The sequence below is a fragment of the Mammaliicoccus lentus genome (assembly GCF_002902755.1).
Classification (GTDB): Bacteria; Bacillota; Bacilli; order Staphylococcales; family Staphylococcaceae; genus Mammaliicoccus; species Mammaliicoccus lentus.
Map to the genome: position 1 here is coordinate 1 of NZ_PPRS01000036.1, position 57,235 is coordinate 57,235.

A 57,235-nucleotide genomic window follows, 5' to 3' on the forward strand; every position below is an offset into this window, starting at 1 on the left:
AATTTAGAGAGTCATTTTACTTATAATACTATTTGTATTTTATTTTTGATATAATCAACTATATAATCGATTTTACATTAATATATAAATATTATAATTTCAAAGGAGAATTTACATGGAGTCATTGTTAAAAGCAGATGATAAAAAATTAAATGAATATTTATTACTATCGAATGGCACATTTAACATTCCTTATACTCAACGCCCTTATGAATGGAGTAATTCACAAGTGGAACGACTTTTCAATGATGTTATTGCTGTTCATGAAGAGAAAAAAGAACAGCATATTTTAAATTTCATTACAATTTATTTAGAAAATGATCATCAAAATATTTTTGATGGCCAACAAAGAACTGTTACTTTATTATTAATAATTTGTGCTATTATTAACAAAATTAATGAGCTAGGTGATACTAGAAAGGCAAGCAAATTAAGAGAAGAATTTATAAAAAAAGAAGACTGGAGATCTAATGCAGCTAATAACACCAAAATTATTTTTGGGAAAGACGAAACAAATCACTTTTTCCAAAAATATATCATAGAAAATAATAGTGATTTCGATCGATCTATAACAGACCATGAAAAAAATTTACAGAAAAATTACGATTATATAAAGAAGCTCATTGATATTTATAGTAATAATAATAATTTAAATGTTCAAGACTTACTTAATATTATAGAAAATATGACAGAAAAAATGTATGTAATAATTTTAGAAACTCCAAATGAAGATATCGCTAATCAAATGTTTGAAACATTAAATAATACTGGTAAAAAACTTGTAGATTTTTATGTTCTAAAAAATAAATGTGTAAAAATAACTTCTGAAAAAGAAACCGCAAAATATTGGAATGAAATAGAAGCTAATACAGACTTATTAAACAAAAATCAATTTCTGACTCAATTTGTTTCTGTATATAACGGGAAAACTTCAAGTCAAAAAGCTTACGAAACATTAGAAAATAATGGTTGGTTAGAAACTTCAACTGATGTAGAAAAAGTTCTCACTGATATGCTAAAAGTTTCAAAATACTTTTTTGAACTCCATGAACCTGAACAACGAAAGAATAACAATGATACAAAATCTGATTTAAATAAATATATTGAATTGGTTGAGGGACTCAAAACTTTAAATGCTATACAATACAGGCCTATTATTCTAGCAATGAATTTGAAAGACTACAAGTTAAAAGAAATAAATGATGTATTACAGATATGCTTAAATATACAAGTAAGAAATATTTTTATAGCTCAACAAAAGGCTAATATACTTGAAAATTTTTATCCAGATTTAGCAAAAAGAATATATTCTAATCCACAAAATATATCTCATACAATAATTCAAGAACTACAATCTAAAATTATTTCAGACCAAGAAACTATAACAGCTGCAATTAATAGAAGTATTACTAGTAATGAATTTAAAAAAATACGTTATATTTTGAAAACAATTTATGATTTCGATACAAAAAAAGAAATAACAATAAATGGGGATTCTATGCATGTAAACTTAGAGCATATATTACCCCAAAATCCTAAACAGAATAGTTTATGGACAAAGGACTTTAAATCTACTGATATTCACAAATATAAAAACCAAATAGGTAATTTAACCTTAATTTTAGGAAAGAAAAATACCTCTTTAGGAAATAAAGAATTTGTAGATAAAAAAACTAAGCTTAAAGAAAGCAATATTATAGAAAATATCAATATTGCTAAAAATAAAAGTTGGACAAAAAAAGAAATAAATGCACGTTCTCAAGATCTCGCTAAAAAAATTACTCACGTATGGCCAAAATAGTATTATAATACTATTTTTAAGTTCTTAAAATAACAAAATATAAAATTATTAATGTTTTAAAACAAATAGTATACGTATAATTAAACGTATACCTATTTGTTTTTCTATCTTTAAATCAGATGTCTATTTTATTTTTATTAAAAGTTAAACTTATCTTATTTATAGTTAATTTGCATACTACGCTAAAAATTCTAAACTATAAGAATAGTTATCAATTAATTTTTAATCATTACATTAGTTTCTTCATATAATTCTAATGCACTATATATTTCTGTTTTTAATTCCTCTTTATCTAAGAATGGGGACATAATGATAGGATAATTTTTATTTAATTCAAAAATCACTCTTCTACCATAACGTTCATCATTTCCTAAATCTGAACGATGCTTTATTTTTTCTTTCATTTTACTCGAAAGATTTTCTTCATCTATTATATTAAATAATTTAATAATAAATTCTGAATTTCTAAAAATAGGATATTTAATAATATAGTTAAACAAATCTAAATTTTCATATATTAATCTCATATATTTTTCTTCTTCTTCAACAGAATCTAGTTTTGCATTAGATATATATTCTGCTGACAACATACACTTATATATGTAATTTTCCCAATCAAACTTTTTCATCACTATATTATTAAAGTTTTTAATCGATTCTTTTACTTGTGGGTATTTATCTAGAATATAATCTCTTTTTTCAACCAATAAGAATGAATGCCAAAACCTTGAGTCTAAATGGATATCTCTATCTGTACTCACCATATGTTCTTTTAATATTTTTACAGCATCTACAAACTCATTAGTACCTTTATTAGCTAAATAAATTGGAAAATCAGGTATCTCATCTATAATCACCACAAAATCACTTGAGAAATAATCTTTATCATAACTTAATGTTCCATCCAAGAAATCTTGATAAATCTCTTCATTTTTCTTGTAACCACTATTTAACAATCTAATCTCCATAGTCCATTACCCTTTCTATTGAATTCACATATTTTTCAATAATTTTATCTGATATTCTAGCAATAACATCATCTATATTGTCATAATACAATTCTTTTACACCCTTATTATTCATTAAATCTAATAATTTTTGATCTAGTCCATTATCTACATGTCCATTTAGTGAATCAATATCGATATATTCTTCATCATCTTTATTGTTATTTATTATGAATTTATGTAACGCTCGACTCAATCCATTATATAAAAACATATTTTGTATGTTGTTTTTACTATCATTACCTCCAATCAAATATTTTGTAGAGTTAAACCTTAAAACAATAGTATTTTCACTTAATTCTATTTGAAAAGCATTTTTTTGGTCTTCATCAATTGATTTTTCAAATAATAACAACGGTTTATGTTTAGTACCTTGGTATTTCACAACATTAGAATAACCTAATAAAACATGTTTTTTTAATTTTAACCGACTTTTAAATTCTCTATAAAAAGATGTTAAATCTTCACAATTTTCCATATTTATTTCTGTTGTGGATTGAATGTGTAATTGAATACTTGTTCTATTCGATAAAGACATTCTACTCTTGGGTACAATCACTTCTCTTTGATCTTTTTTTAATCTAATAAAATAATTATCTTGTGATGAAATTATAAATACTAAAACTGCTTTATCATTCATTACTAATTCTTTAATAAACTCGCTACTCAATTTATAATGAATATTAAATATATAATTAGCATTGTTTTCTATTAAATCAGTAATATCAAATTCAAAAATACTGTTTTGATAGCCATTCTTATTGTTAGTTAATACTGGATATGGAAACGCTACATCTTTGTTATATATCATTTTTTCACTTCCAATACATACATAAATTTCAGTTTATTTGATCTGTCTTCATTTTTTAATAATTTGAGCTTAATGATGCCGTCTTTAACTTTAACATCTTCAATTTTATTCTTATAAATTGGAACAGATGTATATAATTGTTGGTCTAACACTGTTTTATAGTTTTCTTGTACATTGAAATCTTCAGCAACAGTTTCGCCATTACCATCAATTACTTTAATAATTACATTACATTTATCTATATTTTCGTCTAAGCCAGCCTCTATTATATTAATATTAACAAATTCTTCCTCATTTATTGACATTCTTTCTACTGCATTTAAAGGTGTAATATATTCATCAGTATGTGATTCAGGATCATTTTTAATTTTTCTTGGTTTCCTTATTCTCACCTTGTCTTTATCACTACCTCCCCCAGAATTTTCTCCAGGTTCACGCTTTTCTTTATACTTAGCTTTAAATAAAGTCTTTCCTTCACCAACTATTACTTTTTCAGTACTACTCTCAATATCTTTTTTGAAAGAAGACTCTGTTTCATAAAATAAATCCTCCGTATTAATAAATCCATCGGTTGGATTATTTTCTTCCATTATCTTATCTATTTCTTTTTTAAGTTCTTTTTGCAAATTACTAATGAATTTCTTTGCATTTTTCTTTTCATTATGATCTCGTATATCATTCTCTGATATATCAGTATGTGATTCATTTTCTAATGTTTTTAAATAACTATCTTCTTTCGAGCCTCCAACTAATACAGCATTAAATGGTTTTCGAACTCTACTTAAAACCTTCAAATCAACTATTTTCATACCGATAGTTCTCAATAACGCCACTCTACCAACAGATATATTTTCATCATAATTAAAATATAATTTAAAGTTAAATTCTTCTATATTATTTTTTACAACTAAATCTTTCGGCTCTTTATTTATAAAAGTATGTATATATAAGGGTGTAAATATTTTCTTCATTTCTTCTATTTTAGTTTCATAATAATCACTATCTTTTACTATGTCTTTTATTGTCTCGCTATTAATTATAATTTCTTTATCTTCTTCATCTATGACATTTACAACTATATTTTCATTTAATAATGCAAGAAAGAAATTATCACAAATTGCTCTAACAATTGCGTTTACGTCATAAAATTCTTCTCTAATATAAGGTATTATTATTTTCAGTCCTCGCGTTTTCTTACGGAAAATAGAATGACTATAATAGTTTTCGAATGGTACTAATTTATAATTCTCAGTTTCTTTCACATCAGAAAAGTACCCCGTAGATCTATATCCTACGTTTTCTAATTCATGCTCAATTAAATGTACTGTCCCTCCTAAATGTTGATTCTGTTCCGCGTCACAATTTGCAAAATACATTAGATTAATATCTGAAGCTGCATTGTTTGCAATTTTACCTATTCCATGTGAACCACCACGACTAATTTCCATAGAGTCATTTTCATCTATAGAATGCACTCCTTTTTTATAAGCATAGATACCAAATGTATCTTTAATTGAACCGGATTGCCCGTTTTTAGCACCAGTTAAACCTTTTGTATTTTCATCCTCAATCGTTAAAACAGGCACTTTATCCATATTAATTTTTCCTTTCATATATGACACAGTTTCTTTGGTGTAATTACTATATCCTTTTAAAGAATTAATATGTTTAAATACTTCATCAATACCAGGTAACTCTGATTTAGGGACTTTACTTAATTTAATTGTAACGTTTACAGGTTTATCAAAATCTCCATCTAATCTCGCATCTAACGAGTTTTGTAAATTCTCCTTAATTGTTCCTTCAATACCATTTCCGTAAAACTTTTCTAAAGATTTATCAAATGTAACTTCTTCTATTTGATTTATTTGTGTGAATTGAAATTTTTTCCTCTCCATTTTATCCCCCAGTTCATTTATTAATATTATATAAACAATTTCAATATAAATTTAAGCGTTTACAAAATATATAAGCGAATACTAAAATAGCGAATACTAAAATAAAACTTAAAATAAGGTTTATGATAAATTGGCTAGTATATTTTTTCTAATACTTTTTCCTTTCGTTTTTTCATTTTATACTATTATATTAATTTATTTTGTTACATATTTCTAGTTTAATTTCAAAAATATATTTTTTTTATAAAATAAAAACGGAAAACTAATAAAATTAATTCCCCGTTTTTAGTTGGATTTATTCTTATAAAGCTATTATTTTATAAAATATCCTCGTGATTAATACATTTTGTTATATATGTTTTATCGTCATGTCCAATGAGTTTTCCTCGGTAGTGTTGTGGCTCATTAATGCCTGTTAGTAGTATAATGTTTTCTTTTTTATTAACTTTATTTATTATTTTCTCTATTGCTTCTTTTCGAGATTTGCCTATAATGAGATTATTTAAATCGTATGTTTTGGGTAAATTTTTAATCATTGTATCGATAATTAAATTTTCATTTTCATATCCAACTTGCTCAGAAGCTAATACTACTTGATCGATATACTTTGGAATGAGTTTCATAGTGGATTCTATTTTATCGTAGCCACTTAATCCGACTCCTGTAATCATAACTGTAAGTTGTTTATCTATATTTGAAGCGTATCTTAAGGCGTCTTCAATGGATTCTTTAATTGCTAATGGTGTATGCGTGTATGCGCGAAATCTAATATGAATTGATAGTCGTTTATTTCAAACGTTCCAAATCGATGTGCTGGGGGTTTCATCGTTTCAACTGCTTTTAATATATCTATAATATTATAGTTTAATTTGTGTAACGCAAATATGCTAGTCGCTAGATTAATATAGTTATGTGTTCCATTGAATAGGACATCTAATTTATAAACTTCTTTACCAATTGATATATATAGTTTATTATTTTTCAATTCATATTTATAATAGGTATCGTTATTATTAGAAAAATGATATTTGTCATTACATATTTTTAAATATTCTTTAGTATCATAATTCACCATGCTTCTCTTACTTAATTGATCTAGCTTTAGTTTTGATTCTAAATAGTTCTCTATTGTGTGATGATATTCTAGATGTTCAGAACTAAAGTTTGTAAATACAGCTATTTCATTTTGAATAAAATCTACTCTTCTTTGATCTAGAGCGATAGATGTTGCTTCATATACAATATAATCATAATCTCGTTCAGCGAAATACTTTATGATTTCGGCAAATTCAAAGTGCATAGGTGTTGTAGGAGTTGAATGTAAAAATTCTATTTTATTATAGTCATCATCGTAAACGCCTAACGTACCAATGGTAGCTACTTTTACATCCATTTTTGATAATAGCTTACATATCATATGGCTTGTAGTGGTCTTTCCATTAGTACCCGTAACTGCTATAAACTTTAATTGTTCTATATATTTGTCGTAGAATAAGTGGACAAGTTTAATTGCGACTGATTCATAATTATCTATATACACAACATAGACATTCCCTTTAATATCATCCAAACTATTTAATGGCATATTCGTGATGATTAACACTGGGTTTTTCTTAACCGCTTCTATTGCATATTTTTTTGAATGCTTTGATGATTTCAAAATAAAAATTGATGAGTCTTGAATATCTTGATACATAGATGTTACATCTGAACAATCTTTATTAAAATTAACTTTGTAACTATGATCATCAAATATGATATCTCTTTTTATTTTTGATAATACATTTGTAATTTCCATATTTTTCTCCCTTTAATGAATGATTCAGTCTTATCCATGTAAAAGAAAACTATATCCCCATGGGAAATAGTTTCCTCTTAAATCATTAATTGCTAATTATTTTTGTGCACCTGTATCTGGCATTTCTTTTGGCATATCCATTTCAAAATCTGATTTGTTCTGCATTACAATTGCGTTACTTAAGCCTTTAGCTGGCATAAACATATGAGCGTATGCTTCTCTTACTTTCATAGTAGATGTTTTATAATCGCCTTTTGTATATGCATCAAAAGAAGCTAGTAATTGATCTACGTGCATACCTAAACCGTCAGCTAATTCATTACTTTTCAGTTGATTATCTGTAGCTTTAGATAAGAATGCTCCAAACTCTTTACTGTAATTATCTAAATTGCTTTTCGCTTCTTGTTTAGCATCTTTATCGTTATTTTTAGAAGCTTCTACATAATCTACAAAGTAACCAATGTGTTCAGACCACATTTTTTCAAATTCCATTCCTGCGTCTTTACCATATGCGTCTTCTATTGCTTTTGATAAGTCTTTCGTATTCATTTCTAGCGCTTTTACAAAGGCTTTATAATTTTCAGAACCATCATATCCATTTTGCATTGCATCAGCTGCTAGTGCTGCATGCTCACTCATGAGATAATTTAAATCTGATCTTAAGTCTGCTGCTTTAGTAGTTGCACTTGTATGATGATAGTCTTCTGGGAACTGTTTAGTAATTGCGTCCGATAAGCCTTTACTCACCATATACATATGATGAATGGATTCTCTTTCATATTTATAAGCTTTGTCGTAGTCTCCATTTACCGATGCGTCAAATGCACTAACTAATTGGTTAACATGCATTTGTAAACCGTCTGATAATCCTTTAGCTTCTAATTTTTCATCAGTGGCTGTAGCCATAAATTGTGAGAACGTATCTCTATAATTATCTAAGTTATTCAACGCTTCTTGTCGTCCTTTTTCATCATTGTTGTTTGTAGCATTCACGTAATCTACAAAGTAACCAATATGTTCAGACCACATTTTTTCAAATTCCATTCCTGCGTCTTTACCGTATACATCCCCAATAGCTTTAGATAACTCTTTCGTATTCATATTTAGTGATTTTACTGATTCATCAAAGTCTTTAGAGCCTTCTGCACCTTTTCTCATTGTATCCGCTGCTAAATACGCGTGTTCACTTAGTAACATGTCTAAATTACTTCTTAACTCAACCGCTTTGCTATCTGTTTTTGTAACCGATTCATGCGATGCGTCGTGTGCTTGTGCTACTTGTGACATACCTCCGCCCGTCCCTAACAATGAAACCGATAATGACATAGCTAATACTTTCTGTGAAATATTCATCAAATCACTCCTTTATTTTTTTGTTCATAAGGTATACGTAACAAATAAAAAAAGAGATCACATTATTTAATGTAATCTCTAAAAAATTTTAAACTTTTTCACTCGCCATAATAATATCCCTTCAGGAGCTTGGTTATTAGGTGATGGTTCGAGTGTAATCGCTATTTTATCTTGTTTGTCTAATTCAATATCGCTTAGGTCAAAGACAACCATTCCGGAATCTTTGCTAGAAACAAATGTACCTGCACGGTATGGCTTTTCTCCTTTGAGTATCCACACTTGGTATGCTTGATTACCTTTTGTTTCTTGTAAACCGTTTGCTTGTACAACTAATTGCTTCTCATTATTACTCTTTGCTACAAAAGCTTCTCCTTGAACTTTATCTTGTTCGGTAGATTTTAATTTTATAACTTGTGCATCATCTTTATTGATTAATTTATTATCTTTCGGTTTCTTTTCTTTGTCTTGTGTATTAAATTGATAAACATTTCCTATCAAAGATATAAATAAAAGTGCAGCCATACTTACAAATGCTATATTTCTAATTATATTATTTTTTCGTTTTATAGGTTTTTGTTTCTTTTCAATAAACGATCTACTTTTTTCTTGGTGTGACGATTCTTCTTCTTTATTGTCTTCATTTAATATATTATTCATTATTCTGCTCTTCATCTCTTTAGGAGGAGTTACACGTTCAACATGATAAGGAAGAGACTCATTTAATATATTTAAATCGTTTAGTTCATCTTGACATGCTTTACACGTTTTTAGATGTTCTTCGAATTCTTGCTTTTCTTCTTCAGCTAGTCGGCCATTAAAATATTCATATATTTTTTCACATTCCATATTAATTCATCTCTCCCTTCTTATTATTTTTGAATTTATGTTTTAAATGTTGAATGGATAACCTCAGTCTACTTTTGACTGTTCCTAGAGGTATTTCAAGTGTTTTCGATATTTCTTTGTGATTACAACCTTTAAAATAAATATAGAATTATTTGTTGTTTTTCATCTAATTCATCTATACATTCTTTAATTTGTTCAGATTGTTCTTTCGTTATTAATTCGGATTCTGGTACATTATCAGCTTTTAAATTATCTCTTTCTTCATCATATTCATATGCTGACATTTTGGTTCTTCAAATATAATCAATTGCTAGATTTCTTGAAATTGTAATAAGCCATGTTGACATTTTCCCCTTGCTACTATCAAATCTTGCTTTTTGATTCCAAATTTTCATAAATACATCTTGAAGCACTTCTTCACTTGATTGCTTATCTTGTGTTATTTTATAAATAAAATTATACAATAAAGACTCATAGCGATCGTATAATATTTCTAAACTATTCGCGTCTTTATCTATAATTTTACCGTACACTTCTACATCCGACTCTTCCATTGTCACACCCCTGACACTCACCATTATATGAGAGTGAACGTCATATGCAAAATCTCAACCACTTTTTAATTCTGTATACACAACTAATCTATTCGGTGTACTTCCTAATTCGGGGTTATGTTCTCCTTCACAAGTGATTAAATTTAAATGTCTATTACTAAAATATCCAAATATTTTTTCTACTGGTGATTTTTTTAATTCATATAATTCTTTATCATATACTTTAAAAATTAACTTCTTATGATTTTTATCTTCTACCTCAATCTCATCGCCTTTTTTCAATTTATGCAGATCCGTAAAGACACCTGGATTTTGCCTATCATTTACATGACCAGCAATAACCGCATTTCCATTATCTCCAACCTTATAACCTTCTTTAAACCACGCAGGTGTATTGATATCTTTAGGTACTTCCATCTCGCCATCAGAATTAACACCAGTATGTTCTAATTTGTTAGAAATATTTAACCTCGGAATACTAATCTTCACAGGCACACTCTCACTGTCATAACTTTCGAACTTTTTAGGTTTTACCTTAGTAGATTTCTCACTCTTTAAATTGCTATCTTTGTTTTTATTTACATCGCTATCTGTGTCATTAACATTCATACATCCACTTGTAAATATCGCTAAAATAAGTATTATTATTATTTTCTTCAAATCACTCACACCCTTTATAGGGTATACGCATTAATTCTTTTAAGGGATCACATAAACACTAAGTGATTGCGACTTTTTTGTGACAAGTTTTCTCAAAACATTCATATATAATACTTCATGATAATTAAAATTTATAGTCACTATTAATATTTAAATAAGCATAAAATAGTCCTATAATCACTGGAATCTTACTTAACTCTTCGCTTTGATATAATAGTCCTCCTGTAAATAATACAGTGTTATAAACTACATGCTCATATGACATAAAAGCAAAGAGTGACACACCAAACATAAGCACAAACATTTTAGCTAAAATATCTTTTATTTGCATTGCGATAACCAATGAAATATTAATAAAGAAATTTGCAAAAATACCTTTAACTAATATAGCTGTAAAGCCTGCAGTTAATGTTTTATGAGCAATAATATTATCTAGTTGAATTAGCATTTCTGGAGTCATTACATCCGATAAATAAAACAATACAAAAAATATAAAACCACCTAAAAAGTTTCCTAAAAAGCAAAGAGTAAATATTTTCATAACTCGAATAGGGTTTGTAATGCGATAGTATAAACCAACAGTAAAATACATAAAATTACTGGTAAGAAGCTCAGAGTTAGTAAACAGTATAAGAACTAAAGCAAAACTAAAACAAATGGACGCAATTAAATTAATTAGACCACCAGCAATTTGTCCATCTAATGATGCTCTTATCATTAAAACAAATACGGTAATCAACCCTAAAATAAACCCCGACATAGTAGCTCTTAGTATATATCTTTTTCTATAAAAACTTTGCAAAATATCTTTTGTTTTTATTGTATCCACAACATCGTCTATAAACTGATTCCCATAAAATACTTTATTATTGCTATTAATATCATTCAACTTTATAACCTCACTTCTTAATATACAAACTAGATTATGATTTAATAACAACTAATTGTGAAGTATTTCACAATATGTTTTTTAAATAAAATAACTTATTAAATGGCGTAATACTAGGTTATGCAATCAAATAAAAAAATAAATTCTCCTAATCCATTAATTAGAAATTATTACGGATTAGGAGAATTATTTTGAGCGGGGAATTATATGTTCCAATTTCTTTTCTATATATTCACACTTACAATACGCCTGAACGTTGAAAATGCTTTTTCAATATTTGTTTTGCGATAAAGCCTCCTGCTATTGCACCAAGGATACATAAGATGAAAATTACTGGAAGAACTTGATATGTAAATACTGAATCAAATGCTTTGGCATAATCTTCACCATGGTTTTGTTTCATGTTGCTAAAATATTTATCTCTCATAATATAAAATGGTAATAACCCTCCTGTTGTCCAAATTGAAAAGACAACATATCCTGTTATTATCCAAAACCATTGTTTATATTTACCGACATTCATAATTAAGTCACCAATAATTATAAGCGGAATAGCGATGACCATTGATGGCCATGGGTGCCCCATGATAGCCATAATCACGTTCACGATAATACCGCAAAGTGATAACACACCGAATTTTTGTGTTTTAGCAACTAATAATAAAACGGGTACCGCTCCAAAAAAAGCGATAAGTACTGGTAAAGCTATCATCATAACAGGTACCGCTCCTGTCATACCTACTATAAATACTATAACGAAATATAATGCTGTAAATAAACCAATGTTAATTAAATCTTGTACGCCAATTTTTTTAGTTTCCAAAATTGTACCTCCTATTTTTACCTTATTTATGTAAACTCAAAAAATTGTTTCAATCTCGGAAGTGTCTCTTCAGTTAATGTATATTGCTCTGCTACTTGGCCATTATCAATCCTTAAAATGTCATCTGCACTTTCAAGAATCAACTCATAATCATGCGTAATTAATAAGACTGTTCTTCCTTTATTGGTTAGCTCTTTCAATGTTTGTGCTACATCTTGCATATGCTTTCCGTCTAAACCACTAGTTGGTTCATCAAATATAAGTATTTCTCGCTCAGTTACTACTCCGCTAGCAATAGCTAATCTTTGTTTTTCGCCACCTGATAATGCTAGTGGATGTCGTTCTCGATCTTTGGCAATATCAAAGGTTGTGAGTTGTGTTTTGATTTCTGCATCACTTAGCGTCTTATTACTAATAAGCAATTCATTTTCAACACTTTCAGCAAACAGCTGACAATTCACATCTTGAAATACCATGTAAACTTTTTCTATACGTCCTTTATTTTTATATGTTTTATCATGATGTTTAATTTCACCTTTAAATTTACGCTCAATACCTGATAAACATCTTGCTAATGTAGACTTGCCAGCACCATTACGACCGATAATAGCTGTGATTTGTCCTTCTTTTAAATCTAGACAATCTATATCTAAAGATAATGGTGCTTTACGATGATAGCGAAACTGAAAATGGCGTAATGAAATATAACTTTGATTGTGATCTGTTAATGAACGATGTTGTTGCGTTAATTCATTTAAATGTGTCGCACGTAATCCTAGTTGTTGTATTTGTTCATTACGCATTGCCGAAAATTCATCACATGAATAGATGTTCTCTATTGTTCCGTTATTAAGTACAACAAAACGGTCAACAATACCCAATAAATAATACAATCGGTGTTCTGCGATGACGACTGTCTTTCCAGCAACCTTCCACTTATCAATCATTTTTCTTAATTTAGAAACCGTTATAAAATCCAAGTTAGATGAAGGCTCATCTAACACTATGAGATCATGCTGACATACAGTCACGCCTATACAAGCAATCAGCTGTTTCTCCCCACCAGAGAGGTTGAAAATATCACGGTCTAATAGCCTTTGAAGGTGAAACGATTCCGTAACATCTTGAATACGTTGTTTAATTTTTGAAGAGGGCATCTCATAATTTTCAGCTTCAAACGCAAGTTCACTTGTCGTGTTTAAACAGAAAAATTGTGACCTTGGGTTTTGAAAGACTGAACCACTATGACGAGCAATATCGTAAATGGTTTCTTCTTGAATATTGTCGCCATTAATAAGTGCTTCACCATCTATCTCACCCTTAAAGAAATGAGGTATTAAACCATTAAATAAACGTGTGACCGTAGTCTTACCGCAACCTGAAGGGCCTGTTAAACAGACAACTTCACCTTTTTTAATGTTTAAATTAATATCCCGGATACCTTGATCACCATTTTCATAAGTAAATGAAATGTTTTTTAATTGGATCATATGTATAACCTCACAATAGATAATAAAAAATTGTTAAAACGACTGCTAAAACTAGTATAGATACGTCATACCATTTGAGCCTTAACTGTATAATTGCCGTTTTCGGACGTGTAATATTTAACCCTCTGGTCACCGAAGCAATCGTAAGCTCATCAGCAATTTTAATCACACTGTTTAATACAGGAACTATTCTATACTCTATGTATGTGATCGGCCTATCGAGTGTGTTGCGCAAAGATATGTTACGCATTCTCATCGCATCATCAATATATGAAGACTCTTCTTTAATAGTAGGCAAAAAGCGAAACATGACAGCAATAGGGATTGTTATTTTGCGTGAACATTTAAGCCTCTCAAGACCTTCGATTAATTCTTCTACTTGCGTCGTGTTTAAAAAATAATACCCCATCACAACAGTTGGCATAAAACGTGTAACAATACCTGCTGGAACAAAAATTAATATATCGTATAACTGACTTTCTCCTCTTATAAGAAAAGCTTCGGCATACCACCCTAAAAATATAATTAAGCAAAACACAGTACCTTTAACAATTTCTTTATTAGCTACAACTAACAAACTAGGAATAAGCAAGATAACTAATCTCGCATAGATACTGTTTCCCGTAATGTTTCCTGTAATCGCAATAAAAGATATAATAATCATTAAAAAAAGTTTGGTACGAGGGTCTACTGTAAAGAAAACTCGTTTTTTGTTCATTTATATCATCACCGCACGTATAAAATATATTGCAATAAGTAGTTAACCCACCCATAAAATCATCCATAATCTAAGACAAAATAAAAAAATAATTTACATCTTAATAAATCGTAATCATTACGTTTTATATTATCACGATAATTACTAGTAATGTCAAGGTCATTAGTAAATTAATGGTTATCTCCACTTATTTGCTTAAATGAGTATTAGAATTTAAAATTGAATTAAGTATAAGAAATGAATTCAAAAAATTTCTGTTTGAATTCAAATTTTTAATGGAGTGATATAAGTATGAATCGTAATATTGAACAATTAAAAGACATCATTGATGCTTCTAACAAAATTACATTTTTTACAGGCGCGGGTATATCTGTAGCAAGTGGTATTCCTGACTTTCGTTCTATAGGCGGTTTATACGACGAAATTTCAGAAAAAGGTTACTCACCTGAATATTTATTAAGTGATGATTATTTAAAAAATAATCCAGAGGGTTTTATTAATTTTTGCCATCAGTACTTACTATTTGCTGATAAAAAACCTAATATCGTTCATGATTGGATAGCACAACTTGAAGAAGATGGTCGTTCATTAGGTGTGATAACTCAAAATATTGATGGTCTTCATTCGGATGCTGGTAGTGTAAATACAGACGAACTACACGGTACTTTAAACCTGTTTTATTGTACGCAATGCGACCAACAATATTCGAAAGCTCATGTTATAGATAATGATTTACGACATTGTGAAAATTGTGGCAGCCCAATTAGACCTGACATTGTTCTTTATGGGGAAATGTTAGACCAAGGCACTATATTTAATGCACTTCATAAAATAAAAGAAGCAGACACGTTAGTCGTCTTAGGTTCTTCACTCGTCGTTCAACCAGCAGCAGGACTTATTTCGAATTTTGAAGGACAAAACCTTATCATTATTAATAAAGAGGCTACCCCTTATGATAGCGACGCCAATTTAGTTATTAATGAAGACATGGTATCAGTCATTAAAAAACTTAAAAATATAGAGTAAATCATATAGTATGATTTATAATTAATATTTCAATACAAAAATTCCTTATCAATAATTGATAAGGAATTTTTTCGTGTATTAGTTCTATAATCTACTATTCATCAGTTCTATATATTAATTTTGAATATTATAAAAAAAGTAATCATATTATATAATTATTACACTTTATTAACTCGAAGGAACAAAGCAATTACAAGTGTTTATTTCACTCTATACCCATGATAAATTTGTATCAGTTATTTTAAGAAAGGGAAGGTTTAAACATAATGAAGAAATTATTAACAAGCTCTATAGCAACTATAGGGATACTAACAATGGGAATATCACAATATGAAGCAGATGCAGCAGAGCAAGATACCGCATCTAATCAAGCTACATCAGGTTATGAAAATGGAGCTTACTATACAATAGATTCTAACGGGAATTTTCATCACACTTTAGATGGAAATTGGAATCAATCAATGTTCGACAATAAAGAATATCAATCTTATGAAATAGATGAAAATGGTGCTTACCATTATTACTACTTTACTAAAGGCGGACAAAACTACGCACCTAGCCAATCACATAACTCGATTGAAAATAATGGTTACAATGTTGAACAATCAAACGTGAATAATGAAGCGTCAAATAATAATGAAACTTCAAACAATATTACAACTTACCAAGACACAAATGTTAATGAAAATACGAATGCAGAATATAAAGCACCTTCAAATGAAACTGTTTCTTCACTGGAAGATACTCAGTCAAATGCAGCTCAGTCAGAAGACACTAATCAAAATTCTGATCAAGCACAAGTAAATAACAATGAGAATTCAGAGAGTGCAGAAAATGTAACTGAGAGTTCTCAAAAATCTGAAGGCACTGATCAAGCTTCATCAAATTGGTTATCTAAAAATGCTAAACTTCAAGAGTATGGCCAATATCATGGTGGCGGTGCACATTACGGCATAGACTATGACATGGAAGAAAATACACCAGTATACTCACTTGCTGATGGAACAGTTATTCAAAGTGGATGGAGTAACTATGGTGGCGGAAACCAAGTTACAATCCAAGAAAAAGATAGCGATTATTATCAATGGTATATGCATATGAATAAATTAAATGTTGAAAAAGGCGACGAAGTAAAAGCTGGTCAACAAATTGGTGAATCAGGTAGCACTGGTAACTCAACAGCACCTCATTTACACTTCCAACGTATGAAGGGTGGCGTAGGTAACGAATACGCAGTTAACCCAGAATCATATGTTAATGGCAACCAATAAAATATAAATATGAAACTACAAATAAAACTCTTTCAAAGTTATCTACCTTGAAAGAGTTTTTATTTATATTAATATAATTTTATTCGCTACATAATCTTCATTTCTAATTGGTGTATTTGATGTGTAAGCAACGTATTTATTGGAGTTGGTATGCCTAATTCTTCTCCATATGCTGAAATTTGTCCATTAAGATAGTCTATTTCTGTTAATCGACCTTTGTTATAATCTTGATGCATTGATGGATAATGAAGCCCTTGTGTTTCTTTAGGGTAAGCCGCTTCAATTTTATTTAATAGTAATTTACCGTCTAATTCAACATTTCTTGCTCTAGCTACAGACACTATTTCTTCAATCATTGGTATAATCATTTCACGTGAATTTTCATAGCAGCCAAATTCATAAATAGTTTTATCTAATATCGTGCACAGTGGGTTTAACACACTATTCAATGTTGCTTTGGACCATATCGATTTGAAGATATCATCACTTACTCTTGCATTTAAATTTGCATTATTTAGTAACTGAAGTATCGCGTTAGATTGTTCATCGACAATACCGTCTGAACGATGAAAGTCTATATAACCCCCACCTTCTAGCAACAACTGACCGGGACCTCTTAATCCAGCTGTCCACATTACGACAGCAAGATAAACCTGTGACATTGGAACGAATTTTGATAATCTCTCCCCATGACCTAAACCGTTCATCATGCATAATATTGCAGAATCCTTATGAATTGAACCAGCCTCTTTTAAGCGTTGCATCATTTTTTCAGAGTTCATCGCCTTTGTTAAGATGATAATCAGATCAAATGAATCTGATACATCCTTAGACAATACTGCTGGAACATCGACTGTATAAACATCCGTTTCAGTTTTAACCTCAACACCATGTTTGTTAATACGTTGAACATGTTCTTCCCAGTCATCAATTAGTTCCACATCATAACCAGCCTGTTTCAAGGAAACACCGATTCGACCACCCATTGCACCTGCACCAGCTATAGCTATTTTATACATATTGTACACTCCTCATTGCCATTTTAATGATAAACATCCAGAATAAAAGTACTATTCTTAAATGTTATATCAATAAACTATTTTTCTTATATAATATATTTACCCGTTAATTTCATTTTTAATTTCTTTTAAAAAAGAAAACCGAAGCGACACTGAATTATAAAAATAATTAATCCATTATATTTTAATACACACGGTGTAATCGTTTACATTTTTTGTTGACATACTCTTAAATTTGATTTAATTTAGTAAATAGTAATCGATTACTATAAACAGATAGGAGCATGCAATGATAAAAGGACAATGTAATCACCATAAAATTATAGAAACATTAAGTATTAGTGGCCATGGAAATAAGGTACTAATAGCAGATGGCAATTTTCCAATAAAAACAAATTCTAATATTCATGCTGAAAAAGTATATTTAGGCTTCTCTAAAGACTTACCTACCGTTACAGATGTGTTAAAATCAATATTAACAGTTATTAATATCGAAAAAGTAGAAGTCATGGATTCAAGTTTGAAAGTTGAACCTGAAATTTTTGAAGAATTTAAAAATATAACAGGTTTCAAAACATTGGAAAAATATGCTCGACAGGATTTCTATGATATTTGTCAAAGTGAAGATATAACACTTGTTATTAATACTGGAGAGACGAGAACATTTTCAAATATACTACTAACAGTAGGTGTTACATCTTAAAATAATTATGATTAAGTGGTGATTATATATATGAGTTCAAAAAATAAAAAGGGAAATCCTACTATGAAAGATGTTGCGTTATACACTGGTTTTTCAACAGCAACTATATCTAGAGTCTTAAATGATAATTATCCAGTTAGTGCTGAAACTAAAAAGAAAGTCTTAGAAGCTTTCGAACAATTGAATTATGAACCCAATTTAGTTGCTAAAAGCTTAAGGTCTAGGAAGTCAAATCTAGTAGCTATTATAGTAGCAGATATTGAAAATCCTTATTATATGAGAATTGCTAAACAAATTGATAAATATTTATTTAGTAAAGGATATAATCTCATAACTTGTAGTACTGATGAATCATTGGAGAAGGAAGAAGAAATAATAAAAATGTTAATGAGTAAAAATATTGATGCCATTGCAATTTCTCCTTGTGATAGCGAAAGTACTGATTTATCAGAATTAATAAAACAAGGTATTCCTATAACGCTTATTGATAGAAAACTTTATAAATATGATCATTTACCGTATGTAGGAACAGACAATTTTAAGGAAACTTACGCTTTGACAGAACAACTAATTTTAAATGGACATAAAGATATTGGTATTATAACAGGCACTCTAACAACAAGTACTGGTATTGAAAGACTAGAAGGTTTTAAAGCAGCATTGGAACATCATAATATACGATTTAATCATAATTGGTTATATAAAGGTGAGTTTGTTGAAGAAATCGCATATGAATCGATGGTTAAAAAGCTTAATAAAATGAAGGACATACCTTCTGCAATTGTAAGCTGTAATAATGTTATGACAAAAGGTGCTTTAAGGGTTATTGAAAAAAATAACTTAAAAATACCTGAAGATATATCTATCGTTACATATGGTGCTTTAGCAAATAATAATTTATTCGAAGTGAAAATTACTTCGTTAGAACAAGATATTTTGTCTATGGGACAATCTATTGCTACTTCACTTCTCAATCAATTAGAAAATTACAATCTGCCTGAAATAGAAGTTCAAGACAGCGTAATAATCGAAGGAAACTCAGTCTACCAACTGTGTTAGTCAGAAATATGTACATTTAGTTAAGTCGAAATTTTTCGCTAACTAAATGGACATAATTTTTTAGCTAAATAGTAATCGATTACTATATTTTTATTGATATAGGTAAGCGCTTACAAAATAGCTATATAAAAAAAGAGTTTATAGTAATCGATTACTATAAAAGGAGGATTAATATGAAATCAATAGAAATGGTAAATGAAGTGTTTAACTCAGAAATTAAGACAATAGATCATGTAAGAAAAAGTATTAATAACGATTATGAATTGTGCATTAGAGAAATTTTAAATTGCAAGGGAAGAATCATAGTATTAGGTGTAGGAAAATCGGGATTAATAGGTAAAAAAATGGCTGCTACTTTTGCTAGTACTGGTACCCCTTCATTCTTTATTCATTCAACTGAAGCAGTACATGGTGATTTAGGTATGATTTGCGAAGAAGATATAGTCTTAGCTATTTCAAATAGTGGTGAAACAAGCGAAGTAATTAATACCCTACCATCAATCAAAGAGATTGGTGCATCATTAATTTCAATTACAAAATCTAAATCTTCTACATTAGGAAAAGCATCCAATATTGTAATTGAAATACCTATAAAAGCTGAAGCAGATAAATATAACTTAGCACCAACAAATAGTTCCACAGCTACATTAGTAATAGGTGATGCTATAGCCTTAACAGTGTCTCAAATCAAAGGTTTTACAAAAAAAGATTTTGGTAGATACCACCCTGGTGGTGCTCTAGGAAAATCGTTAACAGAGGAAGGCTTTATAAATAAGTAAAGGAGTGCGAATTGATGAAAAAGATATTAGTAATTGGAAGTTTTATGACAGATTTAGTTTTTAAAACATCAAAAATGCCTTCCACTGGTGAAACACTTATTGCTGAGCAATATGAAAAATATACTGGAGGTAAAGGTGCGAATCAAGCAGTTGCAGCCTCAAGATTAGGCGGCAATGTTGAAATGATTGGAAAATTAGGAAATGACGAATTTGGTAAAGAACATATAGAAAAATTGGAAGATGAAAATATAAAGCATCAGTCTATTATGTTTGATAATAACGCAAGAACTGGTGTGGGAAACGTGACGATAGATAAAGATGGTAACAATAAAATATTAGTAGTTCCTGGTGCAAATTTGAAATTAGTAGAAGAAGAGATATTAAACCATGAAAATATCATTAAAAACTCGGATATCATTGTTTTGCAACTAGAAATTCCAATTAACGTAGTTTATAAATGTATTGACTTAGCTTACAAGCATGGAAAAGTAATTATTCTTAACCCCGCACCTGCTCAGGACATAGATAAAGAAATTGCGCATAAAGTTGATTATATCATTCCTAACGAAACCGAAGCAGAAGTGTTAACAAATTATGAAGTGGCAACAATTGAAGATGCGAAATCAGCTGCTCAAATATTACTTGATCAAGGCTATAAACATACAATTATCACATTAGGTAATAAAGGCGCAATATACGCTACAAGAGATAAGTGGAAATACTTTAACGGAATAAATGTAGATGCAGTTGATACAACAGCTGCTGGAGATTCATTTATAGGTACGTTGGCATATGGATTAGCTCAAGATTTTAATATAGAGGAAATTATGTTGATGGCTATTAAAGCTTCTGCTTGTACAGTGAAAAAATTAGGCGCGCAACCATCTTTGCCAAAATGGAGAGACATAAAAAAGTTAGACGAAATTGTTGAATATTAAGGAGTGTTTTTTGTATGAATAACCAAAATATAGAAACAGATAGCAATGGGTTTTTGAATCGAACACCTGTACTTCAATATGTTTTAGTAACTTTACTATTTCCTCTATGGGGCGCAGCAGCTAGTTTAAATGATGTGTTAATTGCTCAATTTAAAACAATATTTGATTTGAGTAATTTTGCTTCTGCTTTTGTTCAAAGTGCTTTTTATGGTGGATACTTTGTATTTGCTTTACCTGCTGCTTTATTAGTAAGAAAGACTAGCTATAGGTTAACTATAGTAGTAGGTTTATTAATGTATATTATTGGATGTGCATTATTCTTTCCAGCATCTCACATGGCAACTTATGGTATGTTTTTGGCAGCATTATTCATTATTGCAATCGGATTAAGTTGTTTAGAAACTTCCGCAAATACGTATAGTGTATTATTAGGTACCAAGGCAACCTCCACTAGACGAATTAATTTAAGCCAAACTTTCTATCCAATTGGAGCCATGACTGGTGCAATTTTAGGGAAATATTTTATTTTCACAGAAGGTGATAGCCTTGAAAAACGTATGTCAACAATGAATGATAATGAAGCAACTCAATTCGGTTTAGATATGTTACAAAGAACCATGACACCTTATTTAATATTAATCGCAATATTAGTTATCGTGATGATTCTTTTTATAGTAATTAAATTCCCTAAGTGTAAACCAGAAAATGGTACAGCTGAAAATGTAAAATTTAGTGAAGCACTTAAACATTTATTCAAATTAAAAGGATTTAGAAAAGGTGTACTGGCACAATTTATTTACATGGGACTACAAACAACGGTTTGGTCCTTTACATTAAGACTTGCTCTAGATGTAAACCCGCATATCAACGAAAGATTTGCTACTAATTTTGTTATATTTAGCTTTATAGCCTTCTTTGTTGGAAGATTTATAGCTACAGCATTACTTGCAAGATTTAAAGCACCTAAAATTCTGCTTGCCTACTCAATAATAGGAGTACTTGTATTGTTATATGCATCATTCATACCAAATACCTCAGCTGTATTTGCTGCAGTATTTGTGAGTGTTTTATTTGGACCTTGTTGGCCAACTATATACGATAAAACATTAGAAAAAGTAGTAAATCCTAAATATGTTGAGTTTGGCGGAGCTGTACTTATAATGTCCATAATTGGAGGGGCAGTAATGCCTGCTATTCAAGGCTTAACAGCTGATTTACTTGGATCAATGCAATTATCATTTATTGTACCTACATTATGCTTCGCTTTTATTGCTTACTACTTTTACAGTGAGAATAAATTACAACAATAATAAGCACATTAGATAGCGATTCTAAAATCGCTATCTTTTATATTTATCCATAAACCACATTTTTTAAAATTAAAAAGAGAATATATTTATAAAGAACATAGACTACAATGAGAGTAGCCCATATAATTTCAATAATTGATATGACATTGACTAAATTCGTAATTGTATCGTTTAAATTGAGATTTTGATTCACATTATAAAGTGATGCTGCAGTTGTCACCCATGGGAACGTCAGTGCTGAAAAGGAGACTTTAAATCCTTCTTTCATGATTTTAGGTAAAAATATTAAAGTAAATAAGAATAATAATTGCGAAAGTACTAAAAATGCCGATACATAAGCAACTGAGTAACTTGAATGATTTAAAATATAACTATTTAAGCAAAGAGCTGCCGGTGCACTCATAATAATTACCATTGGAAACTGTTCCTGATTATATGTTTGCCATGCTTTAGTAAATAATACATATCCAAGTATTATTATTAAAAATATTGATCCAAGAATAATCGCTATGTTACCTATACTAGTATTGAATGCAGACGATGTTTCACCAATAACGCCTATTCCAACAAACATCACAAACCAACTCGTATTTGGCCAAGACTTATAATTTCTAAATGCGTAAAATCCAATAAATATTATTATAAAACTCATATGTAATAAGATAGATACATACCAAATAACATTTAAAATATATGCGCCCACTAAAAATTGAGTTTTAACAATAGACACCAATATCATTAACGTCATAGGTAGCGCTGGAAGAATAGCAAATGTATTTATATTTTTAAGTTCTTTTAAAAACATGGTTGGATAAACAATCCATTTTAAAGTGACAATTAAAAGTATTGCACAGGAAATAATAAAGAAAGACAAGCCAAATAACGTTAAGTTTAAATTATAAAATAAATTACTTAACGCCATAACACCTAAAGCCAATCCACATATTGCGATTGGGGTTCTTTTCAACCCTGTTTTTAACATGTTCAATACCCTCTCATAGATAAATTCATAAAATTATATTTTACCATATCTTTATATAACTGTTTGCTAACATAGACAAACAAACGCACCTTTTACATCACATTAAAAGGCGCATTATGCTTATCTGTACATTTCTATACAAATTCGATTATATTTTATAAGGCGTTCTTATATGAATAATAATGAGTATAATTTTAGGAATTCTTGCAATTAAGTTTTTCTCTAATACATTCTAACTTCTTACCTTTTAATTTAATTTTAGCTTTTCTATTAATTTCACAATATAACTTTTGAGACTGCTCATCTGTTAATTCAAAAGCTTTATAAGAAGTACCTTTTTTATCAGGAAGTCGCGTGACATCAAAATTTACAACTTCCTTTAATAATTCAGTTATATCTGTTAAATTCCCACAAGCATCTTGCGGTTGAAAACTAAGGTTCTCATCAGCTTTTAAAGTTATTCTTCTACGTTTATAATTTGCTTTCCAAACATGGTCACCCTTCTCAACCCATGAATAATGATCTCTAAATGCGTTCTTCTTACCTTCAACAATATCATCGGTTATTCTTAAAAATTGATTATTGGCAATAGCGTTACTCTGTTCCTCTATACTCTTATACCAAAAACAACATTTTTTGACTTTAAAAACCAAATCACATATATATCTGTAACGATTTACTTTTTCATCTTCAATTATTGATATCCAAAAAATCACGTCTTGGTCTGTTCTTTTGTTATAAGAGTAATCAGTTATTTTACAAAAACTATGTAAAAAATTTTCATTCCAAATATAAGGGTCTTGATTACCATTGAAATCATCATAATAAATATTAATACATCCATGTTTACAACATTTTCTTTCAGGATGAAAAAATAGATAACTTGCCATAATTCCCCCTCACTTTCTCTATATACTAGCTCAGAATAGTTATCTTTTTCTATTATTTTAACAATATTCTGACAAAATTCCACAAAGCTAGAGGAAATATTTTATAGGATAATCTTAACAATATAAACAACAGTTATTAACTATGTGTTTTAACATTACTCAACCCTAATTTTTCTCGTAATGTGCCTTCGTTATAGTCTGTTTGAACTAAGCCTCTTTCTTTTAATATCGGCACGACTTTATTAACGAATAATTCAAATTGTGTAGGATTTAATGGAGGCATTATATTGAAGCCATCCGCTGCGCCACGTTTAAACCATTCTTCCATTCTATCGGCTACATCTTCGGGTGCTCCCACTATAATATGGTGACCTCTCGCACCGGCTACATGTTTCATTACATCTTCTAATGTTGAATTGTTTCTCTTAGCTGTTTCTTTAATAAGGTCGACACGACTTTGTATATTATTACCTTTATCGACTTCAACATCTTCAAATGGCGTATTTAAGTCATAACCACTTAAATCTGTATCACCTAAATAAGAAGATAATAATTCTAATCCCATTTCTGGGTCGATTAAATCTTGTAATTCTTTATAGTTAGCTTGTGCTTCTTCGCGAGTTTCTCCGATAAACGGGAATATACCTGGCATAATAACAACTTCTTGCTCTGGGCCACGCTTTTCTTTAACTTGTCTTCTCAATTTTTGAGCAAAATTAATAGCTGCATCGATATCATTTTGTGCAGTAAATATAACTTCTGCATGCTTTGACGCAAAATCAGTACCCTTTTTAGAAGAACCAGCTTGAACTAGTAAGGGATAACCTTGTGGTGATTGATCAATGTTTAAAGGCCCTTTAACGTTATAAAAATCACCTTCATAATTAATTGGTTCTGGTTGTTGATTCTTTAAAAATTTACCTGCCTTATGGATACTTTGAGAATCTACATCTCGCCAAGAGTTCCATAACTTTTTCGATATTTCTACAAATTCATTCGCTTGATCATACCTTAAATCATGATCAACATTATTTACGCCACTAAAATTTTTAGCAGTATCATTAATACCAGAGGTCACGATATTCCATCCAGCTCTACCATCGCTGTAATGATCTAATGAAGAAAAGATTCTAGATAAGTTAAATGGTTCTGAATATGTAGTGGACCCTGTAATAATAAGGCCAAGATGCTTTGTTTCCATAGCTATTATAGACATTAAAGAAATAGGTTCGAACATTGTAAACATATCTGGGTGTGTTTTCTTATCGACATATAGACTATCCGAAACAAATAGAAAATCAAACTTTGCTTGTTCTAAAGACTTTGCTTGTTCAATCGTTTTCTTTAAATTCATACCACCACGCTCTACTGACTCTGGATGTCTACTACTTGCAACATGATGACCAAAACCAGTTAAAAAATATCCTAATTTCATTCTTTCCATCTTTGACCCTCCATAATTTACTATTCCGATTGATTTAATATGATTTATGTTACCATTGTATTTTTATAGAGTCAATTTACATTTTTAAAATTTAATTATTGAAAAACAAAAAAATCCACCAACACTTGTGTTGGCGGATTTTATTAGCATATTTGTATTCAATTAATTTTTCTTTTAAGACCATCCGATTAATTGAGAGAATACTAATGAAATAATTGAAATTACACCCCCGAGAATACAAATACTAATTTAATACATGCATCTAATATTCTTCCGAAGAAAATAAATAACTTTATCATAATATCTGAGAAGAAGTATAATCCTATTGCTGTAACAACTACAAAGATAATAAGTGGCAGTAAATTCGTAAATATTGTAGTCATACTTATTTGAAATAAATGCGTTGGGTCACTAGTTGTATCAATCGTAGTTCTTATTTTCGTATTGCTAAATAGAATTATTACCGTGGAAATAAATACACCGAACGGTATTGCTAACAAACCAGATAATATACCTAAAGCCATATATTTATGATCTCGTTTATCAAGCATTGGCAAACCAAGTGGTATAGTAAACACTATTGTTGCCCCTGCCATCAGCCCAACAATCATCGCCATTATCCAACCTTCGTAGCTCGCCTTTAATACATCTGCCAGTTGATATCCTCCCATATCCGTTGCAAGTATAGAAGTGGCTGCAATTGCAGGATCTGCACCTATCTTATCAAACATAGGTCCAAAAAATTTCTCAATAAACTTTGAAATGAAGGGAATAGATGCCATAATTCCTGCTGAATTTGCAAAAATTGGACCAATTGTATATATCCCTTCCATAAATTCTTTACCAATACCTTCGTTTGCATTTCAAATTGCACCAAACGCACCTAATACTGCACATAACATAATAATATAAATAATAATTGTACCTATATGCTCCATATTAAATCCCCCTTATTTTAAATCTAAAAATGCAAAAAGGTGCCCATTTGATTAATTCAAATAAGCACCTTTGCTTGGTTGTATTCACTTTTAACATATTACCCTAATTCATTGATAATCTCTGTAGCTTCTATTTCAATTGCGATTTGCTTATCCATACTCTTTCGCCGAAGTTTTTGATAAGCCGCTTCTTCTGATAAATTCAGTTGCTCCATCAGAATACCTTTTGCTTTTTCAACAAGTTTACGATTATTCATTTGTTTTTTCGTATTATCCACTTCTATTCTTAGTTGATTCAAGCTGTTAGATTGCGACAGTGCAATTTCAACAGCTGGCAACAGTTGCGCTTCTGAAATTGGTTTTACAATATATCCTACAATATTAGTTTGTTTAGCTTCTTCTACGTATTCACAATGACTATAAGCAGTTAGTATTAATATTGGAATATCATATTTCTTTGAAATGATTTTACTAGCTTTCAGACCATTTAATTTCGGCATTTTAATATCCATAATGACTAAATCAGGCCGAAATTTATCAACCAACTCTAACGCTTTTTCTCCGTTACCGGCTTCCGCTACTACATCGTATTGAGCTTCTTTAAGCATTTCTATAATATCCATCCTAACGATAGATTCATCTTCAACAACTATAATTGATGTCAATTCAATCATCCCCTTTGTATTGAAATTGAACGCGTGCTAAAGTGCCGATATTATTACGCTTAATACTAAATGTGCCTTCTAAATCATTTTCCGTAATAGTTTTTACAATTTTCAGTCCGAAGGAATGGGTAAATTCGCTTTCTGTTATACCTGTATCTTCAACTTCAAGAATATGCGATTGGTTCTGTTGGTCGTACCTTAAATGTACATCAATCTTTCCATCAGTCTGATAATTAAATGCATGGTTTAAACAATTTGTAATAAGTTCATTTGCGATGAGTGCCACTGATACAGCTATATTTGATACAAGATGAATTTGGCCTTCAGTCTTATAATCTATATGTATAACTTTATCTGAAGTCTCATTATAAACAATCATATTTCCTATCTTCTTAACTAGTTTATCAATATTGACTAAATCCGTTGATGATTCATCTAGGATGACTTCATAGACAGAAGCAATACTCATGATTCTATTCAAACTTTCTTGAAAATATTGTTCACTACCATCTGGCAATCCCCTTCTCATTTGTAATCTCAATATACTCGCTACAGTTTGAAGATTATTTTTAACACGATGATGAATTTCACCAATTGCAGCAGATTTGGAAATCAATTCTCGTTCTTTTTCCTTTAAATCCGTTATGTCTTTCATAAGAATAAGATGACCTGTCACAACTCCATCTTCAAGTAATTGAATACATTTAATTTGAAAATAATGATTATGAAGTTCTTTTTCTTCAATTGTAATAATTCGACCATCTGTTAACATACTTTCGACCGTTGGAAAGAGTTCTACAAAACACAAACCAGTTTCACACTTAGTTCCCTTAATATCACTTATCATTTTCTCTCCAGTTAGATTGAAATAACGTATATTCAAATCATTATCCAACTCAAAAAAACTTTCTTCAATCATATCTGGGAAAAAAACCTCATTGTTTTTTGAACGAGAAACAATGTTACTCAATGTACTAGTTGCTTGAGTTAATGCCTTCAAACGATTTTCCTTCATTACTTTACTACTTATATCTTTCTCCATAATCAGTGTGCCAATAATTTCTTCTCCCAACATAATCGGTGTTACACTCTGTTCAACCACTTTACCTTCTTGTGTAACAGCCTTATATTGAGAAAAATCTTTACCTCTTAATACTTCAAAAACGGCTGGTTCAAACTTCTCATAAACATTCTCACCAATAACTGATGTTTGATATAAACTCTTCACATTTTTAGGAATTGCTTCAGCAACAACAACCACTTCATCCTTATTGTCAATCGGACAATCAATAAATACATTTGCACGGTTGAGTTCAGCAACCATTTGAAGTTGATTTGAAAGGTTAATAATCTTATTATAAGCTTCTTCCGACAAAGATGTAAGCGCTTTACTAACTAAGTTGATATTCCCAATAATACACCATCCCCTATAATAACTGTATGAATATTTCGAATATTTTTATATTACTATTATGAAATTGAATTAAAAATATGTCAATTCAAAACTTAGTATGCCAAATTTCTTCAACTGTATTACTAATAGTAATGCTTTTCACTAATTAACCTCACTCTTATAATTAATTTTTAGACCCAACGATTTATACACTCAATTTTTATAGATATATTTGTAATTATGTATATTTGATGTAGAATAAAAGTGAATAATTACACTTGATAATAGCGAATGATAAAGGAGTGGTATTCCCACCTAGCAACTTAAATTGAAAGGGCATTGCATGTGTTTGAACTGGAAAAACGACAAATAAGTAAAGATAGTACTTGTTCAAGGATTTATGCATTTGAATGTTGACTAAGCAGTTATGGTCAAAGGTACTCAAAAATTAAGGAGTGGTTTATTATGCGTAAAGTAGGAAAGTTACTTTCAGCATCTGTCGTTGTATCAACACTTGTCGTAGGTTCTTCAGCAGCATTTATAACGACAAGTGGTCCAGAAGCTCAAGCAGCAGAGCAAGTTCAAAAATGGGGGCATGGTGAAGGAGCAGCAAGCGGTGCAAGTACACAAGGCGCTTCAGAAGAAATGGCACAAACACCTTGGTATAACTATTACGGTTATACAACATATGATCCTTCGTTTACACAAGATTATAATTTTGTACGTGCATTGAAATATGACAATGTTTCAATTGATAACTATAAAGTAGATCCAAAAGCTTATAAAAATCATGACCATAGTATAAAAGTTTATGATACAACTGTAGATTTTAACGATGATAATGAAGTTATTCAAATTAGCTTTAATACTAAACCAAATACGGTAACTAAAGAAACTTTCAAAAAAGCACATGCTTCTAATGATATGGGAGGAGAAGGTGATTCAGGTATCGGAGATGGTACAATGGTATATTATAATACTAATGATGGTTCATATAAGGCTTTCTTTGATGAAAATGATTACTTAACTAAAATAATCATTGGTCAATAGAATGAAATAACAACTATCGAAAGTCGTAATCTTAAAAATGTAGATGACAAAATAGTAAGCACATCACTCTACTGATGAAATTCAGTACACAAAGTGATGTGCTTATTTTATATTATGAATTTGGTTAATGATGATTATTTTAAACTACTATAGTTATGATTCTGTCATTTTAATAATAATTCTACCTACATCGCCATTTGCTAATTGATCAAAGCCTTTATTTATCTCATTAAGTGAAATGACATCACTGATTAATGGATCAACGTTAAGCCGATTACTTTGATACAAACTAACAAACCTAGGTATATCACGATCAGGAACACAACTTCCAACATATGAACCTTTAATCGTTCTTTCTTCAGCTGCTAAAGTTACTTGAGGAATTGATAATTCTGCTTTAGGATCAGGTAAACCTGTTGTAACTGTTGTTCCACCTCGTTTTGTTATTGCATATGCTACTTTCATTGCTGGCACTACACCTGCTGTTTCAAATACATATTCAGCCCCGCCTGTAATATATTGCTTAACTTCTTCTATTACATTTTCATCGCCTGAATTATATACTGCGGTTGCACCTAATTTTTTAGCAATTTCAAATTTATCTTCATTTATATCTAATGCAATAATTTCATTTGCACCGGCCAGTTTTGCACCAATAATAGCATTTAATCCTATTCCTCCAAGTCCTACTACAGCGACATTACTACCTGGTCTAATCTGCGCTGTATTTATAACAGCCCCTATACCTGTAATAACAGCACAACCAAACACAGCTGCACGTTCATAAGGAATATTTGAATCAATTTTTACTATAGAATTTTCTGATACAACAGCATATTCAGAAAATCCAGAAACGCCTAAATGGTGATGGATGACATCATTATCTTTAGATAAACGAAATCCACCTTCTAGCATTTCACCTTTTTCATTTGAAGCAGCACCATTTTCACATAATGCCGGTCGTCCTTCACGACAAGGTATACACTTTCCACAGCTTGGAATAAATGTACAAACAACATGGTCTCCAACTTCAAAATCGGTAACATTTTCACCTAGTTCTATAATCTCTCCTGCCGCTTCATGTCCTAACGCCATAGGCATTGGTCGCGGTCGACTTCCGTTAATCACTGATAAATCAGAATGACATAAACCTGCTGCATGAATTTTAATTAATACTTCATTTTTGTTAGGATTATCAAGGTTTAATGTTTCTATCTTTAAAGGTTCAGCTTTTTCATAAGGACCTTCTACACCCATTTCATATAATACTGCTGCTTTTGTCTTCATTTATATACACACCCTTTATTCATAATAACCATCAGTAGACTTTCTAAAAGTCTCAAATTGATTACCGTCATGACCAAACCAGATTTCTGCGTTTTTTTCTTTTGCGAGTCGCTTAATGTATTCAACTGAGTTTGCCCAACCAATGGAATCATAAATAATACCAGGTGGCTGCAATTTAGGTTCCATACTTTCTCGTGTGTAAATAGCATCAGAAGCTAAGATTAAAGTGCCTAGCTCTTCCGTTTCAATTTCAAGACCAATCATTCCCCAAGCATGGCCACTACCAAAATTCAGTACCTTCACTCCATCTACAAGGTTCAAGTGGTCTTGATCACGTGAAATTGTGTGCCAAGTTAAATCACTTTTAATCCAAGCATCAATATCACTCCAAATATATGCACCTTCTTGTTGGTTACGTGCATAGCACTTCATCGCACCACTGAATTCATCATCATGAACAATAACAGTTGCGTTTGTAAAGTATTCTAAACAACCAGCATGATCTAGATGTAAATGTGAAGCAACTACTATATCTACATCTTTAGGGTCAACGCCCAACTGTTCTAGCCTATTAGGTAAATGACACGAGTCATCTGAAAAATACGGAAAAGCTTTCTGTGTCGCATTAATCCAACGACCCTCTTCACCCATTGAATTAGGATTACAAGCAGTATCAAATAAAATTTTAGCATCCGGATGGTCTATAAAAACTGTATAAATCGGAAATTCATGTAGTTCATTTTCTTTATTAGGATTGTCGAGCGTGGCTTGGTTTGAATTAGCTATCATTAGATTTTTGTCCATTTGCATGCGTCCATTATCCAAAACATAGATTTTCATACGTTCTTTTTTTATATTTACCAATACAATCAACCCCTTTAATTATATGTTACTCCCCATTGTAAACCCTTTCACTTTTGGTGTAAAATTATACCTACCGAATTATATTGTTTCTATATTTTGTATAATTATTTGATTTTTGTTATTCATTCAACATGTTATAATGTTATTATTTTCACGAAGATTACATTTTTAATATAAAGGGGTCTAAAAATGAAAAAATTAATAATATTAAGCGTATTAGTATTGGTATTAAGTGCTTGTAATAATAAAGATTCAAATAATAGTGCAATAGATAAAATCGAGAAAAAATATGATGCAAATGTAGGTATGTATGCTCTTAATACTCAAAACGGTGAAGAATTATCATTTAATGAAGATAAACGCTTTGCTTACGCGTCTACATTAAAAGCTGTAAGTAGTGCCATGTTACTTGAAAAAGTACCCTCTAATAAATTAGATAAAAAAATTCACATAAGTAAGGACGATATTGTTACATATTCACCTGTGTTAGAAAAATATGTCGACAAAGAGATAACTTTAAAGAAACTTATAGAAGCTAACATGTTATATAGTGATAATACTGCTAATAATAAAGTTATTGACGAGCTAGGTGGTTATAAAGAAGTTAAAAAAAGATTAGTAGACTTAGGTGATACAATGACGTATCCATCAAGAAAAGAACCCGATTTGAATTTATATACACCAAAAGACAAACGAGATACAACCACTCCCTTAGCCTTTGGTAAAACATTGAATAAACTTATAATCGACGGCAATCTTAGTAAATCAAATAAAGATTTCTTAATGAACCTAATGTTAAAAAATAAAAGTGGAGATACGTTAATTAAAGATGGAGCACCATCCGACTTTAAAGTTATGGATAAAAGCGGTCAGGCAGTTACGTATGGTTCAAGAAATGATGTTGCTTTTATTTATCCAAAAGGACAAGATAAACCTATAATATTAGTTATATTCACTAATAAAAATAATAAAGACGCTAAACCTAACGATAAAATAGTAAGTGAAGTAGCTGAGGAAGTTTTGAAAAATATTAGTGAATAATTTGAGACCTTAGTAGACAGCATAATAGAAAGCATGAGTAGATTAAAAGTTTAATTATCATTAATATTAATTTTTTAAATAATTAATAGATTATCAACATACTATTCATTTGTAATGTTTTGTATTTTTTATTAATGTTAGGTCTATAACAACTAAGGAGGCAATTTAATGGTTAGTGAATCTGATATTACTTTTTTAGAAAGGTGTGTCGAGTTAGCGGAACAAGCGCTGAATAAGGGAGATGAACCTTTTGGATCTATTATAGTAAGTTCTGAAGGTGACATTTTATTTGAAGATCATAATCGTGTTAGTGGTGGTGATCATACAAGACATCCTGAATTTGAAATAGCAAGATGGGCTGCAAATCATTTATCTCCTGAAGAACGTAAGTCAGCAACTGTTTATACTTCTGGGGAACACTGCCCGATGTGTGCGGCTGCACATGGTTGGGTAGGTCTTGGTAGAATCGTTTATGCAAGTTCTTCAGAACAATTAGGTAAGTGGTTGAGTGAGATGGGGGTACCACAATCACCAGTAAAAAGTCTACCTATTCAACAAATTATAGAAAATGCTGATGTCGATGGCCCAGTTGATGAATTAGCAGAAAAAGTACATGCATTACATTTAAAGTTACACGAAAAAAATTAATATATTCTTAAATAATTCCCCTCAATATTCGAAAGATGTTGAGGGGATTTTTATATTCAAAAAATCTACGTATGTGATTAATCCCCTTCATTTGTGATACACTTCCCCATTATTAATTTCTTTGCTACCGTTAGCCATCCCTTCATTCAGTCTGTGACTGGTCAATATCCTTTTGTGTAAGTTGAAAATTTATGGTAATATCATCATGGATAAATAGACGAGATATTAATAGAAAAGAAGGTTTAAATATATTATGAAAGAAAATTTTTGGAGTGAATTACCACGTCCATTTTTTATTTTGGCACCTATGGAAGACGTTACAGATATCGTCTTTCGTCATGTTGTTAGTGAAGCAGCTAGACCTGATGTGTTTTTCACTGAATTTACGAATACTGATAGCTTTTGTCACCCTGAAGGTATAGATAGCGTTCGCGGACGCTTAACATTTAGTGAAGATGAACAGCCTATAGTTGCTCATATATGGGGAGACAAGCCGGAGCATTTCCGAGAAATGAGTATCGGTATGGCAGAGATGGGCTTTAAAGGTATTGATTTAAATATGGGTTGTCCCGTAGCCAATGTTGCAAAAAAAGGTAAAGGTTCTGGATTGATTCTTCGACCTGAAACCGCAGCTGAAATTATTCAAGCATCTAAAGCAGGTGGTCTACCGGTAAGTGTAAAAACCCGCCTCGGGTATTATGAAATAGATGAGTGGAAAGATTGGTTAAAACACGTCTTCGAACAAGACATTGCAAACTTATCTATCCATCTCCGTACTCGTAAAGAGATGAGTAATGTAGATGCACACTGGGAATTAATCGAAGCAGTCAAAAATTTGCGTGATGAAATCGCACCAAATACATTGCTAACTATTAACGGTGATATTCCAGACAGAAAAACAGGGCTTGAACTTGCAACAAAATATGGCATTGATGGTGTAATGATCGGTAGAGGCATTTTTCATAATCCCTTTGCTTTTGAAAAAGAACCACGCGAACACACGAGTAAAGAACTGTTGGACTTGTTAAGATTACATCTAACATTATTCGACAAATATTCTCAAAAAGAAAATCGACAATTCAAAAGTTTACGCAGATTCTTTAAAATCTATGTACGAGGGATTAGAGGTGCAAGTGAACTGCGACATCAATTGATGAGTACACAATCAACAGACGAAGTTCGTGCATTGCTCGATGAGTTTGAAGCGAAAATAGAGGAAGATATAGAATCTTAAAGCAGCTATGAGCAAGTATCAGGTTTTAACCCTACAATTATAAACTTTATCGCAGATATGTATATAGCCCCTGTTAACATTATTGTTAACAGGGGCTATATTATTAATTATAAATCTTTATATTTAGTATTTGAATCTTTGCTTTTGTTTATTGGGTACTTTTCAACATTTTTCACTAGTTTCTTACGGATAATTTCATTAATATCAAAGTCTAAATTATCTGCCAACATATAACTATAGATTAATACATCTGCTAATTCTTCTGCTAACCTCTCACGCTTAGTATCCACTACCTCTTCAGATGATTTCCACTGAAATAGCTCAAGTAATTCTGCTGCTTCTAAACTAATTGATAAAGATAAATCCTTTTCATTGTGAAATTGTCTCCAATTACGTTCATCTCTAAATTGATTGATTTCTTTTAGTACATCTTTTGTTTTATCCATTTTTATCACCTTTAGACGCTTTTTTAAGCGCTTCTCTTAATTGTTCATCTACTGCATAAATATATAAACCATTTACACCACGTGTAAGTAAAACATTTAATTCATTTTTCAATAGCATTTCCGAAAAATGATGCTTTGAACCATCTTCTAATGTTCTCCGACGTGTAGCCTTTTTATTAGCACTACTATCTTTATCAAAAACAATCCTACCATCTCTATATTTTACAGAAGGTCCAATTATTACTCCAGCATAGTTTAAGTCTAAACCTTGAATTGTGTAAGTTGAGCCTATCTCATTTATTGATTGATCTTGTTCAACCCAAGGCAAGTTCGACTGTTTTTTACTAACTTCCAATTGATAATTCCATGGCATTGAAAAATTGCCAATCTCCACTCTCCAATAGTCCTTATTTTCAGGAGGTTTTTCTTTATATTGCCAATCAAAGGTAGCAAGCATTCTCGATATACCACTTTCTGTATTTTGAGACTTGTCTTTGATAGATTTTTTTAATTCCATTGGTGTATCAAAGATTTTAATTTCATAACCTTTTTTATCAAAAGGAATATTGTTTATTACTTGATCATCAACCAAATTTCTTATCCAATTAATTGTTGCTTCATCACTATTAATGCGCATTTGATTTTTTAATGTAATATGATTATTTTTATTTTTGGCGTAATCAAAATAATAATTTAACTTATCTACTTCCCATATTTGTTCAGTTGTAAGTACTTGTTTTAAGTCAAAAACAATAACTACAACTTTAGCTCTTTCCAATAAATCATTTAAATGATTTTTTCCTTGATAACTCTGTTTACCTTGAGTTAAAAGTAAATGTGCTTCATCTACAATTACAACATCTACTTTTTCATTTGATGAATGACTATTAATAAAGCTAGTTGGTTTACTAACAATTTTATTCTTCTTAGTAGAAATACCCAATTTAGTAACTATTTGATTATAAATTGATACATGCTCATTTTGATTTACTAATAAATGAATATCTAGATTATCATCTAAATCTAAATTGTACTTTCCAATTTCATAAAGCAACGTACTCATTAAAACAGTTTTTCCTGATCCAGCTTCTCCCTCAACAATTATCAATTGTCCTTCTTCATCTAAAATTAGCGACTCTTTAATTTTATCTAATATCTCTTCCTTAGCATTAATTTGCTCTTGAGTTAATTTATGAAAAGGAGATGCTTTAAATATTGCTGAATCTTTAATGATGCTTTCAATTGGAAACAAAGATTTATTTTTATTATTTAATGTTTTCCAAATATCAGAAAAAATTTCATCTAGCTTTTCAGACGTATAGTATTCATTTTGTTGATTTGTTCTACTATTATGAACCCTAGAAATACTATCTACACTTAACAAATACTGCATTAGTCTATTTTCAATATCTAAGGTTAATGACTTATTAAATAATTCATGACCAATCACATACATTGATGAACTGTTTGATTCAGAAAAGCTTTCCCAAAATGGTTTCATTTTTGTATCCGCATTAAGATGTTGTCTAGTTCTATTTCTAATATCTGCTGTTTCTCCAACGTAAACTTCAAAGTTATTTTCACGTTTTTTGTCGTTTATTATGTATACAGTTGGATACCTTAATAAGTATTTTCCATCTGCCGAAGTTTTCCATTTTTGGATTGAATCATTAAGATTTTCCATTGAATATTTCAAATTTTCTATCTTTAACAAGTTTCCCATCTGCATCACCTATTAAATTATTATCTATTAAATTCTATTTTATCAATTTTGTAATAATTTTATATGTTTTTTTAAAATTTAACTTAAGAAACCTCAATTTTTATAATTTAACCTTATTTATTATTAAGGTAATGAAATAAAAAAGGATAAATGAGCAATGTTTTACTCATTTATCCGATATATTTATATGGAAACTAATTTAAATATATTAGTCATATTTTTACTTCGATTTAAATTATCACTATGATAAGTAGATATTGTATATAAACTTTAGAGAAATAACAGTGGCTCTAGACCATGAAATGAATAAACTAAACCTTTCATTAAAAAATATAAGTCGCGTAGATTCTAATTTCTCTGTAAATATTTTAAAAGAAAAAGAAAATAGTATTACACCTCAAAGTTGGATGGAAGGTTGGACAATTGAAGCTGGCATGTTGGCAATGAAATATATATTGGAGTCAGGTCAATCCACCGAAGTTGTCTTGACGGCTAACGATATGATTGCAATTGGCGCCGGACAAGCCATAAAAAGTAGTGAAATAAAGGTGCCAGAACAGCTTCAAATTATTGGAATTAATAACAACGAAATGTCTTCGCTAGTGTCCCCGTCTATCTCAAGTATTGATATTCCGAAGACTACCCTAGCAAAAGAAGCAGTTCGCTTAACTAACAAACATATTAAAGGGAATGATACAAACGCTTATCATATCAATATAAATACAGACTATATTAAACGTGAAAGCACACAATTTTAAGCTAGTTTAAGAATTCTAATAATACGTCTTAATTGAGGATGATAAGAAGTAGTATCTCAGTAATATTTGAATTCGACAAATTCACTTTCAAGTAGTGTTACAAGGATCTCATTTACAAATTGGGATATATTACTATCAAGAATTAGCATTGAATTCTCCATTTGTAGCGTAAAAGGTATGAATATAAAAAAAGATGATATAGAGACATTCGATAAGTATGATCAGGTGTTTCACTTATATATTGCACGATTATCTGGCAACAAAGAATTAGAAAGTTTAATTACTAAAATGTGGGATAATTCTTTAACCTTGCGTATTATTGCTGTATAAAACCATAAAAGGATTTTAAGTGCATGCCAAGAACATATAGCAGTATTAGATGCTATACATCAAAGAGATGTAAAAATGGCATCTAAATATATGAATGACCATCTAGAAAACTCTAAAATGGATATTATCAGTAACCATCAATTTCGGTGAAAAATGAGGGCATTCTTAACAAAAATGCCCTCATTTTTATATTTTTGTATAATAAAGATATTCATAGATATAATCTAAAGTTATATAATACCTATTCCTTTCAATTACTAATACATTAAATAATGGATTAATAACATTAAAAAGCATTATATATAAGATGAAGATTTGTATAAAGATAACAAATAATCCGTTTCCTATTCCTAATAACTCATTAAAATGCAGCTTTTCATTTGAGTTATTGAAATAATATGCCAATAAGAAACCATTAGGAATCCAAAATATATATAAAAATAACTTGCCAAATCTTTTTTTGTGCAATTCTGTATTTTGATTGATTTCATTTAATTCTTTTTCAATTTCTTCTTTCAATATGAGTAATTCTCTCTCAGTTGTTATGTTATGTACTTTAAAAACTTCAAATATTTTTTCATTAAACTTATGATTGTCTATATTATTTTTTTTATTAATTTTGACTTTCCTATAAATACAAATACTACTTAATATAGTCGTAAGTAAACATATAATATAGGTTACTATTGAATGATGACCTGTATAAAAATTTATAATATTCACTATAACGGATATTAATAACATAGCAATCAGAAAAATTTCTAAGGCATCTAAATTATATCTGTACTTGTATTTTTGATATATATCTTTGGATACATAAAACAACTTATCACTCAAAACATTACCCCCCATGTGGTATTATAGATTACTATTTGTTTCTAAATACTTCCAAAAATCATTAGTACTTTCCAAATACTTTATATTTATTTCTGATTTATTTTCATTATATAAATCTTCTATATGTAACAATAATTCACTAAACTGGGTGAATTCGTTGATAGCCCATGTTAATCCTTCATACTTTGATAAAAGTTTTCCATATCTTATATAGTAATGTTTTCTACATAAATTCATAATAGCATCTACATTATCAATTAAAGTATCCTCTATACTATCAATAAATTCACTATCTTTAATTTTTGGAAATATATTTTCTACTTTCGGACCTTCTATAACAACAGAATGTGTCCATAAATTCATAATATGACTTGCTAAATCTGGATCATATTTTATTCTTTCAGTTTTAATTTGCCAGAGATTTTCTTCAATTTGACTATACCAATAAGAAGAGTAATGAAATTCATATGAAAAAGGATGTTTTTCAATATTTATGCTATAAATATTTAGAAATGCAATCTCAATACCTTTTTTAGGACATTCCTGGCTATTATTTACAAAAAGGTCTAATAATTGTTCCTTTTCTAAAACTGAAAGTTTATTATTAATCAATACAATTATGTCTATATCTGATTTTTCCCACTTAAATGTACCTTCAGCATAGGAACCATGAATATACATACCAATATACTTAGACTTAACAATTTCTTTGATTTCTTGATTAAGGTAATTAATAATGACTCTTGCTCGTTTCAATATATATCACTCCAATATAACTAGAAAACTTCAAATAATATTATTAAGATGTAGATATTATAAATTTATTAAATAAATTATTTTTCACTCCAAATTCTACTTATCTTAAAACCTCTATCACTTATGTTAACTTTCTGCTTATTAAAGATTTTGCTAAAAACTTACATTTTATGCTATATTAATTATTCATGTTCTTGAAACTTCCATTTTCATTAAATAAATAACTAGATACTTTATCCCCTTCTTCATTAATATAATTATTTAAGCATACACATTCAATAATTGTTTTAACATTTTTCCATAGGTTGACTTGTCCCATTTATTATATATATTGCCACTTGGCGTTGTGATAATAAGTGTTCTTTTTATTTCCTGATTAATTGTAATGATTGTAGACATTTTTATTCTTAGAGATTCTTTATAATTTATTTTAGCTATAAGCTCCTTAAATTGAATAGGATGAATTATATTTCTTTTTATTTCAGAAAAATACTCAAAGTATTGTTTTTGTTGGATATTGCCTTCTTCTAAACAAATGATATATGCTACTTTATCTAATTTAATTACAAAAACATATGTTTGAAAATTATCATAATAATCAAAACCTTCATCACAAATATTAAACTTGAATATCGACCATGGTTTACCTTCATATTTAGTAGGAATTATAATTCCTTGAAGTAAATGATATAACTTTTTATAATTTTTGAGATATTCCTTATTCATTATTGTGTTACTTTCAGGGCTTGATCTATCGTAAGCTAGCTTTAATTCTTTATAAAGTAAGCCATAAAAATTTTAGCTCCCCATAAAAACATAATTTTTTCTTCCTCTTTTTGAAGTTGATTACTGTTTTTTTCTAGCAACTTTTTCATTTTTTCCTCAACTATTGATAGATAGTCTCCATTACATTTATGACAACAAGTATAACTAAAATTTTGTATGGAATTGTAGTGTCATTTACCATTATCTTAACTCTTTCATTATATAAATTATATTTTTTTAACAGCTATTTCGGAAAGATATGTTCCTTTGTAGAATTCTTAACTGTTTTACCGTATAAAAAGCATTCCTTCTCTTCTTCATTACTAATATTCATATTAATATCCTCTTCTTAAATTTTACTAAACAATTGATTTAAGGCTGTAAGTATTTCATTTTGAAATTTATTATCTAAATCTTCAACTTTAGTATATAATTCTTTATTCGTGTTACTTAAATCAATTGTCAGATACTGAGTTTCTTTTCTATTCATACTTTTATAACTATACTCCAATTCGATAACTAATTCATAATTATCAGGTAAAATTATGCACGTCGAAATTTGATTAGGCATATATATTTTATCTATTTGTGCATTAAAAAACTTTTTTAAATAATCTTGATTATCAATCCCTTTTACACTTATTTTATTAATTTCAGCTGGCGAATTACCATAATTTTTAATTACAATTTTTTTGACAAACTTACCAACATAATAACCTTCACAATATATACCGATGTACCCTTTATTTTGTGTGACATATGCTTTTCTTGTGTATATAGCTGTTATAATAGCAGCAATACATGCAAAAACCGCAATTATAATTGAGCATATTGAAATTACTAATTCTCTTTCCATCTCTATACCACCTTTTAAATTTTTCACAATCTGTTTTTACTTTCACTTATGATAACTTTCTGCTTATCGGTAGATGATGCGGTTTTTTCTCATTCCTCAATCCCATAGATCCACAAGAACAAATTACATAGACAATTATATATATAGATGATAATCTATATAACGTAAGGGAGGTATGGCTATGTCTTATCAAGAACTAGCATCAATATTAAAAGTTTTATCTGATCCAAGCAGATTAGAAATAATAGATTTACTTTCATGTGGTGAACTATGTGCTTGTGATTTACTGGAACATTTTCAATTTTCACAGCCAACGCTAAGTCATCATATGAAGTCATTAGTCGATAAGCAATTAGTTCTTTCACGAAAAGAAGGTAATAAACATATGTATCGACTTAATCATGAAATATTAGATGATGTTAATCACAATTTAAATCTTATTAATACATCTAACGAACGATGTGTATGTAAAAGTATGAAACAAGGTGAGTGTTGATGACAATATTAGCAATTGTGATTTTTCTTTTAACTTTAACCTTTGTAATTTGGCAACCAAAAGGTTTAGATATTGGTATTACAGCTTTAATTGGAGCTGTCGTTGCGATTATTACAGGGGTCGTAAGTTTTTCAGATGTAATAGAAGTAACAGGGATTGTTTGGAATGCTACTTTAACCTTTGTAGCTGTTATTCTTATTTCATTAATATTAGATGAAATTGGATTTTTTGAATGGTCCGCGATACATATGGTCAAAGCGTCAAACGGTAACGGCTTAAAAATGTTTGTTTTTATTATGTTATTAGGGTCAGTTGTAGCAGCATTTTTCGCCAATGATGGTGCAGCTTTAATCTTAACGCCCATTGTATTAGCGATGGTAAGGAATCTAGGATTTAATAAAAAAATGATTTTCCCCTTTATTATTGCCTGTGGTTTTATTGCAGATACTACATCACTGCCCTTAATTGTAAGTAACTTAGTGAATATTGTTTCTGCAGATTACTTTGATATTGGATTTGTTGATTATTTTAGTCGAATGATTATTCCTAATATATTCTCTCTGATTGCTAGTATCCTTGTTTTATGGTTATATTTCAGAAAATCTATACCTAAAAGGTTCGATACAGAAAATCTTTCAGACCCTAAAAATGCAATTAAAGACCCTAAATTATTTAAGCTTTCATGGATTGTATTAGCATTACTACTTGTGGGTTATCTTGTTAGTGAGTTTATTCAAATACCTGTGTCAATCATTGCTGGTATTATTGCTCTTATCTTTGTAATATTAGCTCGTAAATCTAAAGCAGTTCATACAAAACAAGTCATTAAAGGAGCACCATGGAATATTGTTGTATTCTCTATTGGTATGTACCTTGTTGTGTTTGGACTAAAAAATGTAGGTATTACAACGATTCTTGGGGATATCCTAACAAATATTTCAAGTTATGGGTTGTTCAGCAGTATTATGGGTATGGGCTTTATAGCTGCTTTCTTATCTTCAATCATGAACAACATGCCAACTGTTTTAATAGATGCAATAGCGATTGGTCAATCCAGTGCTACAGGTATATTAAAAGAAGGTATGATTTATGCGAATGTTATAGGTTCTGATTTAGGACCTAAAATAACACCGATTGGTTCTTTAGCAACATTATTGTGGCTACATGTCTTAACACAAAAAGGTGTGAAGATTTCGTGGGGAACATACTTTAAAACTGGAATTATCATTACTATTCCAGTCCTATTTGTAACACTCTTAGGTTTATACCTTACACTAATCATATTTTAAGAAAAGAGGCTTTAATTATGGATAAGAAAACAATTTATTTTATATGTACAGGAAACTCTTGTCGTAGCCAAATGGCTGAAGGTTGGGGAAAGGAAATATTGGGTGAAGATTGGAATGTCTATTCTGCTGGTATTGACACGCATGGTGTTAATCCTAAAGCAATAGAAGCTATGAAAGAAGTAGATATTGATATATCAAACCATACGTCAGACTTGATTGATAATGATATTTTAAAACAATCAGATTTGGTCGTAACGTTATGTAGTGATGCAGACGATAATTGTCCTATTTTACCACCAAACGTTAAAAAAGAGCATTGGGGTTTTGAGGATCCAGCAGGTAAAGAATGGTCAGAATTTCAACGTGTTAGAGATGAAATTGGCAAAAAAATTAAAGAATTTAATAGCTAAGTAAAAAATTAATCAACTAAATACAAGGAGTTTTTTATGTATAAATATATAAATATATTTTTTGTTGCATTAAAACTTGGATTACTATCATTTGGAGGACCAACTGCCCACTTAGGTTATTTTTATGATGAGTATGTTAAGAAAAGAAAATGGCTTGATGAAAAAGAATACTCAGATTTAGTAGCGCTATGCCAGTTTTTACCTGGACCTGCAAGCAGCCAAGTTGGTATTGGTATAGGAACTATTAGAGGAGGAATTCTGGGAGGAATTATTTCTTTTATTGGTTTTACACTTCCTTCTGTGATTATACTTATGGTTTTTTCAGCATTAATTATTAACAATGATTCTAGTTTAACTTGGATGCAAGGATTAAAACTAGTAGCTGTTGCCATTGTTGCCCAAGCCGTAATAGGTATGGGGAAAAAATTAACTAATACTAAAAGTACCATTACATTGGCATTATTTGTTCTTATATTATCTCTAACAATCGATAATCTTTATATTCAAGTAATCGCATTATCTATTACTGGTATATATGGCCTTATCTTTTTAAAAGAAACCTCTACAGATAAAAATTATTTAAGAGTGAAGACATTTAAATTACCTAAAATGTTAGGTTTTATTTCAATTTCATTATTTTTTTTACTATTAACTGTATTGCCTATAGTTAGTTCTATGACGAATAATTTATGGCTTAGAATGTTCGATAGTTTTTATAGATCTGGTTCTTTAGTGTTTGGAGGTGGTCATGTCGTATTACCTTTATTAGAAAATGAGTTTGTACCACAAGGTTTAATATCACCTGATAGCTTCATAACGGGTTATGCTGCTGCTCAAGCTGTACCTGGACCATTATTTACGTTCGCTTCATATATTGGCATGTCTATAGAAGGTATTGGAGGAGGAATTTTGGCTACTGTCGCTATATTCCTACCAGCATTTCTATTATTATTTGGAGTGTTACCATTTTGGGATAATATTAAATCTAACACTTATGCTGAAGGTTTTTTAAAAGGTATAAGCGCGGGTGTAGTAGGTATTCTTATCGCTGCATTTTATAATCCGATTTGGGCTTCAACTATTAAATCAGAATTAGATTTTGTTCTAGCTAGCTCATTATTCGTATTCCTGGTTTATTATAAATTACCTTCCTGGTCTATTGTGCTAATAGGCATTATAATAGGTATAATGTTTTACTAATCTTTCTCGTTCATAATCAAAGAATAAATTTTATAAGTATAGTTATTAAAGTAACCATTATAAATTAAAATAATTGATTTCGTGTAATTATAGTAGCTTATCTCAATGTAAAAGATAGTAAAAACCATTAATTATGTAGTGAGCCCAAAAAGTAAAACTTATTGGGCTCACTACATTTCCACTAGAAAGGGGTTTATATTAATTTTATAAATCTATTGCTATTATGACTAATTAGGAATCATATCTATATTTCTTTTAAACTTCTATTTATTCTAAATAATCTTGGTGGTATTATAATATCTGATTGTCTTACAATAACAATTTGATAGGATTACTCACTTTTCCACATCTTTAAATTATTTTAATGATTCTGGGAAATCTTGATAGCCTTCTCTAATATTCACGACATTTTCATAGCCTTTGTTTTCTAATATACCCACTGCTATTGAACTTCTAACACCTGACTGACAATGTACATATATTTTATCTTCTTTATTAAATGGAATATTTTCATTTAATAATTTACCATGCGGAATATTGACTGCTTGATCTAAGTGCCCATTATTCCACTCTTCATCATTACGTACGTCAAGTATATATTCTTCTTTACCAGTCATATCAACGCTATGGATGGATTGGGTTAAAATTTCTGATTTTGGTAAACGATAACCTGCTACATTATCAAAGCCAATTAATTGTAAAGTATGTGTTGCTTGCTCAACGGTAGATTTATCACCAATTAAATCTATACTTTTTTCATAGTCTAAATACCAACCGATTTGGTTAATGAAGTTTTTGTTGTATGGAATATTGATTGTTCCTACAGTATGACCGCCATGAAAGGCTTCTTTACTACGAAGATCAAAGGCTATTCTTACATTATCTAAACTAGGGTAAACGTTGTATGGTTGATACATGCTCATACCAAACTGATTAATTTTTTTCATCTGTGCAAAGTGATGGGGTGGCGCTGGTTGATTTGATGTTAATTGTTCAACAAATTTAGATTCATCTGTCACATTAAATGCCCAGTTATTTATTTTTTCGTAACCTAGCGTAGACATTGGTATGGCACCTAATGCTTTACCACATGGACTTCCAGCACCGTGTCCAGGCCATATTTGAATATAATCTGGTAAATCTTTAACACCTTCTATAGATTGATACATCTGTTTTGCGCCAATCTCTGTAGTACCTTCCATTTGTACTGATTTTTCTAGTAAATCAGGTCTACCGATATCACCAACAAAAATAAAGTCACCACTAAATAAACCCATTGGAACACTTGAGCCGCCACCTTCATCCGTGAGTAAGAAACTAATACTCTCAGGGGTATGACCAGGTGTATGCAAGACTTCTAATTTAATATTACCTACTTGAATAATATCTTGATTTTTAACAAAATTTGTATGTTCCGGCATATTTTTATAACTTAATTGATCATCACCTTCGCCAGATACATATATATTGGCATTTAAACGTGCTGCCACGTCTCGAATTCCAGAAGCAAAATCAGCGTGAATATGTGTTTCTGCAGCTTGTGTAATTTTAAAACCTTCGCTATCTGCAACTTCCATATATTTTGTTAAATCACGAACAGGATCAATTATTATTGCCTCTCCTGTACGTTGACAGCCAACTAAATAAGATGCTTGAGATAAATGATTATCGTAAAATTGTTTGAAAAACATGGTAAAACTCCTTTTTTAATAGATTTAATTAGATGAATAAATTATGATTCGCATTTTCCGTATCACCAATATAAGTACCTACGCCACCGTACTCAACTTCGTCTCTGAGCTCTTCTTTCTGAATTCCCATGACATCCATACTCATCGTGCAAGCGATTAATTTGATATCTTGTTCGATAGCTTGATTGATAAGCGATGGTAATGAATCAACATTTTTCTTCTTCATTACGTAGCGCATCATGATATTACCTAAACCAAACATATTCATTTTAGAAAGTGGCATGCGTACAGATGTTTTGGGCAACATCAAATCAAACATTTTTGCAATCCCTTTCTTTTTAATGTTAACTGTTTGCTCTTTTTTCAACGCGTTAAGTCCCCAAAAAGTAAAGAAGATAGTTACATCTCTTCCTGCAGCTCTAGCACCATTTGCAATAATCATTGCTGCCACTGCTTTATCTAACTCGCCACTAAATAGTACAATTGTCGTCCCTTTAGCAGTATGATTAACTTCTAAATCTTTTAGATTTTCTTTTTGAATAATTGCATTAATTCCATTATTACTTTCATCAAGTTTAACTAAAGTATGACCAGTTTGTTTTACCCAGCTTTTAATGTCGCTAAGAAATCCAGGATCTGTGACTGTAACTTCGATTTGGTCACCTACTCCAATATTTTTCACTTCTTTACTGATATTAACAATTGGACCTGGACATTGAAGACCACTATAGTTAAGTTGTTTACGCTCTGTTTTGATTTCTACATTTATATTGTCTTCTTGTGTATAGTGATTATTATTTTGTTCTTCATAAGCATTATAACCACCGTCTAAATTTACAACATCATAGCCTTGTTTAGCTAAATATTCACTTGCTTTGGTGCTTCTATTACCACTTTTACAGTGAATATAATAGGTTTTGTTTTTATCTTTATTGAACGATTCAATCTTATCTACAGGATGTAATGTCGCACCTTTTATATGTGCTAGCTCATATTCCTCTTCTGTTCTGACATCAATTAATTGTCTTTGTCCTGCTAGTTTTTCTAATTCTTTTTTACTTAATTCATTGATATGCTTTTCACTATATTTTTTCATAATGACCTCCTCATAAATACCTGTAGGGGTATGATAAATGAAAAACCAACCTTTGTCAAATACCTGTAGGGGTATTTGACAAAGTTGTTTTAATCATTTATTATGATTTTATTCAATTAACAGTGGAGGAATTAAACATGAATTATGATAAAACAATGATTAATCGTATTAATAGAGTACAAGGACAATTAAATGGTGTTGTAAAAATGATGGAAGAAGGAAAAGATTGTAAAGATGTAATCACTCAAATCAGTGCATCCAAAAGTTCCCTACAGCGTTTAATGGGCATTATTATTAGTGAAAATTTAATAGAATGTGTAAAAGCAGCCGAGCAAAATGGAGAAAACTCTCAAGAGTTAATTAATGAAGCAGTTAACTTATTGGTGAAAAGTAAATAATGGAGATTGTTACAGTTGTTATTATGTTACTCATCGGAGTGTTCGGAGGATTTATATCTGGTTTAGTCGGTATAGGTGGTGCTATTATTATTTATCCAGCTATTTTATTGTTACCACCACTATTTGGGGCTCCTGCATATAGCCCATATATAGCATCGGGACTTACTTCTAGCCAAGTCTTTTTCAGTACTTTAAGTGGTTCATTGAAAGCTCGAAAAAAAGCAGAATTCTCGTCGCAATTAATTATTTACATGGGTGGAGGCATGATTATAGGAAGCATGTTAGGAGCATTTCTAGCAAATTTATTTGATACTACTTTTGTAAATATGACTTATATTATCATTGCCTCACTTGCATTAATTTTAATGTTCATTAAAGTCGAATCTCGTTCAGGCGAACCTGCTTTTAATAAACCCTTACTAGTTATTATAAGTCTTTTCGTTGGTATTATTTCGGGTATAGTAGGCGCAGGAGGTGCCTTTATTATCATTCCTATATTATTAGTTTTATTCAAATTACCAATGAATACGGTGGTTGCTAATAGTATAGTAATTGCGTTTATATCTTCAATTGGTGCCTTTACCATTAAACTTATACAGGGATTTGTTCCTTTTGAAGACGCATTATTTCTAATAATAGGGAGTATTCTCTTTGCTCCCTTAGGTTTGAAATTAAGTAAAAAGATCCCTAACTTCATACAAAAATGGATTATAAGTATTTTAATCATTGTTGCAATTATTCAACTTATCTTTTAATCAATGAAATTTGTCAGGCAACTCCTGATATTTATAATTATACACACCAAAAATTAGGTATTAGTATCACAAAATAGCATTCAATAACTATGGATATCGTAAAGGGATTAGAAAAGAGAAACATAAAATCAATAATAAAGAATTCGATTATTCAAAAGACCTTTGTGACATTGTATCAAAAAAACAAAAAGCCTATCATTTTCTATTTAAATCTTAGTGATAAAGTACAAGAATTAAATCGCTTTACAAGTGTCATGTTTATTATCTTTATATTATTTAACCTAAACTGAAAATCCACCCAATTAATCTTTAAATTGGGTGGATTTTCAGGATTATTTATTATATGGCTCTCCTTATCAATTATTTTGCTAAAAAATGTTATGTTTCTCCGCTACCTTTTTCATCAAGTATTATATTGAAACAACATATCATCATTTGATACTCGTATATATAAGAAATAAATATCAATAAGTACATACTTGCATGAATAAAGTAAACATCATGTATTCCTTTGAAGAACTTATTTGATATGAAATTATTACTATCTTAAACTAATAAATTCAAAAATACGGTAAAGTTAGAATTTGTACTAACTTTACCGTATTTTTAGTACTGAAAGACATAATATTTTCAGCACTTATTGAGGTCCTTGATAAATCACACTTCCTTAATACCATCTTTTTGTTTATTAATTGTCTTTCTGTAAGATTCAATTTCATTTGTGAATCTAGCTGTATATTCAAAGTCATCAATATCCTTTGAATAAGTTAAATTTCCATATAATTTATTAAATATTGTTACTTTGCCAAATAATTTTAATAAAACTTTTGGTAATTTAATACTCATACTTTTCTTATTTTGCAGTTCTCTCATTTTAAAAATTGCATGATTCGTATTTAAGTAATCATTATTTTGAGGATGTAATATGCCTGAACCTTCATTCTCAATAAGTTCGTTAATATAAATCTCAAGATTTTCAATATATATACTACTTCTTTGATTATCAATTCGAGGATACAGAGGTAAAATATTAGATAGTTTAATTAACTTACTAAAATTACCTGGTGCTGATTCACCATAAATCATTGGTGGTCTTAAAACAGCAACCTTAAATTCATTTGATTGAATTTCACTTAACATTTCTTCTGCACGTAGTTTTGATATTCCATATGAAGTTATTGGTTTAGTTAAAGTTTTATTATTTATAATAACTTCTTTCCCCACTTCGCCATCAAGTCCAAATACTGACATTGTACTAAAGAATATAAACTGATTAACTCCTTCGGTTTTAGCTTTTTCAGCTAGTTCTTTAGTTAAATGGTAATTTACATTCATATAATCTACCATAGTAGCATTTGGGTTATTATTATGTACAATTGCGGCTAAATGTATAACGACGTTATATTTACTAAAATCTAATGCTTTCCACTGATTTCCTCGAACATTAATTTGATCAACAACATGACCTTGTGCTTTTAAATAATTATTTAAACGTTTTCCAACATATCCATTCTTACCAGTGATTAAAATTGTTTTTCCCATTAATGTTTCACACCTTCAGATGTTATCGTGTTTCTAATCGTTTTGTATATAATAAACATATCTAAAATAAAAGTTTGGTTTTCAACATAATATTTATCATATTGAACTTTTTGATCATCTGTAATATCATCTCTACCCATAACTTGTGCTAAGCCTGTTAATCCAGGTTTTACTGTATGTACATTTTCATTCGTTCTTTTAGCAATCAAATCATATTGATTATATAAAGCTGGTCTTGGACCAACTACAGACATATCGCCTTTAATAATATTAAATAATTGAGGCAATTCATCGATTGAAGTTCTTCTAATAAAACGTCCTGATTTAGTAATGTACATATTTGCATCAATTTTATCCGTCGCTACATCGGGTGTTTCAACTTTCATAGATCTAAATTTATAAATATTAAAGATTTCATTATTTATACCAGGTCGCTTTTGTTTAAAAACGACTGGACCTTTAGATTCTAATTTAATAATAATCGATGTAATTATTAAAAAGGGAGAGGCAATAAGAATAGCAAATAATGAACTTGTAAAATCAAATAGTCTTTTCAATTCTATTTTTCTCCTTTATACTCATTAACTTCACTTTCAATTCCTTTATTTTCGTTCCTTTAGTTTAAAATTGTAAAATCTCATCATTTTTTCCCATATTATTTCATTGGAAAAATTATTATTTACCCATTCCTCACCCTTTGTTCCCATACGAGCTTTTAATTTTTCATTTATTAATAATAGCTCGATTTTTTCAGCAATTTTTACATAGTCTCCTGGTTCAACTATAAATCCAGTTTCATTATTTATAACTGTATCTTTTGCACCAGTGACGTTATAAGTTATAGTAGGTATTCCTAATGCTTGGGCCTCTATACTCACATTCCCAAAACCTTCTCTATATGTCGGAAAAATAAAAACATCCATATTATTGTAATAATTAACTGGATTATCAACATGGTTTTTGTAAACAACATTTTTATTTTCCAATATGAAAGTTAAATCATTTTTACTTATAGAATCACCATCTTCAATCGAGCCAATAACTAATAACTTTACATTACTATATTTTTTCTCTATTATCTTAAAAGCTTTTACTAAATCTTCAATGCCTTTATCTTTAACTAACCTACCTAAATAACCAATAACAAATTGTCCATTAAGTTTTTTCAGTATATCGTTTTCTATTTTGTTATTATTTTTACTATATTCTTTTAAATTCAAACCATTTGAACTTCCATTACCAAAGACTATTATATTTTTACCATTATTTAAGTTCAACTCAATTACTCGAGTTTTTAAACTTTCAGAAATTGCTATAATATCAGTGGCACAAAACATAGCTATTTTTTCCATTAAAAATAATATTTTATATTTAATGCCTGAAACTGTTTCTAATCGAAGACCGCGTACCGTATATACTCTGTGTGGTCTTCTGGTAATATATGAAGCAACCATCCCTAACAGACCGGCTTTTGGTGTTCCTGCATTCACAATATATGGTCGTTCTTTTATAAATAAACAAATTAAATTTAACAAAGATTTTATATCTTTTAAAATAGAAATTTCTCTATTCATTTCTATTTTATGAATTATATCATTTGGATATTGTTCTAATTCCTTCCCTTCTGAAGAAATCAGATGCATATTTATACCATTCTTTCTTAAATATTCAATTTGTCCTTTTAACAAATATACACTTTTGGATACTGTTATTAATTGAAATACTTTTCTTTTTTTCATTTTATCATCCAAATCTTAAATGTTATTTTGAATAAATTTTGATTTTTTATAATCTCCATACAGTCTGATTGTATTTTAAATCATTATTCTTAATTAGCCCTTTGATATCAATAACTAGCCCATTATCATTCAATAATTCTAAATAGCTATTTTTATCTTCAATATAATCATTGTGAGGAACTGCGAAAATTAATGAATCTGTTTTTGTCATTTCATTTTTATCTTTTAATTCAATACCATATAATTTTTTGGCAGTTTCTTTATCTGCTTCTACATCATTAACGATAACATTCATACCATAGTCTTCTAGTTCTCGAACAATATCAATAACTTTAGTATTTCTTAAATCAGGACAATTCTCTTTAAATGTTAATCCCAATAAGTTAATTGTCATGCCTTGTACTTCTATACCTTTTTTTAATAATTCTTTGATAATATTAGAAGCTACATACTTAGACATATTGTCGTTGATACGTCTACCAGCTAATATTACTTCAGGATGATGTCCTAATTCTTGTGCTTTATGTGTTAAGTAATATGGATCCACACCGATACAATGTCCACCTACTAATCCAGGTTTGAAGTTTAAGAAGTTCCACTTTGTTCCTGATGCATCTAACACTTCTGAAGTATCAATTCCAACTTTATCAAAAATAATAGCAATCTCGTTCATTAGAGCAATGTTGACATCACGCTGCGTATTTTCTATAACCTTAGCCGCTTCTGCTACCTTTATAGATGATGCTTTATGCACACCTGCTTTTACTACCATGCTATAAACTTCTGCAACAACTTCTAGGACCTCAGGTGTTTGACCAGAAACTACTTTTGTAATAGTTTCAAATGTATGTACTTTATCACCAGGATTAATTCGCTCAGGAGAATATCCGACAAAGAAATCTGAACCATTAGTTAGGCCAGAGAATTTTTCAAGTACTGGGACACAATCTTCTTCTGTAGCACCAGGATATACAGTAGATTCATAAACTACTATAGTATCTTCTGTTAAAGCTTTACCAACTGTTTCACTAGCTTTAATCAATGGTGTTAAATCAGGTTGATTATTTTTATTAATTGGCGTAGGCACTGCTACAATAATAAAATCAGCTTTACTTAATTCTTCAGGTTCATTAGTAAACTTAATATTACTTTTCTTTAAATCCTCATCATTCACTTCATTCGTGCGATCATAACCATTTTTCAATTCATTAATTCTTGTTTTATTAATATCAAACCCCACAACTTTTTGTTGCTTCCCGAAAGCAACAGCTACAGGTAAACCTACATAACCCAATCCAACAACAGCAATTTTTCTATTCATTTTTTATTTCTCCTCATATATAGATTTAATAAACGCTTCCCTTTGACGTTGAATATTTCCACTCAAATAATTTTCTGCTCTTTTTAAATTAATTTCTGACATTTCTTTTCTGAGTCTTGTATTATGTAAAACTTCTTCTAATTGATAAGAAAATGTTTTATAATCTTTAACTTTGTGAATAAATTTAGAATCTAAAAGTTCGGGTATTCCTCCTGCATTTGAGCCTAGGCATGGTATACCATTAGACATTGCTTCTATAAGTGCCCTAGGTAAGCCTTCTGTATAACTTGGTTGTATATATAAATCTAATTCTTTCAACCACTCATTTATAGGGTCACCACCTTGAACAGCACCTTTTAGTACAACTTTTCCCTCTAAATTGTATTTCTTTATTTTTTTTAACCATTTCTCTTGCGGCCCATTCCCAACAATTTCAAAGATAAAATTTTCATCTATTAGTGATAAACTTTTTAATGCTGTATCTATGCCTTTATACTCCGTATCTAAGCTACCTATTAAACCTATTTTATATATTTGGTTAGTTTTCACTTTATAATCACTATTTATATTATTTATAAAAACATTAGAGGCCGTATAAGACTTGAAGTTAGTTGGATATTTTTCTTGTAAATACTTTTTTGTGACATACATTACGTTTTTAGCATTATATATATAATGTTTTGTTTTATATTTATTTATTACTGCCATAAATTTCCCTAGAATTGATCCATGATACCAAAGAGCTTCCCATGGGTCTCCAACTAATTCTATTCCAAAATCTATATTCCTTTTTTTTAAATGATGCATAGCTATATATCCAATTTCACTAGGTAATCGTATAATAACTATTTCATTACCAGTTATATGTTCATCAATAAAAGTTTCTATTTGTTTTCTTTTTAATAAAAAGTCCACTTTCTTCTCCAAAAAAGTTATGGGTTGAATTTCAATATGATTTGATGAAGCTTTAACTAAATTTTTTTCTGAATAATTATTTTTTTGTATACGAGATATAAATTCTATTTTTTTAATAGGAGGTATTTTATAATTATTAAGAGTCTTTTCAGAAAATTTTCCAGTGGAATAATAAGAGTCATTAATTTTTATAAACTTGTGATCATGAATAAATACTAATTTCATTGCTTTTCAATCTCTTTATAATAATCTAAGTACCAATCAACAAACTTATTAACTCCATCTTGAATTGAAGTTTCTGGTTTAAAATCAATGTTATTAAATAAGTCATCTACATTTGCATATGTTTCTGGAACATCCCCTGGTTGTAAGTCCATATAAACCTTTTTAGCCACTTTTCCTAATTTGTTTTCAATTGCTTCAACAAATTCCATAAGTCTAACAGGGCTATTATTACCAATATTATAAATTTTATATGGTGCATAAGATGAACTTGGATCTGGATTGTCTCCAGTCCATTCAGGATTTGGTTGAGCTGGTTTTTGAACTAACCTACTTATAGCTTCAACTATATCGTCAACATACGTGAAATCTCTCATCATTTTCCCGTGATTATAAACATCAATTGCTTCATCATTAACAATTGCTTTAGTAAACTTAAATAATGCCATATCCGGTCTTCCCCACGGACCATATACAGTAAAGAATCTTAATCCTGTAGTAGGTAAGTTATATAAATGACTGTAAGTGTGAGCCATAAGTTCATTTGATTTCTTAGTAGCTGCATATAAACTTAAAGGATGATCAATATTATCAGAAGTTGAAAACGGTTTAGAAGTGTTAGCACCGTAAACTGAACTGGATGAAGCATAAATTAAATGTTCTACTTTATGATGTCTTGAACACTCTAATATATTTGTGAATCCTACTATATTTGAATCAATGTATGCTCTTGGGTTCTCCAAACTATAACGAACACCAGCTTGAGCAGCTAAGTTAACAACTACATGCGGTTTTTCATTTTTGAATATTTCATTCATTGATGCGTCATCTTCAAGATTTATTTTGTAAAATGTGAAATTCTCAGTGCCGATTGATTTCAATCGATCCTCTTTAATTGTCACATCATAATAATCATTAATATTGTCAATACCTACAACTTCATAACCTTGTGATATTAATTTTTTTGATAAATGTGAACCTATAAATCCTGCTGTTCCTGTGATTAGAATTTTCATATTAAATCTCCATTTCTTCTTTTAGACATTTTTGCTAAAAATATTGATAGTAACTTCAAAATACTAAATATAATTATAATTGAAGATAATTCATTAATAAAAATACTTATATTTTGTGAAAATGTTATGCAAAGCCTTATTATTAAAGGTAAAATCAACATTGCTTCAATAATATATATTCCTCTTAATATTCTGAGGAATACAATTAAAAGAATAGTAATTACTGCCACTGAAATTGGAATACCTAACCATCCAAATGCATGATTAAATTGACCTATAAGTGGTATTATTTGAGTTACATGATTACTTACACCAAAAATTTTAAAATTAAATAATTCTGAACTAGTTTTTATTGTCTCAGATCTCCAAAGTAAGTTTAAACCCAAAAACGGCCGAATTAAATCATAAAAGAATGTTAAAAACTCGTTTTTTTCACTTATTGAATGCACTTCTAAACTTAATGCCACATTATAGACACCAGCTATGTATACTTGAATATTATCTGTTATCAACCCGCTTATACTTTCAGTAATTTTATAATCAAATGTGTTTCGTAATATAGATATTATATAAATCGATATGAACATAAAAAAGGAAATTATTAAATTGTAAATTCTCATTTTATTTTTGTATAAATAATTCAAAAGTGTAAATGTGGATAAAATAGGTAATATTGCATCCATTCTATTATTGCCAACAAAAATTGAACTAATAATCAATATCCAAAATACGGTATAAAACAAATAAACTTTATTATTTTTAGATTTATATTTCATATAAAAATATCGTATTATATATCCCATCACAAGATATTTTGAAATATATATGCTTATTGTTAATAACGTAACCAGCTGACTTTGATTGTCTGTTGTGTCTTTATGACCTATTCCTAAAAAACTCACATTATCAAATACTATAAATAGAAAAAGAATATTTATAACAATAAATAACTTATAAATAGTATCTTTAGAATGATTAAGAACTTTTAAATCTAAATTAGTCCGTAATGTATCTACATCATATTTTTTAAAAAAAAGGTAGTAAAAAACATTAATAAATAAGTATTCAAACAACATATAGAAAATTGCTTTATCATATGATGAATTTAAAGGAGGGAATGAGGACCTACCTTCATACCATCCTGAATATACAACCATGAAACTTAACAATATAAATCTTATAAAATAAATCAAATCAATTATTTTTATAACAAATCCTCTAGGAGTGTATATCACTCTAATAGTCATAATTAATGCGTAAAATAGAGGTAAGATAAAAAGATATTTATAACCTGTATGATTTACATTTTGAATAACATATATTGTGACAAATAACGAGATAAAGATTGTCGAACCATATAATATCTTAATAAATTCCACCTTCTTTTCTACTACTTTTAAAGTTATTTAAATTAAAATATAATGCCTTAAATCCAGTATTTAAAAAGTTGAATATTAATAACGTATACCCTGCACCAAATAACAT

57 protein-coding genes and 2 pseudogenes are annotated in these 57,235 nt (G+C 29.7%); 20 read left to right on the forward strand and 39 right to left on the reverse strand.

Annotated features, from left to right (window positions below):
* Positions 1-115: 115 nt before the first annotated feature.
* Positions 116-1,801 (forward strand): DUF262 domain-containing protein, encoded by a 1,686-nt coding sequence (locus tag CD135_RS09720; protein ID WP_103269351.1) that lies wholly within the window; start codon positions 116-118, stop codon positions 1,799-1,801.
* Positions 1,802-2,016: 215 nt separating this feature from the next.
* Here the strand turns inward: CD135_RS09720 and CD135_RS09725 are convergent, their stop codons facing one another.
* The 15 genes from CD135_RS09725 to CD135_RS09780 all read right to left on the reverse strand — a co-directional run bounded on the left by CD135_RS09725 (position 2,017) and on the right by CD135_RS09780 (position 14,648).
* Entirely contained in the window at positions 2,017-2,769 is a 753-nt protein-coding gene (locus CD135_RS09725) for a DUF6339 family protein (RefSeq protein ID WP_103269352.1), read from the reverse strand.
* Positions 2,759-3,619 (reverse strand): hypothetical protein, encoded by an 861-nt coding sequence (locus tag CD135_RS09730; RefSeq protein ID WP_103269353.1) that lies wholly within the window; start codon positions 3,617-3,619, stop codon positions 2,759-2,761. Before CD135_RS09730 ends, CD135_RS09725 begins: the two co-directional genes overlap by 11 nt.
* A complete protein-coding gene (locus CD135_RS09735; protein WP_103269354.1) occupies positions 3,616-5,517 on the reverse strand; it encodes a hypothetical protein in 1,902 nt (633 codons plus the stop codon). The genes CD135_RS09730 and CD135_RS09735 overlap by 4 nt, the downstream gene beginning before the upstream one ends.
* A gap of 317 nt (positions 5,518-5,834) precedes the next feature.
* Positions 5,835-6,188, reverse strand: coding sequence for a hypothetical protein (locus CD135_RS13225; protein ID WP_245942483.1), 354 nt, complete (start codon positions 6,186-6,188; stop codon positions 5,835-5,837).
* A gap of 65 nt (positions 6,189-6,253) precedes the next feature.
* Positions 6,254-7,315, reverse strand: coding sequence for a Mur ligase family protein (locus tag CD135_RS09740; RefSeq protein ID WP_245942481.1), 1,062 nt, complete (start codon positions 7,313-7,315; stop codon positions 6,254-6,256).
* A 96-nt stretch (positions 7,316-7,411) separates the two neighbouring features.
* Positions 7,412-8,668, reverse strand: a complete 1,257-nt coding sequence (locus CD135_RS09745; RefSeq protein ID WP_103269355.1) for a copper amine oxidase — start codon at positions 8,666-8,668, stop codon at positions 7,412-7,414.
* Between the two features lie 78 nt (positions 8,669-8,746).
* Positions 8,747-9,514: an anti-sigma factor gene (locus CD135_RS09750; protein WP_103269356.1), complete on the reverse strand. Its 768-nt coding sequence runs from the start codon at positions 9,512-9,514 to the stop codon at positions 8,747-8,749.
* Position 9,515: 1 nt separating this feature from the next.
* On the reverse strand, positions 9,516-9,656 hold the full coding sequence (locus CD135_RS13335; protein WP_420920319.1) for a sigma factor-like helix-turn-helix DNA-binding protein: 141 nt from the start codon (positions 9,654-9,656) through the stop codon (positions 9,516-9,518).
* Positions 9,646-9,798, reverse strand: coding sequence for a sigma-70 RNA polymerase sigma factor region 4 domain-containing protein (locus CD135_RS13230; protein WP_245942474.1), 153 nt, complete (start codon positions 9,796-9,798; stop codon positions 9,646-9,648). Before CD135_RS13230 ends, CD135_RS13335 begins: the two co-directional genes overlap by 11 nt.
* Before the next feature lie 9 nt (positions 9,799-9,807).
* Entirely contained in the window at positions 9,808-10,068 is a 261-nt protein-coding gene (locus CD135_RS13235; protein WP_245942468.1) for an RNA polymerase sigma factor, read from the reverse strand.
* A gap of 54 nt (positions 10,069-10,122) precedes the next feature.
* Positions 10,123-10,728 carry a class F sortase gene (locus CD135_RS09760; protein WP_142382249.1) on the reverse strand — a complete coding sequence of 202 codons (606 nt, stop codon included), beginning with the start codon at positions 10,726-10,728 and terminating at the stop codon, positions 10,123-10,125.
* A 124-nt stretch (positions 10,729-10,852) separates the two neighbouring features.
* Complete coding sequence (locus tag CD135_RS09765; RefSeq protein ID WP_103269358.1) at positions 10,853-11,617, reverse strand: formate/nitrite transporter family protein; 765 nt, start codon at positions 11,615-11,617, stop codon at positions 10,853-10,855.
* A gap of 238 nt (positions 11,618-11,855) precedes the next feature.
* Positions 11,856-12,440, reverse strand: a complete 585-nt coding sequence (locus CD135_RS09770) for an MptD family putative ECF transporter S component (protein WP_167543680.1) — start codon at positions 12,438-12,440, stop codon at positions 11,856-11,858.
* Between the two features lie 26 nt (positions 12,441-12,466).
* Positions 12,467-13,930, reverse strand: coding sequence for an ABC transporter ATP-binding protein (locus tag CD135_RS09775; RefSeq protein WP_103269360.1), 1,464 nt, complete (start codon positions 13,928-13,930; stop codon positions 12,467-12,469).
* A 10-nt stretch (positions 13,931-13,940) separates the two neighbouring features.
* A complete protein-coding gene (locus CD135_RS09780) occupies positions 13,941-14,648 on the reverse strand; it encodes an energy-coupling factor transporter transmembrane component T (RefSeq protein ID WP_103269361.1) in 708 nt (235 codons plus the stop codon).
* Between the two features lie 291 nt (positions 14,649-14,939).
* Here CD135_RS09780 and CD135_RS09785 point away from each other — a divergent pair, with 291 nt between their 5' ends.
* Both CD135_RS09785 and CD135_RS09790 read left to right on the forward strand, forming a co-directional pair.
* Positions 14,940-15,674, forward strand: coding sequence for an NAD-dependent protein deacylase (locus tag CD135_RS09785; RefSeq protein ID WP_103269362.1), 735 nt, complete (start codon positions 14,940-14,942; stop codon positions 15,672-15,674).
* Positions 15,675-15,940: 266 nt separating this feature from the next.
* Positions 15,941-16,945, forward strand: a complete 1,005-nt coding sequence (locus tag CD135_RS09790) for a M23 family metallopeptidase (RefSeq protein ID WP_103269363.1) — start codon at positions 15,941-15,943, stop codon at positions 16,943-16,945.
* Positions 16,946-17,031: 86 nt separating this feature from the next.
* Here CD135_RS09790 and CD135_RS09795 read toward each other — a convergent pair whose 3' ends face one another.
* On the reverse strand, positions 17,032-17,964 hold the full coding sequence (locus tag CD135_RS09795) for a ketopantoate reductase family protein (protein ID WP_103269364.1): 933 nt from the start codon (positions 17,962-17,964) through the stop codon (positions 17,032-17,034).
* 289 nt (positions 17,965-18,253) lie between these two features.
* On the opposite strand from CD135_RS09795, the gene CD135_RS09800 reads away from it, so the two are divergent.
* From CD135_RS09800 to fucP, 5 genes are all read left to right on the forward strand, one after another.
* Positions 18,254-18,667: an RbsD/FucU domain-containing protein gene (locus tag CD135_RS09800; RefSeq protein WP_016999815.1), complete on the forward strand. Its 414-nt coding sequence runs from the start codon at positions 18,254-18,256 to the stop codon at positions 18,665-18,667.
* 30 nt (positions 18,668-18,697) lie between these two features.
* Complete coding sequence (locus tag CD135_RS09805) at positions 18,698-19,726, forward strand: LacI family DNA-binding transcriptional regulator (RefSeq protein ID WP_016999814.1); 1,029 nt, start codon at positions 18,698-18,700, stop codon at positions 19,724-19,726.
* A 173-nt stretch (positions 19,727-19,899) separates the two neighbouring features.
* Complete coding sequence (locus CD135_RS09810; protein ID WP_103269365.1) at positions 19,900-20,505, forward strand: KpsF/GutQ family sugar-phosphate isomerase; 606 nt, start codon at positions 19,900-19,902, stop codon at positions 20,503-20,505.
* A gap of 14 nt (positions 20,506-20,519) precedes the next feature.
* Positions 20,520-21,443: a ribokinase gene (gene rbsK / locus CD135_RS09815; protein ID WP_103269366.1), complete on the forward strand. Its 924-nt coding sequence runs from the start codon at positions 20,520-20,522 to the stop codon at positions 21,441-21,443.
* Positions 21,444-21,457: 14 nt separating this feature from the next.
* Positions 21,458-22,753, forward strand: a complete 1,296-nt coding sequence (gene fucP / locus CD135_RS09820; protein ID WP_016999811.1) for an L-fucose:H+ symporter permease — start codon at positions 21,458-21,460, stop codon at positions 22,751-22,753.
* A 43-nt stretch (positions 22,754-22,796) separates the two neighbouring features.
* Here the strand turns inward: fucP and CD135_RS09825 are convergent, their stop codons facing one another.
* The 6 genes and pseudogenes from CD135_RS09825 to CD135_RS09850 all read right to left on the reverse strand — a co-directional run bounded on the left by CD135_RS09825 (position 22,797) and on the right by CD135_RS09850 (position 29,089).
* Complete coding sequence (locus CD135_RS09825; protein ID WP_016999810.1) at positions 22,797-23,735, reverse strand: TDT family transporter; 939 nt, start codon at positions 23,733-23,735, stop codon at positions 22,797-22,799.
* Positions 23,736-23,929: 194 nt separating this feature from the next.
* Positions 23,930-24,625, reverse strand: a complete 696-nt coding sequence (locus CD135_RS09830) for a hypothetical protein (RefSeq protein WP_016999809.1) — start codon at positions 24,623-24,625, stop codon at positions 23,930-23,932.
* Positions 24,626-24,761: 136 nt separating this feature from the next.
* Complete coding sequence (locus CD135_RS09835) at positions 24,762-26,069, reverse strand: LLM class flavin-dependent oxidoreductase (protein WP_103269367.1); 1,308 nt, start codon at positions 26,067-26,069, stop codon at positions 24,762-24,764.
* Positions 26,070-26,299: 230 nt separating this feature from the next.
* A pseudogene (gene eutH, locus CD135_RS09840) lies at positions 26,300-27,007 on the reverse strand (ethanolamine utilization protein EutH); the annotation flags it as partial.
* 98 nt (positions 27,008-27,105) lie between these two features.
* Positions 27,106-27,672 (reverse strand): ANTAR domain-containing response regulator, encoded by a 567-nt coding sequence (locus tag CD135_RS09845; protein WP_174700872.1) that lies wholly within the window; start codon positions 27,670-27,672, stop codon positions 27,106-27,108.
* Between the two features lies 1 nt (position 27,673).
* Positions 27,674-29,089 (reverse strand): sensor histidine kinase, encoded by a 1,416-nt coding sequence (locus CD135_RS09850; protein WP_338141525.1) that lies wholly within the window; start codon positions 29,087-29,089, stop codon positions 27,674-27,676.
* 441 nt (positions 29,090-29,530) lie between these two features.
* On the opposite strand from CD135_RS09850, the gene isaB reads away from it, so the two are divergent.
* Entirely contained in the window at positions 29,531-30,115 is a 585-nt protein-coding gene (gene isaB, locus CD135_RS09855; RefSeq protein WP_064205279.1) for an immunodominant staphylococcal antigen IsaB family protein, read from the forward strand.
* Between the two features lie 153 nt (positions 30,116-30,268).
* Here the strand turns inward: isaB and CD135_RS09860 are convergent, their stop codons facing one another.
* Together CD135_RS09860 and ahlS are read right to left on the reverse strand one after the other, a co-directional pair.
* Entirely contained in the window at positions 30,269-31,402 is a 1,134-nt protein-coding gene (locus CD135_RS09860) for a zinc-dependent alcohol dehydrogenase family protein (RefSeq protein ID WP_103269370.1), read from the reverse strand.
* A 15-nt stretch (positions 31,403-31,417) separates the two neighbouring features.
* The gene (gene ahlS, locus CD135_RS09865; protein WP_064205281.1) at positions 31,418-32,266 is read right to left on the reverse strand and encodes an AhlS family quorum-quenching N-acyl homoserine lactonase; all 849 of its coding nucleotides are present in this window, start codon (positions 32,264-32,266) and stop codon (positions 31,418-31,420) included.
* Between the two features lie 189 nt (positions 32,267-32,455).
* On the opposite strand from ahlS, the gene bla reads away from it, so the two are divergent.
* From bla to CD135_RS09880, 3 genes are all read left to right on the forward strand, one after another.
* Complete coding sequence (gene bla / locus CD135_RS09870) at positions 32,456-33,307, forward strand: BlaZ-like penicillin-hydrolyzing class A beta-lactamase (RefSeq protein WP_064205282.1); 852 nt, start codon at positions 32,456-32,458, stop codon at positions 33,305-33,307.
* A 168-nt stretch (positions 33,308-33,475) separates the two neighbouring features.
* Positions 33,476-33,955, forward strand: a complete 480-nt coding sequence (locus CD135_RS09875; protein ID WP_103269371.1) for a nucleoside deaminase — start codon at positions 33,476-33,478, stop codon at positions 33,953-33,955.
* Positions 33,956-34,208: 253 nt separating this feature from the next.
* Complete coding sequence (locus CD135_RS09880; RefSeq protein WP_103269372.1) at positions 34,209-35,189, forward strand: tRNA dihydrouridine synthase; 981 nt, start codon at positions 34,209-34,211, stop codon at positions 35,187-35,189.
* A 107-nt stretch (positions 35,190-35,296) separates the two neighbouring features.
* Here the strand turns inward: CD135_RS09880 and CD135_RS09885 are convergent, their stop codons facing one another.
* Together CD135_RS09885 and CD135_RS09890 are read right to left on the reverse strand one after the other, a co-directional pair.
* The gene (locus tag CD135_RS09885; RefSeq protein WP_103269373.1) at positions 35,297-35,635 is read right to left on the reverse strand and encodes a nucleotide pyrophosphohydrolase; all 339 of its coding nucleotides are present in this window, start codon (positions 35,633-35,635) and stop codon (positions 35,297-35,299) included.
* Positions 35,628-37,358 (reverse strand): DUF2075 domain-containing protein, encoded by a 1,731-nt coding sequence (locus CD135_RS09890; protein ID WP_103269374.1) that lies wholly within the window; start codon positions 37,356-37,358, stop codon positions 35,628-35,630. The genes CD135_RS09885 and CD135_RS09890 overlap by 8 nt, the downstream gene beginning before the upstream one ends.
* Positions 37,359-37,642: 284 nt before the next feature.
* Between CD135_RS09890 and CD135_RS09895 the strand changes: the two genes are divergently transcribed.
* Together CD135_RS09895 and CD135_RS13340 are read left to right on the forward strand one after the other, a co-directional pair.
* The gene (locus tag CD135_RS09895; protein WP_103269375.1) at positions 37,643-38,116 is read left to right on the forward strand and encodes a substrate-binding domain-containing protein; all 474 of its coding nucleotides are present in this window, start codon (positions 37,643-37,645) and stop codon (positions 38,114-38,116) included.
* A 177-nt stretch (positions 38,117-38,293) separates the two neighbouring features.
* Positions 38,294-38,596: pseudogene (locus tag CD135_RS13340) on the forward strand (FCD domain-containing protein).
* Between the two features lie 36 nt (positions 38,597-38,632).
* Here CD135_RS13340 and CD135_RS09900 read toward each other — a convergent pair.
* The 4 genes from CD135_RS09900 to CD135_RS09915 form a co-directional block, all read right to left on the reverse strand.
* A complete protein-coding gene (locus CD135_RS09900) occupies positions 38,633-39,283 on the reverse strand; it encodes a hypothetical protein (protein ID WP_103269376.1) in 651 nt (216 codons plus the stop codon).
* 21 nt (positions 39,284-39,304) lie between these two features.
* Positions 39,305-40,039: a nucleotidyltransferase domain-containing protein gene (locus tag CD135_RS09905; protein ID WP_103269377.1), complete on the reverse strand. Its 735-nt coding sequence runs from the start codon at positions 40,037-40,039 to the stop codon at positions 39,305-39,307.
* Between the two features lie 261 nt (positions 40,040-40,300).
* On the reverse strand, positions 40,301-40,765 hold the full coding sequence (locus CD135_RS09910; protein ID WP_103269378.1) for a hypothetical protein: 465 nt from the start codon (positions 40,763-40,765) through the stop codon (positions 40,301-40,303).
* Between the two features lie 388 nt (positions 40,766-41,153).
* Complete coding sequence (locus CD135_RS09915; RefSeq protein ID WP_103269379.1) at positions 41,154-41,660, reverse strand: hypothetical protein; 507 nt, start codon at positions 41,658-41,660, stop codon at positions 41,154-41,156.
* A 181-nt stretch (positions 41,661-41,841) separates the two neighbouring features.
* Here CD135_RS09915 and CD135_RS09920 point away from each other — a divergent pair, with 181 nt between their 5' ends.
* Genes CD135_RS09920 through chrA form a run of 4 tightly spaced genes read left to right on the forward strand, consistent with a single transcriptional unit; the run spans position 41,842 to position 45,055 of the window.
* Positions 41,842-42,156, forward strand: a complete 315-nt coding sequence (locus tag CD135_RS09920; RefSeq protein ID WP_064205289.1) for an ArsR/SmtB family transcription factor — start codon at positions 41,842-41,844, stop codon at positions 42,154-42,156.
* The gene (gene arsB, locus CD135_RS09925; protein ID WP_103269380.1) at positions 42,156-43,445 is read left to right on the forward strand and encodes an arsenite efflux transporter membrane subunit ArsB; all 1,290 of its coding nucleotides are present in this window, start codon (positions 42,156-42,158) and stop codon (positions 43,443-43,445) included. Before CD135_RS09920 ends, arsB begins: the two co-directional genes overlap by 1 nt.
* Positions 43,446-43,462: 17 nt before the next feature.
* Positions 43,463-43,855: an arsenate reductase (thioredoxin) gene (gene arsC, locus CD135_RS09930; RefSeq protein ID WP_103269381.1), complete on the forward strand. Its 393-nt coding sequence runs from the start codon at positions 43,463-43,465 to the stop codon at positions 43,853-43,855.
* Between the two features lie 36 nt (positions 43,856-43,891).
* On the forward strand, positions 43,892-45,055 hold the full coding sequence (gene chrA, locus CD135_RS09935) for a chromate efflux transporter (RefSeq protein ID WP_064205292.1): 1,164 nt from the start codon (positions 43,892-43,894) through the stop codon (positions 45,053-45,055).
* Between the two features lie 356 nt (positions 45,056-45,411).
* Here chrA and cstB read toward each other — a convergent pair whose 3' ends face one another.
* Both cstB and cstA read right to left on the reverse strand, forming a co-directional pair.
* Complete coding sequence (gene cstB / locus CD135_RS09940; protein ID WP_103269382.1) at positions 45,412-46,746, reverse strand: persulfide dioxygenase-sulfurtransferase CstB; 1,335 nt, start codon at positions 46,744-46,746, stop codon at positions 45,412-45,414.
* A gap of 28 nt (positions 46,747-46,774) precedes the next feature.
* Positions 46,775-47,842: a persulfide response sulfurtransferase CstA gene (gene cstA / locus CD135_RS09945; RefSeq protein ID WP_103269383.1), complete on the reverse strand. Its 1,068-nt coding sequence runs from the start codon at positions 47,840-47,842 to the stop codon at positions 46,775-46,777.
* A gap of 137 nt (positions 47,843-47,979) precedes the next feature.
* On the opposite strand from cstA, the gene cstR reads away from it, so the two are divergent.
* Together cstR and CD135_RS09955 are read left to right on the forward strand one after the other, a co-directional pair.
* Entirely contained in the window at positions 47,980-48,240 is a 261-nt protein-coding gene (gene cstR / locus CD135_RS09950; protein WP_070373493.1) for a persulfide-sensing transcriptional repressor CstR, read from the forward strand.
* Positions 48,240-48,995, forward strand: coding sequence for a sulfite exporter TauE/SafE family protein (locus tag CD135_RS09955; RefSeq protein ID WP_103269384.1), 756 nt, complete (start codon positions 48,240-48,242; stop codon positions 48,993-48,995). Before cstR ends, CD135_RS09955 begins: the two co-directional genes overlap by 1 nt.
* 657 nt (positions 48,996-49,652) lie before the next feature.
* Here the strand turns inward: CD135_RS09955 and CD135_RS09960 are convergent.
* From CD135_RS09960 to CD135_RS09990, 7 genes are read right to left on the reverse strand one after another with little or no spacing between them, the layout of a single operon-like run.
* Positions 49,653-50,537, reverse strand: a complete 885-nt coding sequence (locus CD135_RS09960; protein ID WP_103269385.1) for an NAD-dependent epimerase/dehydratase family protein — start codon at positions 50,535-50,537, stop codon at positions 49,653-49,655.
* On the reverse strand, positions 50,537-51,094 hold the full coding sequence (locus CD135_RS09965) for a sugar transferase (RefSeq protein WP_103269386.1): 558 nt from the start codon (positions 51,092-51,094) through the stop codon (positions 50,537-50,539). Before CD135_RS09965 ends, CD135_RS09960 begins: the two co-directional genes overlap by 1 nt.
* A 45-nt stretch (positions 51,095-51,139) precedes the next feature.
* On the reverse strand, positions 51,140-52,276 hold the full coding sequence (locus tag CD135_RS09970; protein ID WP_103269387.1) for a glycosyltransferase family 4 protein: 1,137 nt from the start codon (positions 52,274-52,276) through the stop codon (positions 51,140-51,142).
* Between the two features lie 46 nt (positions 52,277-52,322).
* The gene (locus CD135_RS09975; protein WP_103269388.1) at positions 52,323-53,597 is read right to left on the reverse strand and encodes a nucleotide sugar dehydrogenase; all 1,275 of its coding nucleotides are present in this window, start codon (positions 53,595-53,597) and stop codon (positions 52,323-52,325) included.
* A 3-nt stretch (positions 53,598-53,600) separates the two neighbouring features.
* Complete coding sequence (locus CD135_RS09980) at positions 53,601-54,737, reverse strand: glycosyltransferase family 4 protein (protein WP_103269389.1); 1,137 nt, start codon at positions 54,735-54,737, stop codon at positions 53,601-53,603.
* A complete protein-coding gene (locus CD135_RS09985; RefSeq protein WP_103269390.1) occupies positions 54,734-55,750 on the reverse strand; it encodes an NAD-dependent epimerase in 1,017 nt (338 codons plus the stop codon). The genes CD135_RS09980 and CD135_RS09985 overlap by 4 nt, the downstream gene beginning before the upstream one ends.
* Entirely contained in the window at positions 55,747-57,129 is a 1,383-nt protein-coding gene (locus CD135_RS09990) for an oligosaccharide repeat unit polymerase (protein ID WP_103269391.1), read from the reverse strand. The genes CD135_RS09985 and CD135_RS09990 overlap by 4 nt, the downstream gene beginning before the upstream one ends.
* Between the last annotated feature and the right edge of the window lie 106 nt (positions 57,130-57,235).

What these genes read in the sequence shown, in the direction of transcription:
- CD135_RS09725 (WP_103269352.1), bottom strand. Translation starts at nt 2,769, where the DNA reads ATGGAGATTAGATTGTTAAATAGTGGTTACAAGAAAAATGAAGAGATT.
- CD135_RS09880 (WP_103269372.1), top strand. Translation starts at nt 34,209, where the DNA reads ATGAAAGAAAATTTTTGGAGTGAATTACCACGTCCATTTTTTATTTTG.
- CD135_RS09795 (WP_103269364.1), bottom strand. Translation starts at nt 17,964, where the DNA reads ATGTATAAAATAGCTATAGCTGGTGCAGGTGCAATGGGTGGTCGAATC.
- CD135_RS09775 (WP_103269360.1), bottom strand. Translation starts at nt 13,930, where the DNA reads ATGATCCAATTAAAAAACATTTCATTTACTTATGAAAATGGTGATCAA.
- CD135_RS13225 (WP_245942483.1), bottom strand. Translation starts at nt 6,188, where the DNA reads ATGATTACAGGAGTCGGATTAAGTGGCTACGATAAAATAGAATCCACT.
- CD135_RS09830 (WP_016999809.1), bottom strand. Translation starts at nt 24,625, where the DNA reads ATGGCAAGTTATCTATTTTTTCATCCTGAAAGAAAATGTTGTAAACAT.
- CD135_RS09785 (WP_103269362.1), top strand. Translation starts at nt 14,940, where the DNA reads ATGAATCGTAATATTGAACAATTAAAAGACATCATTGATGCTTCTAAC.
- CD135_RS09910 (WP_103269378.1), bottom strand. Translation starts at nt 40,765, where the DNA reads ATGAATAAGGAATATCTCAAAAATTATAAAAAGTTATATCATTTACTT.
- CD135_RS09885 (WP_103269373.1), bottom strand. Translation starts at nt 35,635, where the DNA reads ATGGATAAAACAAAAGATGTACTAAAAGAAATCAATCAATTTAGAGAT.
- CD135_RS09800 (WP_016999815.1), top strand. Translation starts at nt 18,254, where the DNA reads ATGATAAAAGGACAATGTAATCACCATAAAATTATAGAAACATTAAGT.
- CD135_RS09980 (WP_103269389.1), bottom strand. Translation starts at nt 54,737, where the DNA reads ATGAAATTAGTATTTATTCATGATCACAAGTTTATAAAAATTAATGAC.
- CD135_RS09735 (WP_103269354.1), bottom strand. Translation starts at nt 5,517, where the DNA reads ATGGAGAGGAAAAAATTTCAATTCACACAAATAAATCAAATAGAAGAA.
- CD135_RS13230 (WP_245942474.1), bottom strand. Translation starts at nt 9,798, where the DNA reads ATGTCAGCATATGAATATGATGAAGAAAGAGATAATTTAAAAGCTGAT.
- CD135_RS09745 (WP_103269355.1), bottom strand. Translation starts at nt 8,668, where the DNA reads ATGAATATTTCACAGAAAGTATTAGCTATGTCATTATCGGTTTCATTG.
- CD135_RS09780 (WP_103269361.1), bottom strand. Translation starts at nt 14,648, where the DNA reads ATGAACAAAAAACGAGTTTTCTTTACAGTAGACCCTCGTACCAAACTT.
- isaB (WP_064205279.1), top strand. Translation starts at nt 29,531, where the DNA reads ATGCGTAAAGTAGGAAAGTTACTTTCAGCATCTGTCGTTGTATCAACA.
- CD135_RS09890 (WP_103269374.1), bottom strand. Translation starts at nt 37,358, where the DNA reads ATGGGAAACTTGTTAAAGATAGAAAATTTGAAATATTCAATGGAAAAT.
- CD135_RS09790 (WP_103269363.1), top strand. Translation starts at nt 15,941, where the DNA reads ATGAAGAAATTATTAACAAGCTCTATAGCAACTATAGGGATACTAACA.
- CD135_RS09805 (WP_016999814.1), top strand. Translation starts at nt 18,698, where the DNA reads ATGAGTTCAAAAAATAAAAAGGGAAATCCTACTATGAAAGATGTTGCG.
- CD135_RS09730 (WP_103269353.1), bottom strand. Translation starts at nt 3,619, where the DNA reads ATGATATATAACAAAGATGTAGCGTTTCCATATCCAGTATTAACTAAC.
- CD135_RS09825 (WP_016999810.1), bottom strand. Translation starts at nt 23,735, where the DNA reads ATGTTAAAAACAGGGTTGAAAAGAACCCCAATCGCAATATGTGGATTG.
- CD135_RS09985 (WP_103269390.1), bottom strand. Translation starts at nt 55,750, where the DNA reads ATGAAAATTCTAATCACAGGAACAGCAGGATTTATAGGTTCACATTTA.
- CD135_RS09740 (WP_245942481.1), bottom strand. Translation starts at nt 7,315, where the DNA reads ATGGAAATTACAAATGTATTATCAAAAATAAAAAGAGATATCATATTT.
- CD135_RS09920 (WP_064205289.1), top strand. Translation starts at nt 41,842, where the DNA reads ATGTCTTATCAAGAACTAGCATCAATATTAAAAGTTTTATCTGATCCA.
- CD135_RS09955 (WP_103269384.1), top strand. Translation starts at nt 48,240, where the DNA reads ATGGAGATTGTTACAGTTGTTATTATGTTACTCATCGGAGTGTTCGGA.
- rbsK (WP_103269366.1), top strand. Translation starts at nt 20,520, where the DNA reads ATGAAAAAGATATTAGTAATTGGAAGTTTTATGACAGATTTAGTTTTT.
- cstR (WP_070373493.1), top strand. Translation starts at nt 47,980, where the DNA reads ATGAATTATGATAAAACAATGATTAATCGTATTAATAGAGTACAAGGA.
- CD135_RS09975 (WP_103269388.1), bottom strand. Translation starts at nt 53,597, where the DNA reads ATGAATAGAAAAATTGCTGTTGTTGGATTGGGTTATGTAGGTTTACCT.
- cstB (WP_103269382.1), bottom strand. Translation starts at nt 46,746, where the DNA reads ATGTTTTTCAAACAATTTTACGATAATCATTTATCTCAAGCATCTTAT.
- CD135_RS09875 (WP_103269371.1), top strand. Translation starts at nt 33,476, where the DNA reads ATGGTTAGTGAATCTGATATTACTTTTTTAGAAAGGTGTGTCGAGTTA.
- CD135_RS09810 (WP_103269365.1), top strand. Translation starts at nt 19,900, where the DNA reads ATGAAATCAATAGAAATGGTAAATGAAGTGTTTAACTCAGAAATTAAG.
- fucP (WP_016999811.1), top strand. Translation starts at nt 21,458, where the DNA reads ATGAATAACCAAAATATAGAAACAGATAGCAATGGGTTTTTGAATCGA.
- cstA (WP_103269383.1), bottom strand. Translation starts at nt 47,842, where the DNA reads ATGAAAAAATATAGTGAAAAGCATATCAATGAATTAAGTAAAAAAGAA.
- CD135_RS13235 (WP_245942468.1), bottom strand. Translation starts at nt 10,068, where the DNA reads ATGGAAGAGTCGGATGTAGAAGTGTACGGTAAAATTATAGATAAAGAC.
- bla (WP_064205282.1), top strand. Translation starts at nt 32,456, where the DNA reads ATGAAAAAATTAATAATATTAAGCGTATTAGTATTGGTATTAAGTGCT.
- arsC (WP_103269381.1), top strand. Translation starts at nt 43,463, where the DNA reads ATGGATAAGAAAACAATTTATTTTATATGTACAGGAAACTCTTGTCGT.
- CD135_RS09750 (WP_103269356.1), bottom strand. Translation starts at nt 9,514, where the DNA reads ATGGAATGTGAAAAAATATATGAATATTTTAATGGCCGACTAGCTGAA.
- arsB (WP_103269380.1), top strand. Translation starts at nt 42,156, where the DNA reads ATGACAATATTAGCAATTGTGATTTTTCTTTTAACTTTAACCTTTGTA.
- CD135_RS09720 (WP_103269351.1), top strand. Translation starts at nt 116, where the DNA reads ATGGAGTCATTGTTAAAAGCAGATGATAAAAAATTAAATGAATATTTA.
- CD135_RS09960 (WP_103269385.1), bottom strand. Translation starts at nt 50,537, where the DNA reads ATGGGAAAAACAATTTTAATCACTGGTAAGAATGGATATGTTGGAAAA.
- CD135_RS09860 (WP_103269370.1), bottom strand. Translation starts at nt 31,402, where the DNA reads ATGAAGACAAAAGCAGCAGTATTATATGAAATGGGTGTAGAAGGTCCT.
- CD135_RS09835 (WP_103269367.1), bottom strand. Translation starts at nt 26,069, where the DNA reads ATGGAAAGAATGAAATTAGGATATTTTTTAACTGGTTTTGGTCATCAT.
- CD135_RS09970 (WP_103269387.1), bottom strand. Translation starts at nt 52,276, where the DNA reads ATGAAAAAAAGAAAAGTATTTCAATTAATAACAGTATCCAAAAGTGTA.
- chrA (WP_064205292.1), top strand. Translation starts at nt 43,892, where the DNA reads ATGTATAAATATATAAATATATTTTTTGTTGCATTAAAACTTGGATTA.
- CD135_RS09915 (WP_103269379.1), bottom strand. Translation starts at nt 41,660, where the DNA reads ATGGAAAGAGAATTAGTAATTTCAATATGCTCAATTATAATTGCGGTT.